The organism is Pseudofrankia inefficax (assembly GCF_000166135.1).
Taxonomy (GTDB): Bacteria; Actinomycetota; Actinomycetes; order Frankiales; family Frankiaceae; genus Pseudofrankia; species Pseudofrankia inefficax.
The window spans coordinates 7914953-7970922 of record NC_014666.1; the positions used below are offsets into that span (position 1 = coordinate 7914953).

A 55970-nucleotide genomic window follows, 5' to 3' on the forward strand; every position below is an offset into this window, starting at 1 on the left:
ACCACTGTGCCCGGCGGCTTGCCCGGCTCGTCGACGAGGCTCACCACGTCATGCCTGGCAGGGTCGAAGGGCACGCCGACCTCGTCGTGGCGTGGGTAGCCGAGCCGGGCCAGCACGTCGACCGCCTGGTCGCGCACGGCCTGGACGCCGGTCAGGATCGATTCCGGGTCGGCCCCGGCATGGGCCAGCGCGAGCTCGAGGTGGTCGAGCACCGGGAGCCAGGCCGTGGCCGCCCGGACGCGCTCGGCCTCCCGTTCCCGTTCCACCTCCCGGGCGCACCACTTACGTTGGTTGTCGAGGTCTGCGAGGGCTTGCCGCCAGCGGGCCATGAGCTCCTCGATCCGCGCGGCGAGCGCCGCCGGCTCCTCTTGCCGGTCGACTCCGGCGGGATGCTCCACCCCGGCCGGCTGCTCGCCGCCAGCAGGCCGCGCCTCGCCTACCGGCCGATCGACGGCTGCCGACGGGTCCGCGCCCGTGGGACGGTTCCCACGTGGATGATCCTCTCCGGTTCCTGATGGTGGCCGAGGGGCAGACGTCATCGCTCAGTCCTCCGCTCGCTCAACGCTCCCGGTCGCCTCGTTCGCCCGTTCGCCTCGCGGGACGGTTCCGCGCGCCCGCTCCTAGGCTCAGCTCCGGTCGAAATCGGCGTCAATGACGTCATCCGGGCCGCCGGGCGGCGGCTGCCCGCCGCCGGCCGCACCGCCGGGACCCGGCTGGCTGCCCCCGCCCGGCTGGCCACCGGCGCCCGGCTGGACGCTCGCCAACGCGTGGTAGAGCTGTTGGAGATCCGAGCTGAGTGACCGGATCCGGTCGAGCGGCGCTTCCTCCTTGACTGCCTGCCGAGCGTCGGCGATGAGCATCTCGGCGCGGGCCTTCTCGTGCGCCGGTGCGGCTTCGCCGAGGTCCGCCAACCGGCGCTCGACCTGATAGGCGACCGAGTCGAGTTCGTTACGGGCGTCGATCGCGGTGCGCAGCGCCTCGTCCTCATTCCGGTGCCGTTCGGCCTCGCCGATCATTCGCTCGACCTCGCTCTTGTCGAGGGTCGAGCTCTCCGTGATGGTGATCTTCTGCTCGGCTCCGGTGTCCTTGTCCCGTGCGGTGACGTTGAGGATGCCGTTGGCATCGATGTCGAAGGTGACCTCGATCTGGGGCTCGCCGCGCGGGGCCGGCCGGATGTTCTCCAGCCGGAACCGGCCCAGCACCCGGTTGTCCGTGGCACGTTCCCGCTCGCCCTGCAGCACGACCACGTCGACAGCGGACTGGTTGTCCTCCGCGGTGCTGAACACCTCCGATCGCCGAACCGGGATCGTGGTGTTCCGCTCGACGATCTTCGTCATCACGCCGCCGCGGGTCTCCAGGCCCAGCGACAGCGGGGTGACGTCGAGCAGCAGCACGTCCTTGACCTCGCCCTTGAGTACCCCTGCCTGGATCGAGGCCCCGAGCGCCACCACCTCGTCCGGGTTGACGCTCATGTTCGGTTCCTTGCCGCCGGTCAGCCGCCGGACCAGCTTCTGCACCGCTGGCATCCGGGTGGCGCCGCCGACCAAAATCACCTCATCCAGGTCGTTCGCGGTGACCTTGGCGTCCTCCGTCGCCTGGTTCACCGGCCCCATGGTCCGTTCCAGCAGATCGGCGGTGATCTGCTCGAACGTCGAGCGCATGACCGTGGTCGTCAGGTGCGTCGGCCCGGACGCGTCCGCGGTGATGAACGGAAGGTTGACCTGGGTCTGGGTCACCGAGCTCAGCTCGACCTTCGCCTTCTCCGCGGCTTCGAACAGCCGCTGCAGCGCCTGCGGATCCGCGCGCAGGTCGATGCCCCGCTCACGCTGGAAGCCGTCCGCCAGGTGGTCGACCAGCCGGCGGTCGAAGTCGTCCCCACCCAGGTGGCTGTCGCCGGCGGTCGAGCGCACCTCGACCACCCCGTCCCCGACGTCCAGGACACTCACGTCGAACGTGCCGCCGCCGAGGTCGAACACGAGCACGGTCTCGTGCTGCTTCTTGTCCAGGCCGTAGGCAAGCGCGGCCGCGGTCGGCTCGTTGATGATCCGCAGCACCTCCAGGCCGGCGATGCGACCGGCGTCCCGGGTGGCGGTGCGCTGCGCGTCGTTGAAGTAGGCGGGCACCGTGATGACCGCTTCGGTGACCTTCTCGCCGAGTTGCTTGGCGGCGTCGTCGGCGAGCTTGCGCAGCACCTGTGCGCTGATCTCCTCCGGCGAATAGAGCTTGTCCCGTACCTGGAAGCGGACGGAGCCGCTGGGGCCGGGTACGACGTCGAAGGCAACCGCCTTGCTTTCCTCGCTGATCTCGTCATAGTGCCGCCCGACGAACCGCTTCGCCGAGGAGATCGTTCCCTTCGGATTGAGAATCGCCTGCCGTCGGGCCAGCTGACCAACGAGCCGCTCCCCACCCTCCGTGAACGCGACCACGGACGGAGTCGTCCGCGATCCCTCCGAGTTCGGGATGACCCTCGCTTCACCACCTTCCCACGCCGCGATCACCGAGTTGGTCGTGCCCAGGTCGATACCTACTGCCTTGGCCATGAACCTGCCCCTAGCTGGGAGCGAGCGGAAACGGTCAGAAATCGAACGCGGCCACCACGGGCCGTCCAAAGATCCCGGTTAGGGATGTCCTGACTAAGCCAGTCAGACGAAGCCGGTCACACCGCCCGATATCGGCCTAGCGGGTGTTACCCGCGGGTTCGCCATGCACTGCCCTCCCCAGCTCGGCGACACCCAAACTTTGAGCCAGATCGCGCATCGTCGATAGACATGACGCCGGTCCGCGGCCCAAGTGGATCCCGTTTCGATGAGCGCCCGGCCACGGCCTCGCGCCGGGGGGCGCCGAGTCGATCGGAGCCGCCGCGTTTTGTGGACGGTGGGCACGGAACCCCCCAAGTGGAGGGCTCACGCCGCCGGTGGCACAAAGGCAGGAGAAATCATGAACACTCGGCTGCCGCACCACGACGGGCAATTCCCGAGCAGCGCGAGCAGCCGGAGCGGACAGGCGAGCCAGCCTGGACGGCCCGGGGCGGAGTCGCTTCGCAGCGCGCTCGGCTGGTTCAGCCTGGGGCTCGGCGCCGCCGAGATCAGCGCCCCGCACTCGCTGGCCAGAACGCTCGGCGTCCACAACTCGGCCACGAACCGGTCCATCCTCCGGCTGTTCGGCGTCCGGGAGGTCTCAGCCGGGGTCGGGGTCTTCGTCAGCCGACGCCCGGCACGGGCGCTGTGGGGTCGGGTCGCGGGAGACGTGCTGGATCTCTCGGCGCTCGGGCTCGCGTTGAGCCGGTACCGCCTCCATCCGCGGAGCGCGGCTCGGCTGAGCGTCGCCACCGCGGCGGTTGTCGGCTGCACGGTGCTGGATGTGATCGCCGCCTGTAAGCAGGCCGCCATGACCGAGGCGGAACGCAGGACGGGTGGGAACAGGCGCCCGGTGCACGGGACGGCGACCGCGACCATCCGGCGGTCTCCGGCGGAGCTCTACAAGGCCTGGCATGACTTCGAGCGCCTGCCGAGGTTCATGTACCACCTGGACTCGGTGCGCGTCGTCGACGGGCATTCGCACTGGAAGGCCAAGGGTCCGGCGGGGACCCACGTCGAGTGGGACGCCGAGGTTGTCGAAGACCGCCCGGACACCCTGATCGCCTGGCGTTCCGTCAACGGGTCGCAGATCGACAACGCCGGCTGCGTGCGGTTCGTCCCGGCACCCGGCGACCGGGGCACCGAGGTCCACGTCAGCCTCGATTACCACGCGCCCGGTGGCCCCGCCGCCGTGGCGGTGGCGAAGCTTCTCGGCGAGGAGCCCGGCCAACAGATCGCCGATGACCTGCGCCGGTTCAAGCAGATCATGGAAGTCGGCGAGATCGTCCGGTCCGAGGGGAGCCCGGCGGGTGCTCGGGCGTCCAACCAGCTCCACCAGCGTCCGGCCCAGCCGATTGGCTGATGGCGCAGAAAGCCCTGGACCGGTTCCTGGACCCCGAACCGGCTCCGGACTGTCCGGTACGCCAGACAAGAGGGGAACATCATGCGCGCCAACTGCTGGCTGGGAAAGGGCAACGTCGACGTTCTGGACGTGCCCGAACCGCGAATCCTGAACAACCACGACGCGATCGTCAAGGTCACGAGCACCGCGATCTGCGGATCAGACCTCCATCTGTTCAACGGCTTCATCCCGACGATGAAGAAGGGCGACGTCCTCGGTCACGAGTTCATGGGCGAGGTGGTCGAGGTCGGTCGCGAGGTGAAGAACCTCGCGGTCGGTGACAGGGTCGTCGTCCCGTTCCCCATCGCGTGCGGCCGGTGCAACGCCTGCCACGAAGGGGCATACTCAGTCTGCGAGAACTCGAATCCCAACGCCGGTCTGGCCGAAAAGATCCTCGGGCATGCGCCGGCGGGAATCTTCGGCTACTCGCACATGCTGGGCGGCTATCCGGGCGGCCAGGCCGAGTACGCTCGCGTCCCGTTCGCCGATGTGGGGCCAGTCAAGGTCCCAGCCGGGCTGGATGACGAGCAGGTTCTCTTCCTGTCGGATATTCTCCCGACCGGCTACATGGGCGCCGAGATGTGTGACATCAGCCCAGGCGACGTCGTCGCCGTCTGGGGGGCCGGCCCGGTGGGCCAGTTCGCCATCGCGAGCGCGTTCCTCCTGGGCGCCGAGCGGGTCATCGCGATCGACCGCCTGCCCTACCGGCTCCAGATGGCTCAGGAGAAGTCGGGTGCCGAGCCGGTCAACTACGCGCACAGCGACGTCCGGGAGGAGCTGCTCGAACTGACCGGCGGGCGCGGCCCGGACGCCTGCATCGACGCCGTCGGTCTCGAGGCGCACCATGCGTCGCCGCCGGCCTACGCCTACGACCGCGCGAAGCAGGCGACCCGCCTGGAGACCGACCGCCCCTTCGCGCTCCGGCAGGCGATCCGCAACTGCCGCAACGGCGGAACGGTCTCCGTCATCGGCGTGTACGGCGGCTTCGTCGACAAGTTCCCGATGGGATCGCTGATGAATCGTGGGCTGACCCTGCGGGCGGGGCAGTGCCACGTTCAGCGGTACACCAAGCCGCTACTCGAACGTATTCAGGCCGGTCAGCTCGACCCGAGCTTCGTCATCACCCACCGGATGGCCCTTGACGACGCGCCTTCCGGGTTCGAGACCTTCCTCAACAAGGAGGACAAGTGCGTCAAGGTTGTCCTGACGCCCTGACCGCCGCCACACGGCGCGTCCCGCCCGGCGACGCAGGAACTCGCCGGCTCACCCACACCTGAGACACATTCCAAAGGGATCCGCCATGACCACGACCCGGTCGCCGACCACCGGACCGGACCCGGTCGTCCTGGTCTGTGACCCGGGGTCGTCTAGCCTGCGGCTGGTCCTGGCCGGGCCCGAGGACAAAGTCGTCGCCAGCCGCCACATCGAACAGCCGCCTGGATCGCCGGCAGTGGCCGTGGCGGTCGACGAATTCCTCAACAAGGTCGTCGCGCGGCCGGTGCGCGCTGTGGGCTACCGGCTGGTGCACGGCGGCCCGGCGCTGACCAGGCCAGCTCTGGTGGACGACGAGGTGCTGCGTGCGGTCAGGGCGGTCGCCGGCCTGGCGCCGCTTCACCTGCCGCCCACGCTCGACCTGCTGGACGACCTGCGGCGCAGGCTGCCGGACGTGCCGCACGTGGTCTGCCCGGACACCGCGTTCCACCGGGGGCTGCCGGTGGTAGCGGCCACGCTGGCGCTGCCCGCCCCCTGGCGGGAGAAGTACCACCTGCGCCGTTACGGTTTCCACGGGCTGTCCTACGCCTGGGCGCTGCGGCGCACGGGGGACCTGCTGGGTCGGCGGCCGGATGGATTGCACCTCGTCATGGCCCACCTGGGGGGTGGCGCGTCGGTGACCGCGGTCCGGGACGGCCGCAGTGTCGACACGTCGATGTCGATGACGCCGCTGGATGGCGTGCCCATGTGTACCCGGTCGGGCGCGATCGACCCCGGTGTGCTGCTGTGGCTACTCGAGGACGACCGGCTGACCCTGCGGGAGGTCACCGACGGCCTCTACCACCGGTCGGGTCTGCTCGGCCTGTCCGGCCTCTCGGACGACACCCGGGACCTGGTCGTCGCCGCGGACTCTGGCGACGAGGCAGCGTGCCTGGCGCTTGATCACTACACCCACCGGCTCTGTCGCGAGATCGCGGCGGCGAGCGCCAGTCTCGACCGCCTCGACGCTCTCGTCCTCACCGGCGAGATCGGATGGGACCAGCCCGAGATCCGCACCGTTGTGTGCGCGGGCCTGGGCATTCTCGGGGTCCAGCCGCCCGTCCGCGACCGGCTCGACGCCGATGGACCGGTAAGCGCGCCGGACGCCCCCATCCCCGTGCTGGTCATCGAACCCCGCGAAGACCTCGAACTCGCACGCGAGACCTTCGCCGCCCTCGATGCCCGTGAGGATCGGGGCGCCCCTAGAACGTCGAGGAGGGAACAGCCCGTGCCTACCGCTACCGCCGTCCGGCACAGTCCAATTGCCAGCATAAACCCATATAACAACGAAATAATGCGCGAATTCCCTCCCATGCCCGAGCAGGCCGTCGACCACGCGGTCCGGGAGGCGCATCAGGCATTCCCGTCCTGGCGCGATACCAGCGTTGACGAACGCGCCGCGCTGGTCGGTCGAGCCGCACAGCTGATGCGTGAGCGCGCCGAGCAGTTGGCCCGGCTGGTGACCCGTGAGATGGGCAAGCTCATCCGGCACAGCCGCGTCGAGATTGACCTTTCGGCGCGGATCCTGCAGTACTACGCCGACAAGGCCCCCGTGCTGCTCGCCGACGATCCTTTGGATTTCAAGGATGGTTCGGCCACCATCATCAATGACCCACTGGGGGTGATCCTTGGCGTCCAGCCCTGGAACTTCCCGGTTTACCAGACCGTCCGGTTCGCGGCGCCCAACCTGGTGCTGGGGAATACCGTTCTACTCAAGCCCGCAAGCAATACGCCACAGTCGGCGCTAGCCCTCGAGCAGCTGTTCGCGGACGCGGGCGCGCCACGGGGCGTGTACACCACCCTCCTGGTTCCCGGGCGCGAGGTCTACCGGGTGATCGAGTCTGAGGTCGTTCGGGGCGCGTCGCTGACCGGAAGCGACCGGGCCGGCGTCAGCGTGGGTGAGACCGCCGGGCGAAACGTGAAGAAGAGCGTCCTCGAGCTGGGCGGCAGCGACCCGTTCATCGTGCTCGATGACGACAACCTGGACCGCAGCGTCGAGGCGGCGCTGGTCGGCCGTCTGCACAACATGGGCCAAAGCTGCGTGAGCGCCAAGCGGATGATCGTGATATCCGAGGTCTTCGACCGGTTCGTGACCGCGCTGGCCGAACGGATGCGCGGGCTGGTTCCAGGTGACCCCGTCGACGAGGCCACCACGCTGGCACCGGTGTGCTCCGAGCAGGCCGCCCAGACGCTGGTGGACCAGGTCCGCGACGCGCTGGACAAGGGAGCGACCGCGGTCGTCGGCGGCGGGCACGCCGACCACCCCGGAGCCTTCGTACAACCCACGGTCCTCGTCGGCGTGACGCCGACCATGCGCGCGTTTCGCGAGGAGCTGTTCGGACCCATCGCGGTCGTCTATCGCGTACAAGACGATGACGAGGCGGTCTCCCTGGCGAACGACTCCCCTTACGGTCTCGGCGGTGCGGTGTTCAGCAGCGACATCCCCCGGGCGCGGGCAGTCGCCAGCCGGATCGAGAGCGGGATGGTGTGGATCAACCATCCGACGTCCTCCGAGCCGGAACTGCCCTTCGGCGGCATCAAGCGGTCCGGCTACGGCCGGGAGTTGTCCCACCTCGGCATCAAGGAGTTCGCCAACCGGAAGCTGATCGTGACGATGGGGACGGACGCGCCGATCACCGACGCCCTGGGCTGATGCCCGCTCGGGCGGTGCGCCCCTGCTCACTATCTCGGCCTGACTCTCCTTGTGGGAGAACATGATGACCACCATCAGTGATCCGCATCTCCGTCTGGTGCGTCCCGTCGAACCGCTCACCCCACAGGGGTGCGCCGAATGCCTGCGGATCGGCTCTGCCTGGGTGCACCTGAGGCTCTGCCTGACCTGCGGTCATGTCGGATGCTGCGACTCGTCGCCGCTGCGGCATGCGCGGGCCCACGCGCACGCGATCGGGCATCCCGTCGTGCAGTCGTTCGAACCGGGCGAGGACTGGCGGTGGTGCTACGTCGACGAGGTCTACGTCTGACGACGAGGACCACTGTGGGTGAAAGGGACAGGGGTCACCGACTCTAATCGCGAACGGGGGATCCGATGCAGCCGAGCCAGGAGAACACCGGAGGCGCTGGGCCGGCGGGTGCCGGGCAGATCACCGAGACGCCGGACACCCACGGGGCCTACCCGCGTCTGGGTGTCGACCAGCTCGCCTCGCTGGAGGCCGTCGGCCGGCGCCGTCCCACGGCGGTCGGGGACCTGCTGTTTCGGGAAGGCGACCGGACGACCGACTTCGTCGTGGTGCTATCCGGTCTGGTCGCTTCCGTCGATGGCTATGGGACTGCGCGGGAACGGCAGATCAGCCTGCACGGTGACCGTCGCTTCCTCGGTGAGCTGGGCCTTCTCTCCGGACAGACGGCCTTCACCTCGGTGGTGGTCCGGACAGCTGGCGAGATCCTCAGCGTCCCACTGGACCGGCTGCGGCGGCTGGTAGCGACCGATCCCGGCCTGGGAGATCTGGTACTGCGGGCCTACCTGGTGCGCCGCTGGCTCCTCATCGGTCTGGGCGCGGGCCTGCGCATCATCGGGTCGCGCTACAGCACCCGGGCCCGCCTGCTACGGGATTTCGTCGCGCGCAACCGGCTGCCCCACCAGTGGGTCTGTCTGGAAAGCGACCCGTCCGCGGAGGAGTTGCTGCGTACCCTCGCCGTCGAACCGGCGGACACCCCGGTGGTCGTCTGGGGACGGCGGGTGCTGCGCAACCCGAGTATCGCGCAGCTCGCGCAGGCGGTCGGACTGCCGCCGCCCGCCCATCCGGGATCGACCTGGGATCTGATCGTCGTAGGCGCCGGCCCCGCCGGCCTGGCGGCATCGGTCTACGGCGCATCTGAAGGACTGGCGACCGTCACGCTGGACTACCTCGCCACTGGCGGGCAGGCCGCCACCTCCCCCCGGATCGAGAACTATCTCGGGTTCCCGTCCGGTATCTCCGGCGGTGACCTGGCCGAGCGGGCGGTCCTGCAGGCGGAGAAGTTCGGGGCCCGCCTCAGCGTGCCCTCCCGGGCCGTCGCCCTCGGCCGCAAGGACGGGCTGCACCAGGTAACCCTGGACAACGGCGAGACGCTGGCCGCGCGGGCCCTGGTGATCGCGACCGGAGCACGGTACCGGGAGTTGACCGTGCCCGGCCTGCAGGAGTTCGAAGGCACGTCCGTCTTCCGCGCGGCGACGCTGGTCGAAGCCCAGACCTGCCGGGGCGATCCCGTCGTCGTGATCGGCGGCGGCAACTCGGCCGGACAGGCGGCGCTGTATCTGGCCCAACACGCCGGCTTCGTGCGACTGTGCATCCGCCACAATGATCTGGGCCGCGACATGTCGCGGTACCTCGTCGACCAGATCGTCCGCACCCCGTCCATAGAGGTGCTCCCGCACCGAGAGATCAGCGGTCTGCGCGGAGAAGTCACTCTAGAGGCCGTGATCCTCGAGGACAAGCAGACCGGCACACAGGAGGAGGTGCCCGCCCGGGCCCTGTTCCTGTTCATCGGTGCCCAACCACACACGGACTGGCTCGCCAATCAGGTCGCGCTCGACGACCGAGGATTCGTCCGCACGGGAGTGGACGCCGAAGCGGCCGCCGAACCGAGCATGGCCGGCGACGGATCGCCCGATCCCTGCCCCCTGGTGCTCGAGACCAGCCGGCGCGGGGTGTTCGCGGTCGGAGACGTGCGCAGCGGATCGGTAAAGCGGGTGGCCTCCGCGGTCGGCGAAGGCGCGATGGCCGTCCGCCTCGTCCACGAACGGCTCTACCGGACCCGGCCATCCTGACCGGTGGGAGGCTGGCGCCGGATTTCCGCTCCTAGCCGGGAGTCGGAAGGGTGTAACGCAGCAGCGCGCCGACCCGCTCGGTCGGCGATTCCGGCACATCGGCCGGGACGCTGTGGACGGCGGCTCCGGTGCCCACCGCGGCCCGGATGAGCGCATCCACCAGCCCAGCCCGAATCGGGTCGGCGACCGCCGGCAGGTCCGCGGGATCCAGCGCGACCTCGCTGAGATCTGGACCGATCCAGGCCGGCGCGCCGGCCGGAACCCCTTCGGCCAGCAGCAGGTCGCTCACCTGGGCCAGGCGCAGGGCCGCGGCCGTAGCCCGCGGCCCGTCAGCGGCATCCAACGCGATCCCCCCGGATCGCTGCCCACCCCCCGGCTCCGCGGAACCCGAGCCTTGCGGGTGGCCGGCGCCCGCCGCGGACACCGATCCGAGGGATCTCGGAGCTGTCCCGCTCGCCGCCCCGACCAGCGAGGTCGCGCGGCGGCGATACTGCTCGAACTCGCCCAGCAGGCTCGCCGTGCGCCTGGTCTGCTGCTCGGCGAGCACGTCCATGACACGACCAGCCAGATGGTCGTCGGACCCATCCCGGGCGCGGCTACCCTCGACGACCACGACCCTGGTCGCGACCTCGACGGGCAGCTTCTCGCGGACCAGCGAGAGCTCCTTCGGATCGCCGGCCAGGATCACCACCTCGGCGGCGATGTCGTGCGCGGCCCGGACGATGCGATCCGCGTCCTCCTTCGCCCCGTGCTTCCAGTGCTCCTCGACGCGGTTCTCATAGCGTCGGCGAGCCCAGCCTCCGGTACGTGCCTTGTGCCATGGCGGCCGGGTGGTGTCCTGAGAGACGCCACCGGCCGGCAGCGGACCGTCGGTGTAGGCGAGGACATCGACCCCGCGCCGATCGACCAGGGCGATCACGTGCGGAATCCGACCTTCCGCCCAGTCCAGCAGCGGCAGCAGGTGCGGCAACGGTCCGACCGCGACGACGTCGACATCCGACCGGCCAGGAAGCCATCGCGCGAACGGGACATGCGCGGACCTGCCTTCGCCGACGGCCACGACCACCCGCGTCCCACCCTCACGGTAACGGGGGTCGCCCCGCTCGGCGAGCAACGCATCGCGGGTAGCCGGCCCGACACTCTGGCCTTCGAGATCGGCGAGGATGTCCCTCCACCGCAGGACGTAGAGACGGGCGGCGTTCTCACGGACCGGATCGGTACTGGCGTACACGGTCACGACCTGACCATCGAAGTCATACAGGCTGCGCAGCTCGCTCACGTCCATGAGGCGCTCCTCGGCAGGCGACAGAAGCGGTAAACCGATTCGACGCTGCAGGCGAGCGCCTCGACAAGGACACCCGCGGGCAGCCCATCGGATACCTACCTGGAGAGGTGCGCCTTGAGCGCGGGCCCAAACCTGCCCGCCACGCTGGCCGGCCGGTCTGATCCGCCCCGGCTGCGTCACCCCGCTGCCATGCGCCGCCCGCGCAGTCGACAGCGCATGCCTCGGTCGGCCTCGCATCCCGAGATCGCCGCGCCGGCCGGCGGGTTGTGCCCCCGTCGGTCAGGGCAGGGCGTGGAAGGCATCGAGCAGCGTCATCCCGCCGGGCCTGGCCCGGCTGGTGTTGGCGTCCCGGCACATGATGATCAGCCAAGGTGCGGGCGGTGCCAGCCCCTGCGGTGCTCATGCTGCCACTACGACCCGGCGACCGGCCTACTCGCTCCCAGGTAGACCTCGGATCCCCATCGCGCGCCCACAATCGTCGGGAACGGTTCGACGCGGACATCGGCGCCCACCTGGGGAGCGTCGACCATCGTCGCCTGCCGCCCCGCATGCCGAGGTAGATGCCTACGTGCGTGACATTGTTCGCCGCACTACCGAAAAACACCAGGTCCCCCGATTGCAGCGGCGTCCCGCCCGGGAGAAGCGGTCCGGCGTCGTACTGGGTCTGCGCCGTACGTGGGATCTGGATGCCCGCGGCGGCGTAGGGCGCGTAGGTCAGGCCGGAGCAGTCGAATCCGGGATCGCCGTTGCCGCCCCAGACGTAGGGCTTGCCGATCTGCGCGCAGGCGAACTGGACCGCCGCGAGCGCCACGCTACTGAAATGATCGGCTCCGGACTGAAAGGTCGCCTGAAATGTCGAGCACGCTACTGAAGTGTTCGGCGTCGGTTCAGAACTCAGCACGCAGAGCACTCGCGTGCTCGCTCCGACGGTCCTGGATGTTGCTCCACCGGCTAGACGCGAGCCGTCACGGTCGCCGAGCACCAGGACAGCCACGAACCCGAACACGATCGGGGCCACTGCGGCTGACTCGTGTTCAGCGGAGCGCCCGACTCGTCGGCGTCTCGGCCGGTCAGCGTCGAACATCCACAGTCCGCCGAGCCCAGACACCCCCAGCGCAGGGTGTCCGGGGCTCCTTTGTGCCAGAGCAGATTTCGCGACCGGGTCAGGTGGCCTCGGCCAGGTACAGGGTGGCGAGCGCGATCGCGAGGGCGCCGAGGGTCAGTTGCAGGGCGGTGTTGGGGAGTTTGGGCTGCAGGCGTGCCCCGAGGTAGCCGCCGGTGAGGCCGCCCGCGCCGCAGGCGAGGCCGAGTGCCCAGTGGGGGGCGATGTTGCCCGGGGTCGTGAGGGCCAGAGCGGCGTAGGTCGCGGCTCCGGCGATCGAGGTGACGAAGGTGGAGGCGAGGGTGGCGGGGGCGACCGTGGCGACGGGCATGCCGCGGCCGACGAGGATCGGGCCGAGGATTGATCCGCCGCCGATGCCGTAGACGCCGCCGACGAAGCCGACGGCCAGTGCCAGCAGTGTGATGGCTCGGGGCCCGACGGGCGGCCGTTCGCGGCGGCGGGGGGCCCGCAGCGTGCGCGCGCACAGCCAGAGGCCGAGGGGCAGTAGCAGGCAGGCCAGCAGTACGTGGAACAGGGCGGCTCCTGGCGCGTAGCGGACTCGTACGACCGCGCCGAGCACGACGCCGGGCAGCGTGCCCGCGACCAGCCGGCGGACGAGCGCACCGCCGAGCTGCCTCTGCTGGTGGTAGCGCAGCAACGATCCCGGTGTGGCGATCACGTTGTACAGCAGGTTCGTCGGGGTCACCGCCGGGCTGGGGACAGACAGCAGGTCGAGTTGGACCGGCAGCAGGAACACCGCGCCCGAGACCCCGACCGGCGCCGTCACTATCGCGAGCACCAGACCGGCCACGAACCCGAACACGATCGTCGTCAAACCGGCTGACTCCTCTCGAAGCGGACCCGACCGAGTCGTCCGCACCTCGGCATCTCGTCGCCGACCCTTCCACGGTCCGGCGAACAGTGGCGGTGTCGGAGGCGTCGCGCCGCCGGGTCCGACAGGTGTGTCCCGTACCCGAGGGAGGGCAACGGATCGCGCACGTAGGCGGCGCAGCCCGCCGAGCCGAGGAGGCGCTGCACGGGCAGCAACACGGGCCGCTCGCTTGCGGCCGGGTGACACCTCCGGCCCTGGGCCGCTGGACACACACCCGTCGGCCAGACCGGGCCGTGACCGGGGCGGCATTGACGACGGACAGACGCGCACTCGCCGGCGGTACCTCTACGACGGGACCGTACGGCTCTGGGATGTGGAAGGCGTTTTGACGATCGGATCTTGCTCGCTCTAGCTAGGCCTACGATGACCTCAGATCCCCTTGATCGTTACTTAGGGTATCCGATCTGTGCTGTTGGGTCATTTTCATGCGCGTTGGCCGGCCCGTGCGGGGAACGGCATTTGAAGAGCGGCGTTCGGCCGGGGTGGGCGTCGGCATGCTCGGGAGGGCGGGAGCGTATGGGTATCGGCGTGCCCGTCGGACTGCTGGGTGATGGTCGAGCGGCGAGGTGGTTCGGCTTCGGGGTCGCCGCGTACGCCCTGGCGATGGCGGTCTGTGTGGTGGTGCTGCCAGCGGCTGCGCAGGACGTGGTGGTGCGGTACACCGGCTCGGTCGCGCTGGGGGTGTCGTGCTGGGTGTGCGTGGTGACGGCCCGGCGATGGCGTGGCGTGGAGCGGTGGTGGCGTGCGTTGATGGCCGCGACGCTGCTGGGTGGCGTGGCGGTGAGCGCGTTGCAGTTGCTGGGCTATCCGCGGTCGTCCCGGACGCTCGTGGAGCCAATCGGTCTGGCCGCGCTGGTGGTGCTGGCGTGGCTGGCGGCGCTGGTCGGCTTGCTGCTCTACCCGTCGGACCCGTTCGACGTGGCGATCCGCGGTCGGCAGGGACAGCGCGGCCAACGCCTCCACCTGATCACCACTTTGGACGGCCTGCTGGTGGCCGGGGCCGTGTCGTTGCTGGCCTGGATCCTGATCCTGCGAGGGGCGGTCCACGCAAACACCGATGCGTCAATCTTGCTGTTCTACTTCGCGACGACCGCGGTCGGAACGGCGCTCGTCGTGGTGGTCTTCCTGATCGCGGCGTTCCGCCGCCCGCGGCGCCCCTTCGGCCTGCTGCTCCTGGGTACGGCGCAGGTCGCGTTCACGGTCTACTCCCTCGGCCAGGTCCGCGCGCAGATCGAGGGCCGGCCCGAGGATCTGGGCGTGGCCGATCTCGCGGTCGTCGTCGCGCCGCTGCTGGTCGCGTGGGCGACCTTGCTCCCACCGGTGACGGTCGCCGGTCGGGACGGGCGGGTGGCGGCGGGCCAAGGCCCGGTACTGCGCCGTTGGTGGCATGTCCTGCTGCCGTATGTGCCGCTGGTCGCCGCGAGCGTCGTCACGCTGCTGGATCTGGACGCTAGACGTGGTCTGACCCCGGAACTGTGGGCGATGCTGGGCCTGCTGGTCCTCGCCCTGGCCCGGCAGCTGACCACGTTGACGGACAACGTGCGGCTCATCGCCCGCGTCGAGCAGGACCAGATCGCGCTGCGCCACCAGGCTTTTCACGATCCGCTGACGGGTCTGGCGAACCGGGCGCTGTTCAACGACAGGCTGGCTCAGGCGCTGGCCCAGCGGGCACGCTCGCCGACCTCGGTCGCGGTGCTGTTCTGCGACCTGGACAACTTCAAGCACGTCAACGACGCGCTCGGCCACGCCGCCGGCGATGACCTGCTGTGCGCGACGGCCCGCCGACTCCTCGGATCCGTCCGCACCCGAGACACCGTCGCGCGGCTGGGCGGTGACGAGTTCGCGGTCCTGCTCGACGGGCAGACCGGCGACCCGGTCGCCGTGGGGCGCCGGATCACCGACACCGTGTGCCGGCCGGTCAGCCTCGCCGGCTGCGATCACGCGGTGCGCGCCAGCGTCGGCCTCGTGATAGCAGACCGGGACGCCGGCCCGGTCGCCGCCGAGACACTGATCCACCGCGCCGATATCGCCATGTACGCGGCGAAAGCCGGGGGCACGGGCGGGCTGACGGTCTACGACCCGACCGCGATCGCGCCGGACAACACCTCGGCGCTGTACGCGGCGCTCGGCGCCGCCCTACGCGGCAACCCCGATGGCGGGGAGCTCGACGTCGACTACCGGCCCGTCGTCGCGCTCCCGGGGGGCGCGACCGTCGGGCAGCAGGCCCGGCTCACCTGGACCCACCCCAGGTTCGGCACGGTCGAGCCGAGCGACATGCTGCCCACCACCCTCGCGGACGGTCTCGCGCCCACCCTGGAACAGCTGCTGCTGTCCCGCGCCTGCACCCACGCCGCCGACCACTGCCACCGCACCGGCGACCTCCTACCGGTCCACGTCCCGGTCGCGGCCCGCCTGCTCGCCGACGACACGGTCACCGGCGAGATACGTGGGGCGCTCACGACCGCGCAGCTGACGCCGCGGGCACTGGTCGTCGAGCTGTCCGCGACCACGAGGACCCGCGAGCTACGCACGGCCGCTCCCACGCTGCGTCACCTACGGCGCCTGGGTGTACGGATCTCGCTCACCCGGCTGGGCGCACCCGACACCACCCTCGACGCGCTGCACCTCCTGCCCCTCGACCTCGCCGTCCTCGACACGTCCCTCACCCACCCGCCCAGCAGCACTGAGGAAGGCCGCCGGGCGGACCTGGTGCTCACTGCCCTGCTCGACCTTCTACGCGGCCTCGGGGTCGCCCTCGCCGCGACCGTCGACAACGCACGCGCCGCCCACCGCGCCCACCAGCTCGGCTGCGCCTTTGCCACCGGCCCCCCGTTCGGCGACTGGCAACCCGACCCACACGACACCCGCGCGACCAGCCGGCGGTGTACCGAGACAGAACCCCGTCGAACGTGACACGGGCCGTCCGCGCACCGCTGTGGCAAAGGCCGAGACCGCGTCGTCGGGTCGTCGTCTTCGGGTCTGGCATCGTGGAGTGCAGGACGCCGCCTCGTGCCAGCCTCGGGAGAGTGATCGTGGGTTCTTCGCTCTACGCCGAGGTCGGTGGTCTGGACGGGCTGCGGCGGCTGTCCCCGGCGTTCTACGACCGGGTCCTGGCTGACGAACTGCTCGCACCCGTCTTCGCGCATTTCACGCCGACCCACCTCGATCACGTCGCGGTGTGGCTGGGCGAGGTGTTCGGCGGGCCGGAGGACTTCTCCGCGACACTCGGCGGCCATCAGGCCCTGTTGCGCAGCCACCTCGGCCTCGGGATCCGCGACGAGCATCGGCGGCGCTGGCTGGAGCTGATGGCGCACGCGATCAGCGAGATCCTGCCCGGCCAACCCGAGCTCGCCGCGACGCTGATGGCGTACTTCGAATGGGGCACGGCCATCGCCCCAGGACATCTCACAGAACCCGGCCGGCGCCGATCTCGGCGAACCCGGCCCCACCCCACGCTGGGGACACGAGGGCCTCGTCCACTGACCTGGCCGGCACCGCGATTGCGCCCGGCGCCGTGCCGCTGGCAGCAGGAACCCGCGCTGACTGCCGGCCGGGTTCCCTACGACGAGGGCGGTTGCCGTACGACGTCGCCTATCCGTACGCGGCAGGAGACGGTTGCCGCTGGGTCCCTGCCCGTTCCTGGTCGGGTCGGATGCTGGCGGCGTCGAGGCGGAATGAAAACGGACGGGCTGGGAGTTCGACGTTCATCGCAGTCTCGACCGCGGAGAGCAGATCATTGAGCCGGCCGCGGTGAAGGACGGCACCTGACGGAAGTGTCGCCCACCAGGCGGCCTCGTCTGGCGCGCGTCCGAACGGGACGACCGGCGGCTCAGGCATCTTGTAAGCGTAGCGGCTTCGGCACGCTACGACTCGCGCAAGCGCCTGCTCTGCGATGGCCTGTGGCTGGGCCGCGGGCCGACCCTCCGTGGCGGGTGCGGCAGCACGGCGCGGCGGCCGAAGGCCGCCGCTGAAGCCGTACAGCAAGTTCGCGACGATCAAAGCCCGCGCGATTTGTCCGATCCCAGGTGATGCTTACTGGCCTGGGTCGGCCCGTTCACGGGGCGGTCTGGTGCAGGCGGTGAGCGAGGCGGGTGTAGCGGCGGCCCGCGGTGGCGGTGTGGACGGCGCGGCTGATGGCTTTGGTCGATCCGACGAGGACGACGAGTTTCTTGGCGCGGGTGATGGCGGTGTAGAGCAGGTTGCGTTGCAACATCATCCAGGCGCTCATCGTGACCGGGATGACAACGGCCGGGTATTCGCTGCCCTGGGAGCGGTGGATCGTCAGCGCGTACGCGTGGACGAGCTCATCAAGCTCGGTGAAGTCGTAGCTGATGGTCTCGCCTTCGTCGGTGCGTACGGTGAGGGTCTGCTCGACGGGGTCGAGGGCGGTGACGACGCCGAGGGTGCCGTTGAAGACACCGGCGGCGCCTTTGTCGTAGTTGTTGCGGATCTGGCTGACCTTGTCGCCGACCCGGAACACCCGCCCGCCGAACCGCCGCTCCGGCGTGCCGGGCCGGCCCGGGGTGAGCGCCTCCTGGAGCAGGCCGTTGAGCGTGCCGGCTCCGGCGTGGCCGCGGTGCATGGGCGCGAGGACCTGGACATCGGCGCGGGGATCGAGGCCGAACCGGCGCGGGATCCGGTTCGCGACCACGTCCACCGTCATGGCCGCGGCGTCCTCGGCTTCCTCGCAGGCGAACAGGAAGAAGTCCGCCATGCCCTTCACGTGGGGGAACTCGCCGGCGTTGATCCGGTGGGCGTTGGTGACGACGCCTGACTGGGCGGCCTGGCGAAACACCTGCGACAGCCGGACACGCGGCACGGGGGTGCCGTCGGCGAGCAGGTCACGCAGTACCTGGCCGGCACCGACGGACGGTAGCTGGTCGACGTCCCCGACGAGCAGCAGATGCGCTCCTGGCGCGACGGCGCGGGCGAGCTTGTTCGCCAGCAACAGGTCGAGCATGGAGGCCTCATCGACCACCACCAGGTCGGCGTCCAGGGGGCGGTCGCGGTCGTAGGCGGCGTCGCCGCCGGGGCGTAGCTCCAACAGGCGGTGCACGGTCGCCGCCGGGTGGCCGGTCAGTTCGGTGAGCCGTTTCGCGGCCCGACCGGTCGGCGCGGCCAGCAGCACCTTCGCCTTCTTCGCCGTCGCCATCTCCACGATCGCCCGGACCGTGAAACTCTTCCCGCAGCCCGGCCCCCCGGTCAGGACCGCGACCTTGCAGGTCAGGGCGAGGCGTACCGCCTCCCGCTGCGCCACAGCCAGCTCCACCCCCGTCCGGCCCTGCAGCCAGCGCCAGGCCGCGTCCCAGTCCACCGTGGTGAACACGCCGAGCCGGTCGGTGTCGGCGTGCAACAGACGCCGCAGCTGGCCGGCCAACGACACCTCGGCCCGGTGAAACGGCACCAGGTAGTAGCCGACGACCGGCACCGCCGGGTCCTCACCCGGCAGCTGTTCGCGCACGACCCCTTCCTCGGTGACGAGCTCGCCGAGGGCGTCGATCACCTGGGCGACCTCGACGGTGAGGATCTTCGCCGCGTCGGTGAGGAGCCGCTGCTCGGGCAGGTAGCAGTGCCCGTCGTTGGTCGACTCCGACAGCGTGTACTGCAACCCGGCCTTGATCCGCTCGGGGGCGTCGTGCGGGATACCGACGGCCTGGGCGATCGTGTCCGCGGTCTTGAACCCGATGCCCCACACCTCGCTCGCCAGCCGGTACGGCTCCCGGCGGACCACGTCCACCGACCCGTCCCGATACTTCTTGTAGATCTTCACGGCGAGAGACGTGGACACACCGACGCCTTGGAGGAAGACCATCACCTCTTTGATCGCCCGCTGCTCGTCCCAGGCGGCGGTGATCGCCTTCACCCGTTTCGGGCCGAGCTTGGGAACCTCGATCAGCCGGCCAGGCTCGGTGTCGATCACATCGAGGGCGTCGGCGCCGAAGTGGTCGACGATGTTCTCCGCGAGCCGCGGCCCGATCCCTTTGATCAGACCGGAGCCGAGATACCGGCGGATGCCCTGCACCGTCGCTGGCAGGACCGTCGTGTAGTCCTCGACCTGGAACTGCCGGCCATGCTGGGGATGACTACCCCACCGGCCCCGCATCCGCAGGAACTCACCCGGCGCCGCCCCCAACAGCGACCCGACGACCGTGACCAGATCACCACCCCGGCCAGGATCGACCTTCGCGACCGTGTACCCGGTCTCCTCACTGGCGAACGTCACCCGTTCCAACGTCGCGTCCAACAACGTCCACCGCGCACCATCCGACCCCGGCACACCAGCCCCACCAGGCCGCCCACCACGACGCTGCGGCGACGGACCCGCCACGCCCGCCGCAGGGGCCGGGGGCCGCACCGCAGGCCCCACCGACGCCAACCCGGCCTCCAAACCCTCCGACACCCTCCGAATCATCCCGGCATAGACGCAGGTCACCGGAAGCGGGTGCGTGTCGAGGCTGCCGCCGTCGACCGCACGCCGAGCCCGGGGGCTGTCCGCACGCACGAGGGGTGGCAGCCTTCGTGTTGCTCATAAGAAAAGAGGCCGCATTCGTCCAAAGCAGCGCAGATTCGCATCTTGGTGAGACCGTCCGGCCGGGGACGCCCAGCAATGCGGGTTACCGCGAGCCGGGACAGCGGCCGGCGCCGCCTCACTCTTGCGGAATCTGTGGTGCCTAGCGGGCCAGTTGCCCGCGATCGATAGTTCGGGCGGGCAGCGAGCGGCTGTGAGCTTGGCCCCTGAGCACGGACACCTTTGAGGGCGCCCCCGTTGCCTGGACACGCTGGTCAGGAGTTCGCGGTCGGCTGGTGGGTCGCGGTTTCGAACTGTAGCGGGGTCTGCCAGTGGAGGGCGGAGTGGCGTCGGCGGCGGTTACAGAACCCCTCGATGTACTCGAAGATGGCGTTGGCGAGTTCGACGCGGGTGTTCCAGCGTTGCCGGTTGAGCAGCTCGGTCTGCATGCGCCCCCAGAACGCCTCCGCGACCGCGTTGTCGTAGGCATCCCCGACAGTGCCCAATGACGGTAGGAGCCCGGCGCGATGGGCCCGTTCGGTGAAGGTCCACGAGGTGAACTGGGTGCCGTGGTCGGCGTGGATGATCCCGCCGGGGATCTGCCCGTCGCCGCTGCTGCGGGATTCGATCGCCATCCCGAGCGCCGAGGTCGCCAGTTCGGCGCGGGCTCGTGAGTCGATAGCCCAGCCGACGACGCGGCGGGAGAAGACGTCCAACACGACGCAGCAGAAGACCTTGCCTTCCCGGGTCGGGTGTTCGGTGATGTCGGTAACCCACAGCTCGTTCGGCCCATCGCGGTGGAAGTCGCGCGCCACCAGGTCCGAGACCGTCACCGACGACGGCACCTTCTTCGCAGCCCGGCGCAGTGGCAGCCCGGCGAGGCCGGCTCTGCGCATCAGGACCGCGACCGTCTTACGGGACACGACCAAGCCCTGGCCGAGCACGAGCTCGGCGCGGACGCGGGGCGCCCCGTAGGTTTGCCGTGGCGCCTCGAACACGGCGGTGATCTGGTCGGTCAGCCAGGCCTGGCGGATCGCCCGGGCCGACGGCGGCCTGTTCTTCGCGTCGTAGAACCCGGAACGCGACACGCCGAGGATCAGGCAGGCCTGTTTCACCGGCACGCCCTCAGCGGCGAGTTCCGCCGCGAGAGCGAACCGTACTTTTGGGGGCACCACCTGCTCCACCGCGGCCGCCGCCTTCCGCAGAATCCTCACCTCGTTCTCCAACTCGACAATCCGCGCCTCGGCGGCACGCAGTGCGGCGGACTCGACCGCCTTCGCCGACCGCGGCGCCACGCCGGCCTCGATCAGCTGCTGCGTTCTCCAGCCATGCAGGCAGGACTCGGACATGCCCAGCGACGCGGCGACCTGCGCCACGGAGCGGCCCGAGGCGACCAAGTCCAAGGCACGACGGCGGACCTCCGGCGGATACGGCTTCGGCACGATCAACAGCCTCCAACAAGCAGGCAGCCGAACCGCCGAACTCCTCACAGGCGTGTCCGCAGAACAGGGGCAACATCAGTCCGGCCCACATCCACCAGGTTCGAGCCGGCTCTGCGTTTTGAAGGACGTAGACGTCGGTTCCTCGCGTACTCCTCTCCAACTCGCTCGCCAGGCCCGCACCATCTGGCAGTGCTGACACGTCCTGGCTTTGTCAGTGCTGCTCCCACCCTCCCCGGCACCACCCGGACCAGGCTGCCCCCAGCTACAATCAGCCTGCTGCGACAGGCCAAAGGCGAAGGTCTTTCACCCCCACTCGAAACACAGCGCCTCGTGGCGCACAAAGCCAAACAAGAACGTCAGACCCACCACCGCAGCCATGATCACCGTGACTGCGTGAAACGCAAGACCACGCGCCTCAACCCGCGGCGGCGCGGTCACCGCGCACGACCCGGGAGCTCGAAACCAGCCTCCAGGACCAGCGTCCCGACGGAAAGCGCCTGGTCAGCGCTACAACCTTCTACAGCGTGCCCCGCCGGGGGCACGCTGTAAATGATCTTCGTCTGAATATTTGTGCTGGTAAAACAGGGTGAGCGATATCGCGGCTAACCCTGGCCGCTCAGGCCCGCAGGGGACCGCATCGGTCGCCACCAGCGGTTTTGCTGACCACGAGCAGGCGCAGGTCCGTGCCCTACGGGGGTAACCCCAGCAAGCACCTTGACGGCCGGCCCGAAACGCCGACCTACTTCAGCCGCCAGCTGGCGCAGGATGCTGTTGCTCGACTCGTCACAAGAGAGCCCTATTACGCTTCAGTGCGGCTTCGGGGTCTTGGTTCGGGGTGACGCCCGTTGCTGCTGACCGTGCAAACCGGCCTTCGGTTGCGGGGCCGGGGGAAGGCCGGCTGAGCTCGGATGGACTGCGGCCGATGGTCCCGGGCCGTGTGCATCAGGGTCGGTCTCGGGCGACGGCCTTGCGGGTGCCGCGGGATCGGTGATCTGATCGTCCACCTGGCCCGTTCCCGTAACGCTCGTCGGGCCAGTCGTCGCCGGGGCGGGCGTCCCGGAGCCGGGGGAGGCCGGCCCCGCGGAGACCGGCCGCGGCGCCGGGGCCGCTCCGGAACCGTCCCGGGGCGCCTGCGCGATGAGCGCGGTTCCCGTGATGGCAAGTGCGGCGACCACTCCGGCAGCCGGGAGCAGGACGCGCTGCCTGCGAGGACGGGGCGCGGGTAGCCGTGGCGGTCGGGGATCGAGCCACCGGCCGGACGCGGTCGGGATCGAGCCCGCACGGGCGCGCGGCGATGCGGCGGTGAGTTCGTAAGCCAGGGAGGTTTCCCGGAGCTCGGCCAGGAGTTCCGCCGCGGTGGGGCGGCGCGCCGGAGCCTTGTCCAAAGCCGCGGCTACCAGACGGCGCAGGCCATTGGGGATGTCAGACAGGTCCGGGACGGAGTTGACGGTCCGGTAAAGCACAGCCTCGGCGGGACCGTCACCGAACGGCGCACGCCCGGTCGAGGCGAAGACCAGCGTGAGCGCCCACGAGAAGATGTCGACCTTGGACGTCGGACGGCCCCCGTCCAGCAGAAGTTCGGGGGCTATGTAGCCGACGCTTCCCAATACCAGACCGGACGCTGTCACGGTTTCCGGCAGGCCGGCCACAATGCCGAAATCGATGATCTTCGGGCCGTCGTCGGCCAGCATGATGTTGCTGGGTTTCAGGTCCCGGTGCACGACCCCCACCTCGTGGACGGCACACAGCGCCTCGGCCGTGCCGACCGCCAGGGCGCGCAGCCGGCGGCCGGACAGCGGCCCATCCGCCGGGACCGAGGCCGCCAATGTCGGCCCCCGCACATACTCGGTCGCCAGCCAAGCCGGCTCGCCGAGCGGGTCGGCGTCCAGCAGTGTCGCGACCCGCGGGCTGTCGATCGCAGCGACGGCCACCACCTCCCGGGCGAACCGCCGCCCCAGCGCCAGGTCGGAGGCGAGGTCGTCACGAAGCACCTTGACCGCGGCCAGCCGTCCCGCCGCATCCGAACCGAGATACACCGTGCCCATGCCACCGCTGCCGAGCCGAGCCCTCAGCCGATAGGGGCCGACGGCCGTCGGATCGTTGGCCCGCAGTGCCTTACGGATCTCGCCAGTCGGGACCATCAGACCCCTCGCTCGCAGCGCACTCGATCGTCGCTTCCCGCACCCCTTGACCTGCCCGACCACCGCTCAATGTGGTGCGAATACCCACACGCCGGACAGTAAAACGGCGGCCAGGAGACGCGCACCGGTGGCCGGTGGGAGAGTCCTCTCGCGTTCGCCGACCCAGCCCCACCTGGCAATCCCTAAGGCCCTCCAGCCCGCTCGCCCGGAACTCCCCGGCCTCCGGAAGACCCTCATTAGCGGCTTGCTCGGCGGCGACGGCCCGTCGTGTTCAGCTCGGACGGGAAACGAGGTGTAGGGCGCGCGGAGTGGGGCAGGCAGGCGGTACCGGTCCACCCAGCCCTCGACGGCCACCGTCAGAGGGACGCGAAGGTCGTCGCCCCAGGCGACTCGCGGCTTCCTGGGAGCACGGACCGCCATGTCACATCGGAGGCATCACTATGATTGCCGCAGGCATCATTGCCCTGCTCCTCGGGTTCCTGTTTGGAATCCCGATTCTCTGGACGATCGGCATCATCCTGGTCGTCGTCGGCCTCGTCCTACTCGTGCTCGGCCAGACCGGGCGTGCGGTGGGGGGCCGTAGGCACTATTTTTGACAGACACAGGTCCGCGCGCGCCGGCACCCCCAACCCGTCGTGCGCGGCCCATTTTCCCAGCGCCAGCGCGAATCGACGTGGACGAGGTTTCTCGACCCGCGGGTTAGATTCTCCTCGTCCACGTGGATTCGCGCTGGCGTGTATGGGGCGAGCTTACGGTCTCGACGCGGAGGGTCTACAGCGAGCCAGCGAGCGACCATTAGATCCCGGCTATCTCGATGCGGCGCATACAGGCTAAACCCTGGGTCGGCGGCGCTGCTGCCGGTCTGACATCGGCGCGATCATCGCCCTGTTGATCTTGTCATGTGCGACGGCGCGTTTGGACTGCTGTGCGTAATCGGGACGCACCGGTGCCGTGCCCGAGGCTCCGTAGCCGCGCATGTCCGGGCAGACCACGGTGTCTGTGTCCAGGTCCAGGGCCGGATCCGAGGACGCAGCCCAGCACCCGGGGCCTATGCGGCGACCGCGGTGAGCACCTCGTCCCAGTCACGGAGGAGCCTGCCGAGGCCGTAACGGTCGGGCGCCGCCTGGCGGGCCTTCTCGCCGTAGGCGCGGGCGAGGTCGAGATCGGCGGTGAAGTGGCGGGCGGCGTCGGCGAGGACGTCCGGGTCGGTGGACGGCACGCCGGCTCCGGGCGGTACGGCCTCGTACGCGTAGGTGGTCGCGAGCGCCACCACCGGCTACTGGCGCCCGCGAGCGCGATCGTCTGCCAGAACACGACGGCCGCTGGTGGGCCGCCGGTGAGGGTGCGTAGGCAGCCGGAGACCTTCTGACCGAGCTTGCGCAGGTCGCGCCCGGAACCGTTGTTATCGGGTGGGACGCGCCGGTCGAGGGCGAGACGCAGGTAGTCGTCCTGCCCGTCGATCAGCCGGTGCGCCCGCGCGTTCCGCGTGCGGACTAGCTAGAGAGCGCGCCGGACGCCCGAAGGGCGGGACGCAGACCCCGGGATGCCGTGGTGAGGGCCCCGACGGAGGCTCCGATCGCTGTGACCAGGACCAGTCCGACGAAGATCAGCCCGGGGGCTGCGACACCCTCGGTGTGCGCGGTTCGCAGCATCAGGACCACGGCTGCCGTGGATGCCGCGGTAGCGAGGGTCAGCAGCGCGGCGACGGGAAGTGCCAGCAGTCCGGGTAAGCGCAGCGCGCGGGCCGGCGGCGCGGCTCGGGTGGTCGCGAGCGCTGGCCCGACGCCGGCGGCGACCAGGGCACACACGAACCCAAGCGTCCAGACGACCAGGCCGCCGACGAACAGCCCGGAGAAGTGCGGGTTCTGCGCGATCGGCGGATATGTCTGCCGCCAGGCGACGAGCCCGGCGAGCCCCAGCAGATCCAGCACGACCGCCAGCGCCGCGACCAGCAGCGGACGGATGATCGACCATTCGCCCCGGCGGGCGGCCACCAGGAAAACCCGTAGCACGGGAACCGACGCGATGACGATCAACACGGCGCTCATCGCGATGGCGACCAGCGACGCGTTGAGCAACGGAAGTACACCCGCCGGCACGTGTGCGGGTTCCGGGTCCAACAGTGCCCGGTTGATGGCCGGCGTCACGAGAAAGCCGGCACACCAACAGACCCAGGTGGTGACGACCGTCGCCTGTAGTCGCCGGCGAACTCGTTCCGCGCCCTCGGCCGGCACTATCGCCCGGCTCCACGCGCGAGCGGCACCCCCGATCAGGTCAAGGACGGTCTGTGGGCCGACCTCGGTGTCCTGCACCAGGCCACGGATCTCCTCGCCGTACCGTTCCCGAAACGACGGCGGATAGCAGGACAGCGCCATCGAGGCGATCCTGCGGGCCGCGTTCACGCCGTCGCCGTGTCAAGACGGGACAGGCCGGTCCAGGCGAGCGACCGCATCGCCGTCAGCCGCTCGCGCAGCACCGCCGCACCCGCCGCGGTGATCCGATACGGCCGGCGCCGCTGCTCCCCTGCCATCGCCTGGACGAACCCGCGTTCCTCCAGCCGAGACAGCGCCCCGTATAAGGTGCCGGGCCCGAGCGTCACCCCAGCCTGCTCCGCGATGTCCGCCGTCATCGCGTACCCGTGCTTCGGCCCGCCGGCCAGACTGGTCAGGATCAACACCGCCGGATCCGCCCAGCCCACCTCATCCTTACGCCGCATACGACCTCCGTCTCACGTAGTACGCGAAACGTAGGACAGGTCGACGCGGCCGTCAAGGACCGACCCGGGCCGGCCGGGCGAGCGCTCGCGGGTCGAACGGCCAGCCGCGCCGCCTCCCGACCGGGCGATCGTCCCGGTGTCTGCCGCCGTTTCGCCCACATCGAGGGGGCCTGCCCCACGCGTCTGAGCGCTTTGCTGTTCGGCGTGTCGGAAGTCCGATAGTTCCTGGTAGGCGAATAATCCGCGCCATGGCTCATCCGCGACGGTTCGCCCTCGCCGCCGTGTTCGTGCTCGCGCTGGCGGGCTGCACCCTGCCGGGATCGACTGCCTCCGGGTCGACCAGTAGCCCGACCAGTGCCGACTCGGCCCAGCCCGGACCGCTGGTCGACTCGACGGCGACCTCAACCGTCTACCCGGCGCACTGTCAGGCGAGGGACAACAACGAAGAGCCCGACCCGACCTGCACACCCGGCGCGCTGAACCCCGCGGTCACCCAGGCCACGATCGGCTCAACGATCTGCAAGTCCGGCTGGACGGCCACGATCCGCCCGCCCACGTCCTACACCAACACGATCAAACGTGAGGCGATCGCCGCATACGGCGACTACGCCGGCACCGCGATGGGCAACTACGAACTCGACCACCTGATCTCCCTGGAGATCGGTGGATCCCCGACCGCGGTCGCGAACCTGTGGCCCGAGAAGGGAGAACACAACGACAAGGACCCCGTCGAGAACGCCGCCAAGCGCGCCGTCTGCTCCGGCCAGATGAGCCTTGCTGACGTCCAACAGCAGATCGCCACCAACTGGGTCGCCCTCGGCCACGAACTCGGCGTCACGGGCATCCCCGCCACCTGAGTCGAGGACCTTCGGACAGCGCACGGCGCCTGTCGGGCGGTTGCAGCCGGGAGTTGGCTGGCGCTCCGGCCGCCGAGCCAACCCGCGGGGACGATTCGCTCGGACTACTGTAAAAGGGCCGGCAGTCTCCATCCCCCCCCGTAGGTGGCTGCCTGTCTCGGATTTTCGGGGCCTCGACGGTCCGTGTCCGCGGCCAACCCGACAGCGCGGGCGCGACGCCGACCGACCCTGGCAGCGTCGATCAACCGTCTGATGGCAGACTCGGCGCGCAGCGGAGTTCCCAGAGCACAGGGACTTGTCTCAGCGGACCCCCTCGTCTGGGAACTCCGCTGCCCGTTCTGGCTAATACTCGGTCCTTCGCCGAGCGTTGACCCGGCTCCCGTCGGAAGCGTCGCGTCGGCCTGCCGCCATCTCGACCTCGCCAGGGCGGTCTCCTGTCCCGGTCTCTGTTCTGTATTGATCCGGGACGAACTCCGGGGGCGGGTTCGCAGACTGGGTGACGATGCAAGGCCGGTGGACCGACCTGGTCGTGGCCTTGCCCGAGGTGGCCGTGGACAACCGGACTACCGGGCTGGATAACGTCGCCATGATCGTGGGGCGAGTCGGAAGATGGGGACGATATGCGGCTGGCATAGGATTTCTGGTGTCCCCTGGACCGTCTCTTGGCAAGGCGGCTGCCGACACCCAACGTCGGCCAGTGGTGGGAGGATCAGGCGCTGTGTCCGACAGGGGCGCCGCAGGCAGGCGGCCAGCGCCAGAGTGGGATTTTTTCATCTCCTACACGGGCGCGGACCTGGCGTGGGCCGAGTGGGTCGCCTGGCATTTGGAGGATGCCGGTTACCGGGTGCTGGTTCAAGCGTGGGACTTCGTGCCTGGGTCTAACTGGTCGGTGCGCATGCAGGAGGGCGTCACCAAGGCGGAACGCACCATAGTGCTGCTCTCCGCCGCCTACCTGGATTCGGTGTACGGCCAGGCCGAGTGGCTGGCCGTACAGGCTGCCGACCCCTTGGGGTTCACCCGTAGGCTGCTGCCCATCAGGGTGGAAGAGTGTCCGCGTCCCGTCCTGCTTGGACAGATCGTCTCGTTCGACCTGTTCGGCCAGTCACCGGAGGCAACCCGCCTTCATCTGCTCGGCAATATCGCCGCCGCGCTCGCGGGACGCGCGAAGCCGGCGGTCGCACCGACCTTCCCTCGCCACAGACGACCGAGCCTGCTATCAGGCAAGCCGGACATCGCCCGCTCGACATCTCCAGCCCCCGCCGCCCAGCTGGCCCCCGTGCGCCCAGCGGAGCCATCCCGGCGGCGACCGGTGGACTCCGGCGTCAGACCGGATCGCGCGGCGCAGGACCCGACGACCCGACACCCTGACCACGGGCGCAGCGACAGCTACGCCCAGACCGCCGGACATGTGGATACGGAACCGGCCGGCGCGCGGCCACCTCGATGACCGAGACTCGCGTGGCCGCGTATGGCGGCAACCTTGCCTGCCGCCTCCGGCGACAAGCGCCGCTGGGCCAGCCTGCTGCGCCACCGTCGGATCCTCGCCCCGCTTACGGTCGTCATGGCCGCTGCTATCACCGCCGCCGCGCTGATCGCCACAGTTCCGGGCCACCGACGGGAAGGCGAAGCCTCCCAGCACACCACGACCCTGTCACCGCCTCCTGCTGTGGACTGGTCCAGCACCACCCTGCCGCCCGGCCCCACCAGCGCGGTGAGCTCGGTGGCGTTCTCCCCGGACGGACACACCCTCGCCGCCGGCACCTACGAGGGATTGAAATTGTGGGACGTCACCCAACCGGCCCACCCCAAACCCATCGGGAATCCGAACAACTCGCTCCACCCGCTGCTCTCGGTCGCGTTCTCCCCGAACAGGCACACCCTGGCCGCAGCCGTAGGTCCCGGCCCCACCGGCTCCGACACCTACGGCTCGGTGTGGCTGTGGAACATCAGCGACCCCGCCCACCCCACCCGGCTTGACACACCGACCGGCGCCGATCCGCTGGTGACCTCGGTCGCGTTCTCTCCGGACGGACACACCCTGGCCGCCAGCGCCGGCGGCCAGGTCGGCGGGGTCTGGCTGTGGAACGTCGTCAACCCGACCCACCCCGTGCAATTAAAGGCACTGCCCACCAGCCTGCCCTACTCGCTAGCGTTCTCCCCGGACGGGCGCACCCTGGCCGTCGGCTGCAGCGACGACACAACGCGTCTGTGGACAGCGGATTAAAGAACCCCGCGGGCCTCGCACGACGGCGTTAACAAACCGAAATGCTCGTCCTCGACACCGTCCACACGATCGACGACTTCTACCTCGGCCTGGTACGACTCCCCCGCCCCTGACACGACCGAAAGTGCCGAACCTCTGTGACGTAACGCTGCCACTCCTTGACCCGCTGCCGCTCCCAGATTCACGAACTCGGCGGCGGCGGCGGGAGGCTATCCACCTCGCGGAGTCGGTCCCCCGAGAAATGCACCCGGAAAGGTGAGCCACCGGCCCACGACGGGCCATAAATGGCACAGCCAGATAGCGCCGACAGAACGGCGCTATCCCGCCTGAACTCCTGTCGACGGCTGGGCCGCGTGCGACTCGATCCCCAGCAGGAGCAGCGCCTGCTCGACCACTCCTCCCGGAGAACTCGCGCCGGGAGTCTGATCCCCGGTGCCGGCCGGAGGGTCGCGGAGATCCGGGATTTCCTGCTGCATTCGGCGAGTGTACGCGCGCCAACGGCACGCCCGCAGTACAGCGACTTCGGGTGGACGGCACATGGGCGCAGTGCAGATTATTCACGACCAAGCCGGCATTCGATCCGCGACGTCTTCGGCGCCTCCCCCGGCTGACAACGCCGTCCATTTGGTCCATTTGAAGGGGCCGCCGCTCGGCGCCGACCCCTCCGCCCATGGTCGGAAGCGATAAGGAGGAAACAAGCGCGAAGGGGAGCGGCGGGGTGGGCGATCACGGCGCGGCCATGACATGGCGTCTGACCATGTCGCTCCCGCGCGGGCGCGACATGCTCATGGCGCCCCCGCGGACGCCGCGCGCATCACCTGGGCGAGGACGGCCGCGTCCCCGCCTGGCAGACGCGCCACGGCGTCCCGGACCCAGGTCACGCCCGCGAGCAGGTATCCCTCAGGCCGGAAGTAGGCCTGACCATCGGCGGCGAGCGTCTCCAGGATGGGCCAGACCGCCGAGTCGCGGCAGAAGGGGCCAAACGGAATCGGTCGGACGGCCCAGTCGAGCACCCGGTAGCCGCGACGGCCCGCCTCCGAGAGCACTCCTAGCGGGTCGGATATCGATGAGATCATCAGCATCGCCAGATCGAACGGACAGCCGAGGATCCGGCGAGTGACGGCCGCTCCCCGCGCCCCGCCGTGCAGCCCCGGCCCGTCGGGGCGCCGCGCCTCCGCCGGCAGGTAGGGCGGGTTGGCGACGACGCAGCGCTCCTTCGCACGGGCGGCGTATTCGAAGAAGTCACCGAACTCGACGGAGTAGTTCGCGGGACCCTTCCGATCGGCCAGCCGGCGAGCCGCCCGGTACGCACCTGGGTCGCGTTCGTAGCCGCGGACCGGAACGCTCGACTCGGACCGGTCAATCGCCTCCAGCAGCGGGATACCCGTGCCCACACCCAGCTCCGTCACCCCGTCCGCGAGGTAACGGCGCAAATCCCCGCGGCACAGAAGACGCTCAACGCACCACGCGTAGAACCCTGACTCCACCGGGTCGTAGAAGACCATGCCGCTCCAGCCGTCGCCCGGCCCCGAGCACGGTCTTCCCCGGGGGTAAACGCATTGGGTGCGTGCTCAAGACCGCGGGCAGCGCACCGTCACGCGCCCACCGTCCCGTACCCGCATGACCCGCCGCCAAGCTCTTCCACGCGACCCGCTCGTCCGGCAGCTGCTCGGTGATCGCCGCGTCGAACTCACGGTCCTGGCCACCCACCTTGACGTGCCAGTGCGTGTGGGTCGCGTCGAGCTGCTCGATCGACTCCACCCCGGTCATGAAGTGCGGAAACGACTCGAACTGGGTCCACTGGTTGTAGGCGGTACGCACCGGCACGCTTACGTCGATCGACTCCGCGACTGTGGTCGCCGTCAGAACTCTCCTCTTGTCGCTGATCCGGACCACCACGGCGTTCCAACGGCCGGCCATCGACAACACCCGAAGCGCCGGATCGCCGTGACGACAGATGAATCGCCCACACCCCCGGGAAACCTAGGCCGCACCCACCTGATTGTCCGGGTTACCCGATCAACACCGGGTACAGGCGCATCAGAGCCGCGCACGAGCGGCCCGTGACGAAGGAGTCCCCGATGAGCGTGATCGACAAGGCGAAGAACTCCCTGCAGCGCCTCACCGGACGCGGCAAGCGCACCGCGGGCCGGGTCAGCGGCAAGCCAGGTATGGAGGCTCGCGGCTCCGCGCGGAAGATCGGCGGCGACGTCAAGCAGGCTGGCGAGAACCTCAAGGACGCCGCGCGCTGACTCTCACGAGGCGGGCGCGGCAACGTCCGAGAATTCGCGGCGTCCGGCCGTGGTCGTAGCCGCGCCCGCGCGCAGGGAAAAATCCGCCAGCCCCCTGCTGTGACCGTCTACACAGGGGCCGCCCCATCTCGCATTGCGCGGACCGCCAGCCAGCCTGGCCCAGCTGGTGTGGACGCCACACGACGGTCCTCGTCTCCGAATCAACCGGCTTTGGCGAGTTCGTGTCGGACTGTGTCGGCTAGTTCGTTCCAGCTGGTGGTGAACTTCTGTATTCCTTGGTTTTCGAGTTCGGTGACGACGTCGTCGTAGTAGATGCCGACTTCAGCGAGGGCGGCGAGTTGTTGCGTGGCGTGGTCGTAGGTTCCGGTGATGGTGTCGCCGTGCACGTGGCCGTGGTCGGCGAACGCTTCGAGTGTCGCCCCGGGCATCGTGTTGACGGTGCCTTCGGCGACGAGGCCCTCGACGTAGCGGGTGTCGGGATAGTCCGGGTTCTTCACGCCGGTCGAGGCCCACAGCGGGCGTTGGGGGGTCGCGCCGGCGGCGGCCAGGTCGCGCCAGCGGTCGGTGGCGAGGGTGGCGTGGTGGACCTGGTAGGCGAGGCGGGCGTTGGCGAGCGCGGCCTGTCCTTTCAGGCTGCGCGCGGTGTCGGTGTTCAGGGCGTCGAGGCGGGCGTCAACCTCGGTGTCGAACCGGGAGACGAAAAACGAGGCAACGGAATGGATGCCAGACAGCGGCACCCCGGCGTCGCGGGCCTGGTCGAGACCGGTGAGGTAGGCGTCGATGACGGCCTGGTAGCGGTCGAGGGAGAAGATCAGGGTGACGTTGACGCTGATGCCCGCCGCGATGGTGGCGGTGATCGCGGGCAGGCCCTGTTCGGTGGCGGGAATCTTGACCAGAACGTTGGGCCGGTCGACGGCGTCGGCCAGCGTGCGGGCGGCGGTGATGGTGGCTTCGGTGTCGCGGGCTAGCCGGGGGTCGACCTCGATCGACACACGTCCGTCCACACCGCCGCTGGCCTCGAAGACCGGCTGGAACGCGTCGCAGGCGGTGCGCACGTCGTCGGTGGTGATCTGAAAGATCGCGTCGTCGACGGTGGCGTGCACGTCGGCGAGTGCGCGTAGCTGGTCGGTGTAGCGGTCGCCCTTGGCCAGCGCCGAGGCGAAGATCGTCGGGTTGGTCGTGACGCCGACGACGTGGCGGCGCTCGATCAGGTGTTGTAGCTCGCCGCCGGCGAGCAGTTCGCGCGACAGGTCGTCAAGCCAGACGGACACGCCGTGTGCGGACAGTTGGGCCAGGGGCTTGTTCATGGCGCTCCTACCTGGTGGGGAGGCGTGTGGCGGTCAGGCGGGGCGGTCGGCCGCGCCGCCGGCGGTCGGTGCGAAGCCGGCGGGGTGGCCGCCGGGGCGGGCGCCGTGGGCGGCGTCGCGCAGGCTTTCGTGCGCGGCCGCGACGATGGCGTCGGTGGTGAGGCCGAGCTCGCGGTAGAGGGTCTGGTAGTCGGCGGAGGCGCCGTAGTGTTCGACGCTGATGCTGCGCCCGGCGTCGCCGACGAGGCGTTCCCAGCCGGTGGCGACGCCGGCTTCGACGCTGACCCGCGCCGCGACGGCGGGCGGCAGCACCTGGTCGCGATAGTCCCGGCCCTGGGCGGCGAACCATTCGACGCAGGGCATCGAGACGACCCGGGTGCCGACGCCGGCGTCTTCGAGGGCGACGCGGGCCTGGAGTGCGAGGTGTACCTCGGATCCGGTCGCGATCAGGATGACCCGCAGGTCACGGTCGCTGTCGGCGAGGACGTAACCGCCTCGGGCGGCACCCGCCGCGGCGGCGTAGCCGTCCGGGCCGCGGTCCAGCACGGGCAGGTTCTGGCGCGAGAGGATCAGGCCGGCGGGCCGGTCGGTGTGTTCCAGGACGGCCTGCCAGCACACGGTGACCTCGTTGGCGTCCGCCGGCCGCACGACGTCGAGGCCGGGGATGGCCCGCAGCGCGGCGAGGTGCTCAACCGGCTGATGGGTCGGCCCGTCCTCGCCCAGGCCGATCGAGTCGTGCGTCCAGATGTAGATCGCCGGCAGGCGCATCAGCGCCGCGAGCCGGACAGCGGGACGCATGTAGTCCGAGAAGCACAGGAACGTGCCGCCATAGGGCCGGGTCAGCGACTGCAGCGCGATGCCGTTGAGCGCCGCGCCCATCGCGTGTTCACGGATACCGAAATGCAGGGTCCGCCCATACGGCCCGCCCGGCCAGGCATCGGTCTGGCCGCCCTCCGGGATGAAGGACGGCGCGCCGGTCATGGTCGTGTTGTTCGACTCGGCAAGGTCGGCCGATCCGCCCCACAGCTCAGGCAGGACATCGGCGAGCGCGGTGAGGACCTCGCCGCTGGCCTTCCTCGTCGCCATCCCCATCGGATCGGCCTCGAAGGTCGGCAGGGCCTGGGTCCAACCATCAGGAAGCTTCCGCGCCCGCAACCGGTCGAGTAGTTCGGCCCGGTCGGGCTGCCCGTCACGCCACTTCTCGTAGTCAACATTCCAGCGCTCGCGGGCCGCACGACCACGCTCGCCGACCCGACGCGCATGGTCGAGCACGTCAGGCTCGACGGTGAAGCTCTCGTCGGGCGGGAAGCTCAACAGACGCTTCGTCGCGGCGACCTCGTCGGCGCCGAGCGCGGCCCCGTGCGCCTTACCGGTTCCCTGAGCGTTGGGAGCGGGCCAGGCGATGATCGTGTCAAGGACGATCAGTGACGGCCGCGTCGTCTCGGCCTGGGCGGCGTCGATCGCGGCGCGCAGGGCATCGACGTCCTCGACGTAACCGTCGGACGTGCGCCACTCGACGGTCTGGACGTGCCAGTGGTACGCGGCGTACCGGGCAGCGACGTCCTCCGAGAAGGAGATGTCGGTGTCGTCCTCGATCGAGATGTGGTTACGGTCGTAGAAGACGATCAGGTTCCCGAGCTCCTGCCGCCCGGCCAGGGAGCTGGCCTCGCTGGACAGGCCTTCCATCATGTCGCCGTCGGAGGCCAGCACGTAGACGTGATGGTCGAACGGGCTCGTACCGGGTGGTGCGTCCGGATCGAGCAGCCCCCGCTCACGGCGGGCCGCCATCGCCATCCCCACCGCCGCGCCGAAGCCCTGGCCGAGCGGCCCGGTGGTGATCTCCACGCCTCGGGTGTGCCGGAACTCTGGGTGTCCCGGGGTCTCCGAGTTCCACGTCCGGTACGCCTCCAGGTCGTCCAGCTCCAGGCCGTAGCCGGACAGGTATAGCTGGATGTAGAGCGTCAGGCTCGTGTGGCCGCAGGAAAGCACGAACCGGTCCCGGCCCAGCCACTGGTCGTCCGCCGGGTCGTGACGCAGCACGTCCTGGAACAGCAGGTACGCCAGCGGAGCCAGGCTCATCGCCGTGCCCGGATGGCCGTTGCCGACCTTCTGCACCGCGTCGGCGGCCAGCAGCCGGATCGTGTCGACCGACCGGATGTCGAGGTCGGTCCAGCCGACCCGCTCGGCCCGCGGCCACGACAGCGGCAAGGTCCGGCGCAGTTCCTGCCACCCGTCCGGCCGGCGGTCGTCCTGCGGCTGGGTTCCTGTACTCATCTGGACGGCCCTTCGAAGGGGTGCACGCGACGCGTCGCTACCCGCATCGGCGGGTGCGCGCGGACAATTACGAACACCGCGATGGTGAACCGCGGCCGGGTGACGCGGTCGGTGGCGCCCTACCCGATCAGCCGGCCCAGACACCCGCCGGTGCGGCGCGCTCAGATCTTCTTGTTGGCCTCATGCGGCCCGGCCCATTCGAGGAAGATGACAGTGGCGTCGTCCTGAAGCCGGCCGCCATGGTGGTCGATCAACGCGCGCATCAGACGGCGCAGGGTTTCCGGGACCGCCAGCCCGTCGGCGTGGTGCCGCACGACGAAGTCCACGAACCGGGACAGTCCAAACTCTCGGCCGGTCGCGTCGCGTGCCTCGGTCACGCCATCGGTGTAGAGCAGCAACCGGTCGCCCGGTTCGAGTTGCTCCTGGCACACCGTGGCGTCCAGGCCCAGGTCCATACCCAACGGGTAAGCCGGCGGGCAGGGCAGCGAGCTGACCCACCGCCCACCCCGGATCACGACAGGCGGATGGTGGCCGTAGTTGACCCAGCTGAGCTGCCCGCTGCTCGTGTCGAGGTCAGCCAGGATGGCCGTGACGAACCGGCCGGAGCCGAACTGCTCGACGAGCACCCGCTCGATCTCACGGCCGATCGTGACCGGGTCGGCGTTCTGCCGCCGGAAGGCACGGCACGCGGCCACCGAGAGGTTCGACGCCAGACCGGCCGCGGTGTCGTGCCCCATCGCGTCGAAGACCGCGATGTGGACGATGTCCCCGGCGACCGCGTAGTCGAAGGCGTCGCCGCCGACCTCGTACGCCGGCTCCATCGCCGCGCCGACGACGACCCGCCGGTTGGCGAACGAGGACGGAGGCATCAGATGCCACTGCATCTCCGCCGCGACCGTCATCGGCTGCCGGCGAATCAGGCGGGCGTACGAGTCACTGACCTCCCGTTTACTCACCAGCAGAAGGCCCACGAGCGCGGCCAGCTCACGCAGCGCCGTCGCGGCGGCGTCGTCCCCGGAAGGAAGCTCGGCCCGCAGCACCCCCAGACGCTCCGTCCCGTCCAGGAGCGGCGCCCAGTGCACCACCCGGCCGTCATCCCCGGGCGCGGAGGCGACCACCGTACGCACGTCCCGGAACGCGCGGCCCGGCAGCGAACTGTCGACACCGAACTCCTGGCCATTCCCACCGGCATCAAGCCCTCGGCCCGTCAACTCCCGCAGCACCTGACCGCGAAGGTCCACAACGTAGAGCTGTACCTGCGCCAGATTAGCCTCGGCCGCGTGCTCGGCGACCAGTTCAGGCAACTGCTCGAAAACCGCCACCCGTCCCAGATCGAGCAGACCGCCCAGCATGCGGTTCCCCGGAGCAAACACCGCCACCACCCGTCGGACACCGACTCCTTCACGAGCCGGACCAGCCCGTACGGACACGTAGACCTTCACCGGCGACCAGCAGCCGCCATTCCGGCCTCCCTCACCGTACGCGTCGGCAGCAGAGGACCTCAACCTCCGCCACGCGGGACCAACCTCCGTCTCGCCGTAACCAGGCCAAACGAGCGTCAGCCAATGCTCGACCATCGCCGAGGTTTGGGAGCCGGGCCTGCGGGGAGGGGGCGCTCCAAAGAACACCCCGCGACGCAGGGACTCGGAGGAATCGTGTCGACTGACGCAATCGTCCTGCTGAAAGCGGATCACAAGGAGATCAAGGCGGTTTTCAAGCAGTTCCAGGAGACGGGCGAGGGCGCCTCCGCCACGAGGGGCAAACTCGTCACGAAAATCATCGAGCTGCTCACCGTACACACATATATCGAGAACGAGGTCATGTACCCGGAGGTACGCAACCTGCTGCCGGAGCTGGAGGACGACATCCTCGAGTCCTACGAGGAGCACCACGTCGCCGACGTGCTCGCCATGGAGCTCGCCGCCCTCCGGCCCGATGCCGAACGATTCACCGCCAAGACCACCGTCCTCATCGAAAATGTGACCCACCACACCGACGAAGAGGAAACGGAGTGGTTCCTGAAGGTACGGGAGAAGCTCGGCCGCAAGCAGCTCTCCGAAATCGGACAGCGGCTGCTAGAGGCGAAGGAAAAGGCCCCCCACAGCCCGGTACAGCCCAGCGCCGTCAAGAAGACGCTTGACGCCGTCATCAAATAGCCGGCTGGCAGGCCCGAACACCCGGCCGAGCCGAACGACGACCGAAGGTAGATGTTGATGGAGAGCAAGGACACGGCGGTCGACGACGACGATCGCCCCGCCCCTGGCAGCCTCACCGAGCAGTTCGCGGCCCGACCCGAGGCGACCGCGGGCACGCGGGCGGCCCAGCGAGGAAACGCCGGCTCCTGGGTCGCCGTCTCGATGATCATTCTGGGTTTCGCGCTTGGAGCCTGCGCCCTGCCCACGCACTGGCTGATCCTATGGATCTTGACCGGCGTCGCCCTCGTGGTCGGCGGCATCCGGGCGCTGACCTCGCGGATCATGGAGCAGGCCCACTGACACCCCGGCAGGCGCTCTGACGCCGGAGATGGCAGCCTGCCCTCCCCGATACCCGGAGTGGCGACCCGCGTTCTGACGAACCCCGTTCAGCTGCAGCGATCGGAGAGGTGCAGGCGATGAAGGCGTTGACGTGGCAGGGCAAGCGGGACGTGCGGGTGGAGGAGGTGCCGGACCCGCGGGTGAGTGAGCCGACGGACGCGGTCATCCGGGTCACGTCCACCGCGATCTGCGGTTCGGACCTGCATCTTTACGAGGTGCTCGGGATGTTCCTGCGGCCGGGGGACATTCTCGGTCACGAGGCGATGGGCGTGGTCGAGGAGGTCGGGCCGGAGGTGACGGGCCTGCGGCCTGGTGACCGGGTGGTGGTGCCGTTCAACATCTCCTGCGGTAATTGCTGGATGTGCGACCGGCAGCTGTACGCGCAGTGTGAGACCACTCAGGTTCGGGAGACCGGTAAGGGTGCCGCGCTGTTCGGCTATACCGCGCTGTACGGGGCTGTGCCGGGCGGGCAGGCCGAGTATCTGCGGGTTCCGCAGGCGCAGTTCGGCCCGTTGAAGGTGCCGGACGGGCCGCCGGATGAGCGGTTTCTCTACCTGTCCGACATCCTGCCGACCGCGTGGCAGGCCGTCGCCTACGCGGACGTGCCCGACGGCGGGACGCTGGCGGTGCTCGGGCTGGGCCCGGTCGGCCAGATGTGCGTACGCGTCGCCCGGCACGTGGGAGCCGGCGGGGTCCGGGCCGGCGCGCCGCGGGACGTCCGGGTGATCGGGGTGGACCGGGTGCCGGCGCGCCTCGGGCTGGCCGCGCGGCACGCTGAGGTTCTCGACCTCAGCCAGGGAGGCGACGTCGCGGACCGTCTGATCGAGCTGACCGGCGGGCGGGGGCCGGACGCCGTCGTGGACGCGGTCGGCATGGAGGCCCACGGAGCGCCGCTGGGGAAGGCCGCGCAGACCGCCGTCGGCCTGCTGCCGGACCTGCTGGCCCGGCCGCTGACCGAACGGTTCGGCGTCGACCGGCTGACCGCGCTGCACACCGCGATCCGGGCGGTCCGCCGCGGTGGGACCGTGTCGCTGTCCGGCGTCTACGGCGGTGAGGTCGACCCGATGCCGATGATGGACCTGTTCGACAAGGGCGTGCAGCTACGGATGGGACAGGCCCACGTACGCCGCTGGACTGAGCAGATACTCCCCCTGCTGACCGACAGCGACGTACTGGGCGTCGACGACTTCGCGACGCACCGCCTGCCGCTCACGGACGCCCCGCACGCCTACGAGATCTTCCAGAAGAAGCAGGACGACTGCGTCAAGGTCGTCCTGAAGCCCTAGCCGGCCGGGCGCAGCGATGAGCGGCCGGTGTTCCAGGCGTCGAGGATGGCGGTGGAGCACCGGCCCTCAACGGCCATGATCGCGCGTGCGCCGAACAGGATGTCGTCGGTGAGGGCTGGTTCGGCCTGTGCGAGGCCCTGGGCGAGCTGTTCGGCGGCGACGTGCTGGTGGTGGGCGTCCGCGACGACGTGTACCTCGAAGAAATGCCGGGCGTCGGCACCGAGGCCGTGGCGGCGAAGGGCTGCGGCGTAGGTGCCCATCGGTTCGACGGAGGTCATCTCGAAGATGGCGAGGTGGCCGATCAGTGCCGCGCGTAGGCGGCGGTGCAGGCCGAAGAACGTCGGGAGGTTCACAGTGGCGAGGGTGGTGGCGGGGATCCGGTCGAGGTAGTGGCCGTAGCTCGGGTCGAGGCCGAGCGTCAGCATGGTCACGCCGAAGAGGTTCTGGTGGGCGTCGGGCGCTCGGCCGTTGCCGTACTCGTCCATCTGGATCTCGATCAGGGCGGCCTTCGCGTAGCCGGACAGCCGGGGAATCGCCCACGAGTGCGGGTCGGCTTCCTTGAGCTGCAGCAGCGAGCGGTGGATGGCGAACTCGCGGAACTGGTCGAGCGAGCCCTCCTCGGCGAGGTAGCGCGACAGGGACGGCCCGGTCGAGCAGCCGATGATCTCTTGGAGGGCGGCGGGCACCTCGGACGGGCCGACCCCCTCGCACGGGGCGGCGCCGACCTGGGCGGCGAGCTGCCTCAGCCGGGTCTCCAGGTCGTTCTCCAGCTGGGCGCGCAGCGTGAGCAGGGTCGGTTCCCACTCCCACCGGTCGTCCACGCCCGCGAAGCCCCGGTAGTGCAGCTCGTAGAGGCAGTAGAGCGTAAGTGCGGCGTCCTCGCCGAGAAGCGGGTCGTCATCGGGCGCCGGCCACCCCGTGGGTGAGTGCGCGGGTCTGGCCAGCTGGCGCAGCAAGAACTCGCTCAGGGTCCCTCGCGCGGCTGGCAGCGCGCCCGGGGCCAGCTCGCGGGTTTCCAGCACGGTGCCATACCGGACCGGCCGCGTCGCCGTGCCGGCGCTTGACACGTGGCCAGTGCCATGGTCAGCAATCTTCGTGTGCACAGGTCGGGAATGCCCGGCCCGGAAGGGCGTAACCCCGCCGCCGGTCGTGCGGGGCGGGCGCGGAAATCCCGTCGTAACAAGCGGGGTTGGGGTCGGCGTGGCGGGTAGGTCGCCGGGCGACATGGCGGCGTCCAGGGTGGCTTGCGTCATCCCGCCGGCGGAGGTCAGGAGTGCTGGTATGCCGTTCTTTGATCCGATCGAGTCGGGGTTCTACGCGTCCTGCCTGGAGAACCTGCTGGCCGACATTAGGCTCGGGCCGGTCCTGACCGACGGGCTGGTGGAGCTCGGCGCGGGCACCGGCATCCCGATGGTCGAGGCGCTGCGGCGCCAGGAATCGACGGTGGCCGTGCGTGGCTTCGAGCTGGACGAGCGCTCGCAGCGCGTGGCCGCGAGCGTCGTGGAGAAGTCGGGGCTGGCGAACTACCAGGTCGTGCACGGCGACTTCTTCGACGGCGCCCACGCCGGGAACGAGCGATGCGCGGTCGCGAACCCGCCCTACCTCCCGGCCCCGGGTGACGCGCCGGAGCTGTGGGGCGGCGACACCGGTGCCGAGATCTCCCGGCGGGTGCTGTCCGAAGGTTTCGAGACCGTCCTGCTGCTGGTCTCGTCGATCTCCGACCCGGTCGGCCTGCTGGCCCATGCTCGGGCGGCCGGCTACCGGGTGTCGGATTGGATGGCCCGGCCCATCGTCTTCGGCGCCTTCACGCGCGACAGCCAGGTCAGTCGCCGGGTTGGTGAGCTGGCCCGAGACGGCCACGCGTTCTTCACCCCCGAGACCTATGTGATCGCCGGCGTCACCTGGGTCGCCGGCCCGGCGGGCCCTGACGACATTGAGGCGCTCACCCAGGTACTGACAGCCGGCCACGCATCCGCCATCGGCGGCGCGGCGGCCTGACGACGACCAGCCGGTCAGCGCGAACGGGTCTTACGCCGGATCTTCGTCAATGCGCCAGGCCTGTGCACGGCCTCACCACCATTGTCGCTGCGGACAAGATATTGCGGCTCCTCCGCGCTGGCCCGGACCGACCGACCGCCGGCCTCCGTGTCCGCGGTGAGCTCGCGGATGACCTCTCCGGACGCGGTGCCCCCATGACTGGACCAACAGACACGATCCCCCTTGGCGAACGTCGCCATGGTTCCCCTCCGTTCGTCTCGCTTCCGGGTGTTCCACCCGGAGCCCACACCCAAGCCGCCGCGGATACGGTGCACCGCAGCGAACAGGCGCTCCGGTCGCCGTCCCCGGCAGCACGACTACGCGAAATAGGCCTCGATGGTCTTCCTGACGGCGCCGGGCGCGACCGGGCCGCGCGGAGCCTGCTCTTTGGCCTCCAGCAGTCGCTGCCCGATCTCGGAGATCTTCGCGCGGCTGAGCCTCTCGCGAACCGTCGGGAACCAGCGCTCCTCCTCTTCGTCGATGTGGTGGGTCACGTTCTCGATCAGAACGGTGGCTTTGGCGGTGAAGCTGTCGGCGTCGTGGCGCAGAGCCGCGAGCTCCATCGTGAGGAGATCCGCGACGTGGTGCTCTTCGTGGGACTCAAGGACTTCCTCCCGAAGCTCGGGTAGGAGGGCCTGGACCTCCGGATACACAACCTCATTTTCGACATAGGTGTGCACTGTGAGCAGTTCGATGATGTTCCGTGCGACCGCGCCCCTCGCGGCAGAAGTTCCTCCACTCGCTTCGTCGAAGCGCTCGAAAGCAGTCCTGATCTCTTCGTGATCCACTTTCAGGAGAACAAGCGCATCCGTCGACATCGACTTCCTCCACGCTCGCCGCGTCAGTCACCGGCGTCAGGCTGACACTCGCGGTTTGCCCGCGCCGCGCGGGGCAGGGCGACGGAGAGGCCGCCAGAAGGATCACGCGTGTCGCCCGCCCGGCTCGCGGTCGTACGCACAGCTGAGGCGGCCCCCTACGAGGTGGCCGACGTGGATGCGGATACGTCTCCGACGACCAAGCCAACTTCGGCTGTCGACCCGGTGCGCGCCGTGGCCAGCTCGGACACACGGACATCCGCTACGGAGGTCGCCATGGACATCTCCAGGTCCGGTGCCGCGAGGGTCGTCGTCGTGGGTGCCTCGGGCAACGTCGGGACCGGCGTCCTGGCAGCGCTCGGAGGCTCCGCCCACGTCGCTGACATCACCGCGCTCGCCCGCCGGCCACCGACCCGGCCCGGCCCGAAGATCTCGTGGAGGGCCGCCGACATCACGGGCGATGACCTCGCGGGCGTGTTCGCCGGGGCCGACGTGGTGATCCACCTCGCGTGGCTCTTCCAGCCCACGCACGACCCGGCGGCTACGTGGCGGACGAACGTCCTCGGCAGCGCGCGCGTGTTCGACGCTGTCGCCCGGGCGGGTGTGCCGGCGTTGGTGGTCGCCTCGTCGGTGGGGGCCTACTCGCCGGGACCCCCGGACGACCGGGCTGTCGAGGAGGACTGGCCGACCGACGGCTGGCCGGGGGCCGCCTACACGCGCGAGAAGGCCTACGTCGAGCGGCTCCTTGACGTCTTCGAACGCGATCATCCCCGCGTGCGCGTCGTCCGGCTCCGCCCGGGTTTCATCTTCCAGCGGCCGGCGGCCAGCCAGCAGCGACGCCTGTTCATGGGACCGTTCGTGCCCGGCGGGCTCGTCCGGGCCGCCACGGTGCCTCTCGTTCCCGACATCGCCGGGCTGAGGTTCCAGGTCGTACACGCAGACGACGTGGCGGAGGCCTACGGTCTCGCGGCGGAGCGTGACGTGCGCGGGGCGTTCAACATCGCTGCGGAGCCCGTCGTCGACTGCCGCGTGCTCGCCGACCTCCTGGATGCCCGGGCCGTGCGGATGCCACCGCGGGCCGTCCGCGCCGCGCTCGTTGGCGCCTGGCGCCTGCACCTCGTGCCCACCGACCCGGGCCTGTTCGACGCGGTGATGCGTCTGCCCGTCATGAGCACCGCCCGAGCCAGGGCCGAACTCGGTTGGGCGCCCCGACACAATTCGCTCGCCGCGCTGAGGGACTTCCTCGCCGGACTGCAGGAGGGCGCGGGAGCCAGCACCGCGGCCCTCGCGCCCGCCACGCTGACGGGTCGCGCGGGCGAAGTGCTCACCGGCGTCGGCGGTCGCGCCTGACTCCCTCGGTGCCGGCCGACAGAACTCGAAAGTTCTGAGGGCCGAGGGTATGGCGTGCGGCGCCGGGCAGGGACCAAGCGACCTTGAAGGAGGACAGCTCATGGCGGACAAGCTGACCGGCCAGCGGATCGCGTTCCTGGTGGCGCCTGAGGGTGTGGAGCAGGTGGAACTCACCGAGCCGTGGCAGGCGGTGCGCGATGCTGACGGCGTCGCGGTACTGGTCTCGACCAAGGAAGGCAGGGTCCAGGCGTTCAACCATCTGGCCGAAGGCGACACGTTCGCGGTCGACGAGACGGTCGAAGGGGCGGATCCGGGATCCTTCGACGCGCTGGTGCTGCCGGGCGGCGTCGCCAATCCGGACTTTCTGCGTTGGCAGCCGGGCGTCGGGGCGTTCGTCCGTTCGTTCTTCGACGCCGGCCGGCCAGTCGCGGTGATCTGCCACGGTCCGTGGACGCTGATCGACGCGGACGTCGTGCGCGGGCGGCGGCTGACGAGCTGGCCGAGCCTTCGGGCCGATCTGACCAACGCCGGCGCGACCTGGGTAGACGACGAGGTCGTCATCGACCAGAGCGGACCGAACGTCCTGGTCAGCAGCCGCAAGCCAGCTGACCTCAAGGCGTTCACCCACGCACTCGTCGACGAGTTCGCCCACCCGGGCCGTGGTCGGACCCAGCCAGCCTTCGCCGGCGTCTCCGACCAGGACGCAATACGCCAGGTAGCCGGCCAGACCTCCGCCGATCTCCACGCCGCTGACGTGTTCGCGCGCGAGTCCGACGGTTCGCTCACCGCCACCGAGGCCGCCAAGGCCGACGGCGACGACCTGACCCCCTGACGCCGGCCCATCAGGCAGGGACCTTGCTCCCCCGCTGACAACACCAGTCGGCTCGTCCTCGCGGCGCGAACCCCGAACGGAGTCCCATGACGGACGACCACACCCTTGACCCGATCGAGCTCGGCGAAGAGCAGGTCGCGCGCGGTGCCGGCGGCGAAACCCACCAGACCGCCGAGGGCACGGACCGGCCCACGTTGACAACCCAGCAGGGCATCCCCGTCGCCGACGACCAGAACACCCTGCGCCTCGGCGAACGCGGCCCAGCGCTGCTGGAGGACTTCCACTTCCGCGAGAAGATCTTCCACTTCGACCACGAACGCATCCCCGAACGAGTGGTCCACGCCCGCGGCTTCGGCGTCCACGGCTTCTTCGAGAACTACGAGCCGCTCACCGACCTCACCCGCGCCGACCTCTTCCAGCGGGCCGGCGCCCGCACGCCCGCCTTCGTACGGTTCTCCACCGTCGCGGGCAACAAGGGCTCCGCCGACCTGCCCCGCGACGTGCGCGGCTTCGCCGTCAAGCTCTACACCCAGGAAGGGAACTGGGACCTCGTCGGGAACAACATCCCGGTGTTCTTCATCCAGGACGCCATCAAGTTCCCCGACGTGATCCACGCCGCCAAGCAAGAACCCGACCGCGGTTTCCCGCAGGCCCAGACCGCGCACGACAACTTCTGGGACTTCGCCTCCCTCACCCCCGAGTCCACCCACATGCTCATGTGGATCATGTCCGATCGGGCGATCCCTCGCTCGTTCCGTTTCATGGAGGGCTTCGGCGTTCACACCTTCCGCCTCGTCAACGCCGAAGGCCGCTCCACGTACGTGAAGTTTCACTGGAAGCCCAAGCAGGGCCTGCAGTCCGTGCTGTGGAACGAAGCCGTGAAGATCAACGGTGCCGATCCCGACTTCCACCGCCGCGACCTGTGGGACGCCATCACCACCGGCGCCTACCCCGAGTGGGAGCTCGGCCTCCAGCTGTTCGACGACGACTTCGCCGACCGGTTCGTCTTCGACGTCCTCGACCCGACGAAGCTGATCCCTGAGGAGGAGGTCCCGATCCGTCGGGTCGGGCGGCTGGTCCTTGACCGGGTCGTCGAGAACTTCTTCGCCGAGACCGAACAGGTCGCCTTCTGCACCCAGAACATCGTGCCCGGCATCGACTTCACCAACGATCCCCTCCTGCAGGGCAGGAACTTCTCCTACCTCGACACCCAGCTCAAGCGGCTCGGGGGCCCCAACTTCACCCAGCTGCCGGTCAACGCCCCGAAGTGCCCGGTCGCGCACTTCCAGCAGGACGGTCACATGGCGATGACCAACCCGCGAGGCCGTGCCAACTACGAACCCAACTCCTGGCCCGCCGACATCGGCGGCCCACGCGAAGACCCCGCCCGCGGCTTCAGCAGCTATCCCGAGCAGGGCGGCGGGACGAAGCGGCGGCTGCGCCCGGAGAGCTTCGCCGATCACTACAGCCAGGCCCGCCAGTTCTGGGAAAGCCAGACCCCTGTCGAACAGGCCCACATCGTCAGCGCGTTCGTCTTCGAGCTCAGCAAATGCGAACGCCCCGACATCCGCGCCCGCATGGTCGCCGGCCTGCGCAACGTCCACGACGACCTCGCCGCCCAGGTCGCCGCCGGCGTCGGCCTCACCGACCTTCCCCACCGGCTCCCACCCGCCCGGGAGCCGATCACAGACCTGCCCGCCTCGACCGCCCTGTCGATCCTGCACAACGGCCCGAACACCTTCACCGGCCGCAAACTCGGCATCCTGCTAGCCGACGGCGCCGACGCCGACCTCGTCGCCCAGCTACGCGCCGCCGCCAGCGCACAGCAGATCACCGTCGAGGTCATCGCCGCGACCATCGGCGGGGCGACAGCCAGCGACGGCAGCACCATCACCGCAGACCAACGCGTGGATGGCGCACCCTCCGTGCTCTACGACGCGATCACCCTGATCACCGGGACAGCCGGCGCCCACCAACTCGTCGGCAGCCCCGCCGCCCGGGACTTCCTCGCCGACGCCTACGCACACTGCAAGTACATCGGCTACACCCCGGACGCCGAGCCCATCCTCAGAGCAGCCGGACTCGGCGGCGAGCTCGACGCCGGCTTCCTCCCGCTTCGCAGTGGGGAAGCCGTCGCCACCTTCCTCGACACGATCGCGCCCCTGCGGTACTGGCCACGGCAGGAAACGCTGCCCTGACCCGACGGCGGCGACACGGTGGCCAACCTGTACATCGGGACCTCGGGCTGGAGCTACGACCACTGGGACGGCGTCCTCTACCCGCCGGGGACACCGCCGCGGGACCGGCTGGGCATCTACTGCGCCCAGTTCGACACGGTCGAGCTGAACGCCAGCTTCTACCGCTGGCCGACCGACGCCACGTTCGCCTCCTGGCGACGACGCCTGCCCGCCGGATTCACGATGTCCGTGAAGGCGCCTCGCGGGCTCACCCACGGCAAGCACCTCCACGGACCCGAAGCCTGGACCGCGCGGATCCGCCGTGGCTGGCACGAGCTGGGCGAACACCGCGCCGTCGTGCTGACCCAGCTGGACGTCCGCCAAACCCGCGACGACGCCCGCCTGGAGTACTTCCTCGCCGGCGTCCCCCGGTGGATGCGGCTAGCCGTGGAACTGCGCCACCACAGCTGGCACCACGAAGACGTCTACCGACTGCTCGAACGCCACCAGGCAGCCTACTGCGTCCTGAGCGGCGCCCACCTGCCGTGCGTCCTGCGGGCCACCGCCCCCTTCGTCTACGTCCGACTCCACGGGCCCGACCATGACGCCCTCTACGCCGGCTCTTACAGCGACGACGACCTGCGGTGGTGGAGCGACCGGCTCCTGGAATGGCACGCCCACGGTCTCGACGTCTACGCCTACTTCAACAACGACGGCCACGGCCACGCCGTCCGCAACGCCCTAACCCTGCGCGACCTGTGCGCCAGCCGCCTACCACCAGGCTGAAGCACCCACGCGCCCAGAATCCCACCCGGACACGCTCCTCGCCACGGTGTTGCCCGGGGCGAGCGGGGAAGGGCACCGCGAGACATCACGAACGCACCCGAGGAGGACCCTCATGTCCGTCACCCCCTTCAAGGACCTCCCGCTGGCGGACCGCAAGCGTGCCTGGAACGGCGCGGCGGCAGAGAAGCGGGTCCGCCGCTGGGCCAGCGCGCAGGACACCCCGAACAGCAAATACCGCCAAGCGCACGTCTGGTACGACGGCCAGCACAAGGACGAGTTCACCGCCTACAAACTGCTCATCGCCGACGTCATCGAGGGCGAACTCACCGTCGTCCCACGCGGCGTGATGGCGGCCGCGGCGGTCATGCAGGGCTCCCGTGGCGGCGTCAACCTCCCCGAGGCCGACATCACCCGGGCGAGGAACCACCTGGCCAAGTACTACAAGAAGATGGGCGACGACGCCCCCTGGCAGTAACCACCCAAGCCCCGCCCGGGCATGGTCAATCCTGGTCGGCCTGGCTGCGGTGAGCGTCCCGCGCTGGGTGCGCGGATCGATTCTGACCGCGGTTGGTCGTCGATGCCCGGTTTACTCGCCCTCGGCCGGGAATGGCACCTTCATGTTGATTGACATTGTCGTCGCCATCATCATCGTCGCGATCGCCGCCGCTCTGGGCCTGACCGTGCACCCCGTTCTGTGGGTGATAGCCATCGCCGCCGTGCTGTGGCTGGTCGGCCGCCGCGGAATCAGTGGCCGCAACCGCTCGCGGCTATAAACCACAGGCGGCGCACTCCCGGGAACAACCCCCGGGAGTGCGCCGCCTCGCTGTCTCGACCGGCCCGTTATTGCAGGATGCCGACGCCGCGGGCGATGACCAGGATCGAGGTCAACAGCGCGGCGATCGACTCCAGCGCCATGAGCAGCTTCGCTCTGCTGGTGAGCGGCATCGTGTCGGTGGGGCTGAACGCGGTCGAGTTGGTGGTCGAGACGTACAGGTAGTCGATGAAGCTTGGCACCCAGCCGGAGGTGCGGCTGGAGCTGCGGGCGACCTCGGCGATCGTGTCGTGGTTCTCGTCCTGGGAGAAGCGGAAGTCCGCCGGTGGGAGCGCGGACCGGTCGGACTGGGTGCGGGCCACCGGTCCGCCGCGGTCGAGTTCCCAGAACGCGAGCCCGAACACGATGATGTTCGTCAGCCACACCTGCAAGGCGCCGAGCAGGAGCGGGCGGCCCTGCTGGACATGCTCCGCGACGAGATCGCGGATGAGCAGTCCGAGCGCGACGAGGTTCGTCAGCGCGATCAGCCCGACCAGGCCCAGGGAGATCGCCCGTGACCAGCGGGTCTGTCTGGCCATCCGGCGTGGGTTGACCGCGACGAGGCTCGCGAGCAGACCGCCTTCCAGGATCGGGATGATCAGCCGCGGGCCGAGGATCAGCTGGGCCGGGAGCAGCGCGTAGATACCAATCGCGACGGCAGTCGCGATTGCCGCCGGCAGGCGCCTCACCGCGGCGCGCACCGCCCGGCGTCGCTGGCATGGCCCGCCCTCTCCTGTCTTGTTCACCGCCGACTCCGCGGTCGGCGGCGGCCCGCGAATCCGTCATTCAGCTCAGATCGCCCACCACTATGCCATCCGGAGGAGTTCCTGGCACAGCACCACGACCAGTACCAACCTGGCCTTCCGGGCGTCTACGCCCGCGCACCCCTGGGGCGCCGACGAGACCGGGATGACCACGACGGGTCTATCGCAGCAGGGGCAGGACCTCCTCGGCGAGGAAACGGATGCCGCCGTCCTGGTCGGGGCCCATCTGGGAGATGTAGACCTCGTCGAATCCGGCGTCGAGGTAGGGCCGGATCGCGTTGGCGGCGTGCTCGGCGTCCGGCCCGCAGGCGATGGCGTTCGCGGTCGCCTGCGGGCTGGAGGCGTCGTTGAGTGCCTCGAAGGACTGCCAGGTCGGAAGGTCCTGCGCGGCCTGGCCGCCGGCGCCCTCGAAGCCCCACCGCTGGTGCGCGGTCTCGACGGCTTCCTTCATGGTCGGCGCCCAGCAGATCTTGACGCCGGCCTGGGTGCGGCCTTTCCCACCGTTGTCCCGGTAGGTGCGGAGCCCCTCGGCGTCGGGCCGCACGGACATCCAGCCGTCGCCGACCCGGCCGGCGAGCTGCGTCGCCTGCTCGCCGAAGCCGCTGACGTAGATCGGCGGTGGGCTGTCGGGACGGCTGAAGATCTTGGCGTTGTGGACGGTGAAATAGCGGCCCCCGTGGGTGACGGTGTCCCCGGTCCATAGCTGGCGGATGACCTCGATCGCTTCTTCGAGCCGGGCGTGGCGGGAACTGACCGGCGGCCACGCGTCGCCAAGGATGTGCTCGTTGAGCGCCTCACCGGAGCCCACGCCGAAGGTGAACCGGCCCGGGGCGAGCGTGGCGACGGTCTCGGTCACCTGCGCCAGGATCGCCGGGTGGATGCGGAACGTCGGGCAGGTCACCGCCGTCGTCATCCGTAGCTCGGTGGTCGCGGCGATCGCGCCGAGCACGCTCCAGACGAACGGGCTTTGGCCCTGGCTGGACTGCCAGGGGTGATAGTGGTCGGAGATCCAGATCCGGTCGAATCCGGCTGCCTGCGCGGCTTGGGCGGAGCGGACGATCTCCGGTGGGCTCAGTTCCTCGTCCGACAGAAAGTAGCCGAACTCAGTCATAGGACCCGCCTACCCGCAGACCGTCGCCGCATTCCCCCGGTCCGCCTGAAACGCAAGCGTCCTGCCCGGCTCGGGTTGTTGGTTGTCGCGGGTCCCGTGGGGAACGCGTCAGCGGAGAGCCAATTCCGGGGGCGGCGATCGGATGAGGTGCAACGTGGGCAAAATCCTGGTCGGGACGGCGTCCTGGACGGACCGGACCCTGATCGACTCCGGCTGGTATCCCCCGGAAGCCAAGACGGCCGAGCAGCGGCTGCAGTACTACGCCCGCCAGTTCCCCCTCGTCGAGGTCGACGCGACCTACTACGCACCACCGAGCGCGACCGCCGTACGCGCCTGGGTCGCCCGCAGCCCCGCGCACTTCACCTTCAACATCAAGGCGTTCTCGCTGCTCACCGGGCACCCGACCCGGCCCGCCGCGCTCTATGCCGACCTGCGCGACCGGGTCCCGTCCGGCCGCAGGAACCTCTACGCCCGCGACCTCGCCGACGACATCGTTGACGAGGTGTGGACCCGGTTCCTCGCGGCGCTGCGCCCACTCGCCGACGCGGGGAAGCTCGGCGCGATCCTGTTCCAGTTCCCGCAGTGGTTCCCGATCGGCGCCGCGAACAAGAGGTACCTCCTGGAATGCCAGGACCGCTGCGCGCCGCTACCCGTCTGCGTCGAGTTCCGCAACCGCACCTGGATGGAAGAACGCAACCAGCACGAGACACTGGATTTCCTCGCGTCCTACGCCCTGCCCTACGTCTGCGTCGACATGCCCCAGGGATATCCCACCTCCATCCCACCGGTCGTGGCCGCGACCGCCGACCTCGCCGTCGTCCGGTTCCACGGCCACAGCGACAAATGGACCAGCAAGGACATCCACGAACGGTTCGGCTACCGCTACAGCGACGACGAGCTACACGCCTGGGCACCCCGGCTCCGTCAGCTCGCCGAGAAGGCCGACACCACCCACGTACTCATGAACAACTGCTACACCGACTACGCCCAGACCAACGCCCGTCAGCTCATCGACCTCCTGGCCGACTGAACGACCGCGGGCGCCCGAGTAGACGGGGTGGAACGGTCGCGGCCTGGGCAAGGTCAGGGACGTGCGTCGAGCACGGAGACCGCCGCTGTCCGTGCTCAGGGGCCAAGCTCAGCTCGACGAGCTATCGACCGCCTGCCCGGAGATGATCGACCTCACCGGCCTGATCCGCGGCTTCGCGGACCTCCTGCACCCCCGCGCCGCAAAAATGCCAAAGCCCTCACCGAATGATCACCACGGCACGCGAAGCCGACCTGCCTCACCTGCACGCCTTCACCCGCGGCCTGGACTTCGACCGCGCCGCCGTCACCGCCGCCCTCACCCTGCCCCACCACAACGGCGGGACCGAAGGCGTCAACACCAAAACCAAACGGATCATGCGCCAGATGCACGGCCGCGCCGGCTTCACCCTCCTACGCCACCGCATCCTGCTCAGCTAACCCTCCGTCACCACCGAAAGTGGAACAGAGCCGTTTACGGCACAGTCCCTCGAGCGGCGCAGGGGCGCCGCCGGCGCCGGGGACGGCGCGCGGCCGGCGGCGCGCAGCGGGCGTAGGTAGGCCAGGACGACCGCTTGGCTGCCGGTGTAGCCAGCCCCGCGGATCTCGCGGAACAGCAGGCTGCCGTTGGTGACCCCGGCATCGAATCGCTCATGCAGGTAGGGCTTGTAAGCGTCCAGGACGCCGCGTCGCCCGTCGCGGGCTTTGGCCAGGACGTCCTCGGCCGAGGCGGCCCGGTCGTAGCGGCGCACGGTCTCCTTCGCCAGCCCGGTCTGGCGTTTGATGGCCTTGATGCCGAGGCCCTGGGCCTTGAGCTCCTGCACGACGGCGTGGCGTTCCCGCTGGTGGCGGACCCCTGTCACGGCGCTCGAACTGCTCGGCGCGTACCACCGCCTTCGCCTCGCCCTCGGCCGGCGCCGGCCGTTCCGGTGGCGGCGCCATCTCGGCGCCGGGTTCACGCAGGTGGGTCCGGTAGCGGGCGACGGTCTTCTCGACGTAGCCGGCCAGGTTGTGCCACAGATTCCACCTGTCCGCGATTTGGACGGCGTCGGGGGCGCCGATGCGCGCGCCCTCGGCGTAGGCGCCGCCCCTGTCGCGGCAGAAGGTTTCGGTACCGGGATGCGCTTCGAGCTAGGCGGCGAACGTCCCGGCCTCCCGGTCGACGAGCAGGTCGATCGGCTGGCCCGTGGCGACATCGACGAGCACTGTGCCGTAGGTGTGACCGCGCGGACTTGCCGCAGCGCCGTCGGCAGATGTTGCGGCAGCGCGGCTCGGTCCGGATCGCCTTCGAGCTTTAGCCCTTGTCGGCCAGGACGTGGTCGGGCTTGGTCCTCCGCTGCCGTTGAGGTCGAACAGGACGGCTCGGACAAGATCGGTCACGGAGCCGGCCCACCCAGTCTTACGCCCCGATACCAAGATCCGTGTGCGCTGGGCTCCGGCGGCGCGCCAAACGTCCGGCGGGCCGACTACCGCCGACCTGTCGATCAGGTGGCGGCTCGGCCGGAAATCTGCACCCAGCGATGCATATTCCATGGCCTGGGCAGGGTAGGTACTGGCCGGTAGCCAGTAAGGGGGTTGAGCGGGGTGAGAAGCAGGCATGGCAAGGTCGACGACCTCGGCTATCCGGCGTTCGGCATGGGTGCGGCCGCTGATCTCCTCGATGTGGAGCCGGCGTTCCTGCGCGCGCTCGGCCACCAGGGTCTCCTCAACTCGCACCGGTCCCAGGGCGGGCATCGTCGCGACTCGCGCGCCGACCTCGCTCTGGCCGCTCGAGCGCACGAGATCGTCGACGACGGACACACCGTCGCCGCCACGTGCCGTATCGCCCTGATCGAACGGAAGTCGCGGCCACCCGCGCCGAGCTCGAGCGAGACCGCGCCCGGCGTAGGGGGCGGCCGTCGGGTTCCGCGCAGGACGGGTGAGCAGAACATGATCGTGCTGGTCGCCTTGCGGAACGAATCGTCGTGATGCCTCGGTGACGGCGCCGCCTTGCCTGGCCGCGCCGGGTGTCTGGATTGCTTGTTGATGATCGGCAGCTTCAGCTGACAGGCTTGGTGGAGGCGGGCCATGTGGTTGGCGGTGCACGCCGGCCGAATTGGATCGATCGGCGTGGTGTACCTGCGGGGCGAGCTGGATCTGGCAACCCAGCCGCAGCTGGAACAAGGACTCAGATCGCTCGTCGAGGCGGGTTGCTGGCAGCTCGTTGTGGACTTCGAGGCGATCCAATTCGCCGACCTGGGCGGTCTGGGCGTCCTCATTCGGGTGCGCCGCCGGCTGCGAGCGGGCGGCGGTTGGCTACGCCTGGCCGCGCCGCCGCCCGGTGTCCTGCGGCTTCTCGCCCTGACCGACCTGGATCTCCCGGTCTACCCGGACGTGTACGCGGCGATTACCGATGCCGACCGCATGCCGGTCGTGAGGCCACGAGGAGACGGCGACCTCGACCAGACGTGGTAGCCGGCCAGGGCGCCGCTGGCGCGTCATGGCGCCGCGGCTGGGTCAGACGACGCGTAGCAAGGAGCGGCCGGTGCGCCAGGCGTCGTGGATGGCGGACGAGCATCGGTCCTCGACGGCCATGACGGAGCGTGCGCCGAACAGGATGTCGCCAGCGAGCGGCTGGCTCGGCCCGGGCCAGGCCGCCGGCGCGTTGTTCGGCGGCGACGGCCTGGTGGCGGGCGTCGGCGACGACGTGGACGTCGAAGAACTGGCGGACTTCGGAGCCGAGGACCCGTCTGGCCTGGTCGGGGAGGCCGGTCTGGCCCCCGGTAATGGTGGCCCGGGGGCCAGACCGGCGCGCGAATCGACGTGTTAGGGGATATTCCTCCCGGGTCGTGGGTGGCTGCTGTGCCTCCTTTCGCTATGCCGCCGCGTCGATGTCGAGGTCGGTCTGATGGGCGGCGCCCGCTGCCCGGGTCGGCGTTGGGGGCGGCGGGCGACCGGCGGTCCGGATGGCTGAGGGTGGGGACAGCCCGCGCCCGGTGGTGGTCCGGGCGACGGTGGCCGCGGAGCAGCTGGCTGCCTGGGCCTGCCTGTCGGGACGTCGCTGTCCCAGCTGGCCGAGATGATCGCGTCGAACTCGGCCTGGAGCAGGTCGGGGTCGGCGCAGATCAGGTCGGCCAGCTGCGCCTCGACCGGACGGACCGGCGCCGCCCCCTGGAGGGTCGTCATCGGTCCCGCCCCGGGTCAGGCGTTGATGGCCTGGCGGTCGTCGCTGGACGTCTCGATCGCGATCTTCCTCGGCTTGGCCTTCTCAGCGACCGGGATACGCAGGGTCAGCACGCCGGCGTGGTAGCTCGCGGTGATCTTCTCGGTGTCCAGGTTGTCACCCAGGATCAACTGGCGGCTGAACACACCGCGGGGCCGCTCGGCGACCAGGACCTCGCCATTCCCCTTCAGCGCCGGGCGTTCGGCCCGCACGGTCAGCACGTTGCGTTCGACGTCCAGATCCACGGTGGCGGGGTCCACGCCGGGCAGATCGAACTCCGCCACGAACTCCTCGCCCTCGCGCCACGCGTCGATCGGCATCCCGCTCGGCCGGGCCACCGTGCCCAGGGTGCCGAACACCTGCTGGCTCAGCCGGTCCAGCTCCCGGAACGGGTCGGTGCGCACCAACATCGGAACTCCACCTCCACGATCACGATCTACAGATCAGAGCGTTAGGTCATCCACTTATCTGTGGTGGCTGACCTAGATTTTTATATAGCACCGGTGGCAGACTGAGGCAAGCCCCGGGTCGGACGTCCGGGTGGAATCCCCGGAGGTGCCCCGTGAGACCGTCCGACGTCGACCCGGCCCAAGGGGTGTTCGGGATCTCGGTGGCCGCCGATCTGGTCGGCATGGACCCCCAAAGCCTGCGACTGTACGAACGACGCGGGCTGCTGGAGCCGGCCCGCACCGACGGCGGGACCCGCCGCTACAGCAGCGACGACCTCGCCCGGCTACAACGGATCGGGTACCTGCTCGCGGCTGGCCTGAACCTCGCCGGGATCGCCAAGGTCCTCGAGCTGGAGACCGAGAACGCACGGCTACGCGCCGCACTCGAACTGACGCATGACGCGGACATGGCGCGGACGTCTCCCCTAACCCGCCCTCGAAGCGTGGACTGACGCGGAAGGAGGATCGCGCCCCCGCCGATCGGTCTTCCCGTGTCGCTCGCCCAAACCAGCGTGGTGACCATACTGAGTTGCGACTACGGCGGCCATTGACCATCTACTGGCCAGTCGTGACCGTGGCTGGCCGTCTATCGGCGATCCCACAGGGGCCCCCTCGACACCCGGGTAAGATCATCATCCCGTCACGGTGACGATATTCTCGCTGCTCCCGGGGGTTCTCCTGGGGTTACCAGGGCACGAGGGTGTGCCGTCCCAGGAGAAGAAGCCGCCCGTGGGTCCGTCGTCTGGTAGCAGGGCGAGGCGGTAGCTCCCGTCGCGCCCTCCGCCGGACCAACGGATCTTGACCCCGGCCTGAGTGCCACCGGCCCACCGGCCTTGCGTAAGTCCGGAGCCCGTAGGCGTCGGGCCGCAGCCCGCGTTCGCCGAGTGGTTCTCGATCCCATCTACCGCTATTAGATCAGGACCGCCGGTATCTGTCCGCCCACCGCGACCAGGCATCGGCCCGATGTGCAGCCGAGATCGCTAGGGACGTCATGCTCAGCCGGACGGCGGCGGCTGTTCCGCCGCGGTGTGCGTGCCGGTCACCGATCGCGACGATTCCCCGCCCCGCTCTCGTCAGCGACACCGTGTGCGCACGATGAGGGGACCTGGGGCACCACTCCAAGCAGAAGCAGCAGCCGCTCGACCAGATCATCCGGTTCAAGCGTGCATTCCCGACTCGTTCCGGTTGCCATACCGCATCCCGCTTCACTGATTCCGTCGCGATTCTGTGCCATTTCTGCCAATCCTTTGTGGTTTGCGAGGTGCCGCTGCCAGCGGGCCGGCCCAAAACTTATTCTGGCGTCCGTAGGGGCCGCCGACTGGATCTCCGACGATCGGAGATCCATTCCGGTTCAGGGTTTCCGGAGCGTCTGAACGGGGACGCAGATCGGGCGGTCGTTATCTGCCGCCGTATCCGCCCCTGACCCCGATCCCAGCAGGCGAAGTGATCGCGTGACAGCTCCCCGACGCGACGAGCGGTCCGATCTGGGCCGACGACCCGGCCACGCGGCCCGCGGCGGTGGCGGCACGATGATCGGTGTCGTCCACTCCGCGCTCGCGCAGTTCGCCGAGCTCACCGGGCAGGAGCCGGAGCGCGTGAGCGGTATGCGGGCGGCCGAGGACGGCTGGTCCCTGCTCGCCGACGTCGTCGAGCTCGAACGGATTCCCAGCACGACGAGTGTGCTCGCGACCTACCGGGTGGACGTCGACGAGGACGGCAACCTGCGTGGGTACGAGCGGTTGCGCCGCTTTGTCCGCGGCGCCGTCGACCCGACTTAGGAGGACTTCACCTGG

At 69.7% G+C, this 55970-nt stretch carries 52 protein-coding genes and 1 pseudogene (1 of these 53 cut by a window edge); 29 read left to right on the forward strand and 24 right to left on the reverse strand.

Annotated features, from left to right (window positions below; genetic code table 11):
* Together FRAEUI1C_RS32075 and dnaK are read right to left on the reverse strand one after the other, a co-directional pair.
* A protein-coding gene (locus FRAEUI1C_RS32075; RefSeq protein WP_232425194.1) for a nucleotide exchange factor GrpE crosses the window boundary here: on the reverse strand, positions 1-398 show its 5' portion. It extends 82 nt beyond the left edge of the window; the window shows 398 of its 480 coding nt (coding positions 1-398); its start codon is at positions 396-398; the stop codon falls past the left edge of the window.
* A gap of 228 nt (positions 399-626) precedes the next feature.
* The gene (dnaK, locus tag FRAEUI1C_RS32080; protein WP_013427544.1) at positions 627-2540 is read right to left on the reverse strand and encodes a molecular chaperone DnaK; all 1914 of its coding nucleotides are present in this window, start codon (positions 2538-2540) and stop codon (positions 627-629) included.
* Between the two features lie 397 nt (positions 2541-2937).
* Here dnaK and FRAEUI1C_RS32085 point away from each other — a divergent pair, with 397 nt between their 5' ends.
* The 5 genes from FRAEUI1C_RS32085 (at position 2938) to FRAEUI1C_RS32105 (ending at position 9997) form a co-directional block, all read left to right on the forward strand.
* Positions 2938-3939, forward strand: coding sequence for an SRPBCC family protein (locus FRAEUI1C_RS32085; protein WP_013427545.1), 1002 nt, complete (start codon positions 2938-2940; stop codon positions 3937-3939).
* An 81-nt stretch (positions 3940-4020) separates the two neighbouring features.
* A complete protein-coding gene (locus FRAEUI1C_RS32090; protein ID WP_013427546.1) occupies positions 4021-5193 on the forward strand; it encodes a zinc-dependent alcohol dehydrogenase in 1173 nt (390 codons plus the stop codon).
* A gap of 235 nt (positions 5194-5428) precedes the next feature.
* The gene (locus FRAEUI1C_RS42330) at positions 5429-7882 is read left to right on the forward strand and encodes an aldehyde dehydrogenase family protein (protein WP_232425195.1); all 2454 of its coding nucleotides are present in this window, start codon (positions 5429-5431) and stop codon (positions 7880-7882) included.
* A gap of 64 nt (positions 7883-7946) precedes the next feature.
* Complete coding sequence (locus tag FRAEUI1C_RS32100) at positions 7947-8210, forward strand: UBP-type zinc finger domain-containing protein (protein ID WP_013427548.1); 264 nt, start codon at positions 7947-7949, stop codon at positions 8208-8210.
* A 65-nt stretch (positions 8211-8275) separates the two neighbouring features.
* Positions 8276-9997 (forward strand): FAD-dependent oxidoreductase, encoded by a 1722-nt coding sequence (locus FRAEUI1C_RS32105; protein WP_013427549.1) that lies wholly within the window; start codon positions 8276-8278, stop codon positions 9995-9997.
* Between the two features lie 31 nt (positions 9998-10028).
* Here the strand turns inward: FRAEUI1C_RS32105 and FRAEUI1C_RS32110 are convergent, their stop codons facing one another.
* The 3 genes from FRAEUI1C_RS32110 to FRAEUI1C_RS32115 all read right to left on the reverse strand — a co-directional run bounded on the left by FRAEUI1C_RS32110 (position 10029) and on the right by FRAEUI1C_RS32115 (position 13219).
* A complete protein-coding gene (locus tag FRAEUI1C_RS32110) occupies positions 10029-11282 on the reverse strand; it encodes a baeRF2 domain-containing protein (protein ID WP_013427550.1) in 1254 nt (417 codons plus the stop codon).
* Positions 11251-12366 carry a C40 family peptidase gene (locus FRAEUI1C_RS42245; RefSeq protein ID WP_013427551.1) on the reverse strand — a complete coding sequence of 372 codons (1116 nt, stop codon included), beginning with the start codon at positions 12364-12366 and terminating at the stop codon, positions 11251-11253. The genes FRAEUI1C_RS32110 and FRAEUI1C_RS42245 overlap by 32 nt, the downstream gene beginning before the upstream one ends.
* A gap of 79 nt (positions 12367-12445) precedes the next feature.
* Entirely contained in the window at positions 12446-13219 is a 774-nt protein-coding gene (locus tag FRAEUI1C_RS32115) for a sulfite exporter TauE/SafE family protein (protein ID WP_013427552.1), read from the reverse strand.
* Between the two features lie 585 nt (positions 13220-13804).
* On the opposite strand from FRAEUI1C_RS32115, the gene FRAEUI1C_RS36875 reads away from it, so the two are divergent.
* The gene (locus tag FRAEUI1C_RS36875; protein ID WP_198318660.1) at positions 13805-16189 is read left to right on the forward strand and encodes a GGDEF domain-containing protein; all 2385 of its coding nucleotides are present in this window, start codon (positions 13805-13807) and stop codon (positions 16187-16189) included.
* Between the two features lie 119 nt (positions 16190-16308).
* Positions 16309-17016, forward strand: coding sequence for a group II truncated hemoglobin (locus FRAEUI1C_RS42335; protein WP_232425196.1), 708 nt, complete (start codon positions 16309-16311; stop codon positions 17014-17016).
* A 314-nt stretch (positions 17017-17330) separates the two neighbouring features.
* On the opposite strand, the gene recD2 is transcribed toward FRAEUI1C_RS42335, so the two are convergent.
* From recD2 to FRAEUI1C_RS41745, 3 genes are all read right to left on the reverse strand, one after another.
* Positions 17331-19553 carry an SF1B family DNA helicase RecD2 gene (gene recD2, locus FRAEUI1C_RS32125; RefSeq protein WP_013427555.1) on the reverse strand — a complete coding sequence of 741 codons (2223 nt, stop codon included), beginning with the start codon at positions 19551-19553 and terminating at the stop codon, positions 17331-17333.
* 506 nt (positions 19554-20059) lie between these two features.
* Complete coding sequence (locus FRAEUI1C_RS32130; protein ID WP_013427556.1) at positions 20060-21226, reverse strand: IS3 family transposase; 1167 nt, start codon at positions 21224-21226, stop codon at positions 20060-20062.
* An 806-nt stretch (positions 21227-22032) separates the two neighbouring features.
* Positions 22033-23430 (reverse strand): serine/threonine-protein kinase, encoded by a 1398-nt coding sequence (locus FRAEUI1C_RS41745; RefSeq protein ID WP_269724373.1) that lies wholly within the window; start codon positions 23428-23430, stop codon positions 22033-22035.
* 377 nt (positions 23431-23807) lie between these two features.
* Between FRAEUI1C_RS41745 and FRAEUI1C_RS40515 the strand changes: the two genes are divergently transcribed.
* The gene (locus FRAEUI1C_RS40515; RefSeq protein ID WP_013427558.1) at positions 23808-23963 is read left to right on the forward strand and encodes a DUF6131 family protein; all 156 of its coding nucleotides are present in this window, start codon (positions 23808-23810) and stop codon (positions 23961-23963) included.
* Positions 23964-24415: 452 nt separating this feature from the next.
* Here the strand turns inward: FRAEUI1C_RS40515 and FRAEUI1C_RS32140 are convergent, their stop codons facing one another.
* The 3 genes from FRAEUI1C_RS32140 to FRAEUI1C_RS32150 form a co-directional block, all read right to left on the reverse strand.
* Positions 24416-24637, reverse strand: coding sequence for a glycosyltransferase (locus FRAEUI1C_RS32140; RefSeq protein ID WP_198318661.1), 222 nt, complete (start codon positions 24635-24637; stop codon positions 24416-24418).
* Positions 24638-24860: 223 nt separating this feature from the next.
* A complete protein-coding gene (locus FRAEUI1C_RS32145) occupies positions 24861-25769 on the reverse strand; it encodes a hypothetical protein (protein ID WP_041259787.1) in 909 nt (302 codons plus the stop codon).
* Positions 25766-26083 carry a PadR family transcriptional regulator gene (locus FRAEUI1C_RS32150; protein ID WP_013427560.1) on the reverse strand — a complete coding sequence of 106 codons (318 nt, stop codon included), beginning with the start codon at positions 26081-26083 and terminating at the stop codon, positions 25766-25768. The genes FRAEUI1C_RS32145 and FRAEUI1C_RS32150 overlap by 4 nt, the downstream gene beginning before the upstream one ends.
* Before the next feature lie 248 nt (positions 26084-26331).
* On the opposite strand from FRAEUI1C_RS32150, the gene FRAEUI1C_RS32155 reads away from it, so the two are divergent.
* From FRAEUI1C_RS32155 to FRAEUI1C_RS32165, 3 genes are all read left to right on the forward strand, one after another.
* The gene (locus FRAEUI1C_RS32155) at positions 26332-26940 is read left to right on the forward strand and encodes a hypothetical protein (RefSeq protein ID WP_013427561.1); all 609 of its coding nucleotides are present in this window, start codon (positions 26332-26334) and stop codon (positions 26938-26940) included.
* Positions 26941-27658: 718 nt separating this feature from the next.
* Positions 27659-28387 (forward strand): toll/interleukin-1 receptor domain-containing protein, encoded by a 729-nt coding sequence (locus FRAEUI1C_RS32160; RefSeq protein ID WP_013427562.1) that lies wholly within the window; start codon positions 27659-27661, stop codon positions 28385-28387.
* Positions 28388-28420: 33 nt separating this feature from the next.
* Complete coding sequence (locus FRAEUI1C_RS32165) at positions 28421-29164, forward strand: WD40 repeat domain-containing protein (protein WP_198318662.1); 744 nt, start codon at positions 28421-28423, stop codon at positions 29162-29164.
* A 317-nt stretch (positions 29165-29481) separates the two neighbouring features.
* On the opposite strand, the gene FRAEUI1C_RS39895 is transcribed toward FRAEUI1C_RS32165, so the two are convergent.
* The 3 genes from FRAEUI1C_RS39895 to FRAEUI1C_RS41405 form a co-directional block, all read right to left on the reverse strand.
* The gene (locus tag FRAEUI1C_RS39895; RefSeq protein ID WP_157735117.1) at positions 29482-29640 is read right to left on the reverse strand and encodes a hypothetical protein; all 159 of its coding nucleotides are present in this window, start codon (positions 29638-29640) and stop codon (positions 29482-29484) included.
* Positions 29641-29949: 309 nt separating this feature from the next.
* Complete coding sequence (locus tag FRAEUI1C_RS32170) at positions 29950-30558, reverse strand: class I SAM-dependent methyltransferase (RefSeq protein WP_232425198.1); 609 nt, start codon at positions 30556-30558, stop codon at positions 29950-29952.
* 61 nt (positions 30559-30619) lie between these two features.
* Positions 30620-31084 (reverse strand): SRPBCC family protein, encoded by a 465-nt coding sequence (locus tag FRAEUI1C_RS41405; protein ID WP_013427566.1) that lies wholly within the window; start codon positions 31082-31084, stop codon positions 30620-30622.
* 161 nt (positions 31085-31245) lie between these two features.
* On the opposite strand from FRAEUI1C_RS41405, the gene FRAEUI1C_RS32180 reads away from it, so the two are divergent.
* Positions 31246-31416, forward strand: coding sequence for a CsbD family protein (locus FRAEUI1C_RS32180; protein WP_013427567.1), 171 nt, complete (start codon positions 31246-31248; stop codon positions 31414-31416).
* 200 nt (positions 31417-31616) lie between these two features.
* Here FRAEUI1C_RS32180 and tal read toward each other — a convergent pair whose 3' ends face one another.
* The 3 genes from tal to FRAEUI1C_RS32195 form a co-directional block, all read right to left on the reverse strand.
* Complete coding sequence (gene tal / locus FRAEUI1C_RS32185) at positions 31617-32723, reverse strand: transaldolase (protein WP_013427568.1); 1107 nt, start codon at positions 32721-32723, stop codon at positions 31617-31619.
* Positions 32724-32756: 33 nt separating this feature from the next.
* The gene (gene tkt, locus FRAEUI1C_RS32190) at positions 32757-34997 is read right to left on the reverse strand and encodes a transketolase (protein WP_013427569.1); all 2241 of its coding nucleotides are present in this window, start codon (positions 34995-34997) and stop codon (positions 32757-32759) included.
* Between the two features lie 161 nt (positions 34998-35158).
* Positions 35159-36349, reverse strand: coding sequence for a PP2C family protein-serine/threonine phosphatase (locus FRAEUI1C_RS32195; protein WP_013427570.1), 1191 nt, complete (start codon positions 36347-36349; stop codon positions 35159-35161).
* A gap of 303 nt (positions 36350-36652) precedes the next feature.
* Between FRAEUI1C_RS32195 and FRAEUI1C_RS32200 the strand changes: the two genes are divergently transcribed.
* The 3 genes from FRAEUI1C_RS32200 (at position 36653) to FRAEUI1C_RS32210 (ending at position 38817) form a co-directional block, all read left to right on the forward strand.
* Positions 36653-37153, forward strand: a complete 501-nt coding sequence (locus tag FRAEUI1C_RS32200; protein WP_013427571.1) for a hemerythrin domain-containing protein — start codon at positions 36653-36655, stop codon at positions 37151-37153.
* A 57-nt stretch (positions 37154-37210) separates the two neighbouring features.
* On the forward strand, positions 37211-37492 hold the full coding sequence (locus FRAEUI1C_RS32205) for a hypothetical protein (protein WP_013427572.1): 282 nt from the start codon (positions 37211-37213) through the stop codon (positions 37490-37492).
* Positions 37493-37608: 116 nt separating this feature from the next.
* Positions 37609-38817: a zinc-dependent alcohol dehydrogenase gene (locus tag FRAEUI1C_RS32210; RefSeq protein WP_013427573.1), complete on the forward strand. Its 1209-nt coding sequence runs from the start codon at positions 37609-37611 to the stop codon at positions 38815-38817.
* On the opposite strand, the gene FRAEUI1C_RS32215 is transcribed toward FRAEUI1C_RS32210, so the two are convergent.
* Positions 38814-40070 carry an iron-containing redox enzyme family protein gene (locus tag FRAEUI1C_RS32215; RefSeq protein ID WP_013427574.1) on the reverse strand — a complete coding sequence of 419 codons (1257 nt, stop codon included), beginning with the start codon at positions 40068-40070 and terminating at the stop codon, positions 38814-38816. The genes FRAEUI1C_RS32210 and FRAEUI1C_RS32215 overlap by 4 nt on opposite strands.
* A 28-nt stretch (positions 40071-40098) precedes the next feature.
* Here FRAEUI1C_RS32215 and FRAEUI1C_RS32220 point away from each other — a divergent pair, with 28 nt between their 5' ends.
* Entirely contained in the window at positions 40099-40815 is a 717-nt protein-coding gene (locus FRAEUI1C_RS32220; protein WP_013427575.1) for a class I SAM-dependent methyltransferase, read from the forward strand.
* Positions 40816-40829: 14 nt separating this feature from the next.
* Here the strand turns inward: FRAEUI1C_RS32220 and FRAEUI1C_RS37825 are convergent, their stop codons facing one another.
* Both FRAEUI1C_RS37825 and FRAEUI1C_RS32225 read right to left on the reverse strand, forming a co-directional pair.
* On the reverse strand, positions 40830-41054 hold the full coding sequence (locus FRAEUI1C_RS37825; RefSeq protein ID WP_013427576.1) for a hypervirulence associated TUDOR domain-containing protein: 225 nt from the start codon (positions 41052-41054) through the stop codon (positions 40830-40832).
* A 117-nt stretch (positions 41055-41171) separates the two neighbouring features.
* The gene (locus tag FRAEUI1C_RS32225) at positions 41172-41672 is read right to left on the reverse strand and encodes a hemerythrin domain-containing protein (RefSeq protein WP_013427577.1); all 501 of its coding nucleotides are present in this window, start codon (positions 41670-41672) and stop codon (positions 41172-41174) included.
* Positions 41673-41945: 273 nt separating this feature from the next.
* On the opposite strand from FRAEUI1C_RS32225, the gene FRAEUI1C_RS32230 reads away from it, so the two are divergent.
* The 6 genes from FRAEUI1C_RS32230 to FRAEUI1C_RS39900 all read left to right on the forward strand — a co-directional run bounded on the left by FRAEUI1C_RS32230 (position 41946) and on the right by FRAEUI1C_RS39900 (position 47587).
* Entirely contained in the window at positions 41946-43019 is a 1074-nt protein-coding gene (locus FRAEUI1C_RS32230) for an NAD-dependent epimerase/dehydratase family protein (protein ID WP_013427578.1), read from the forward strand.
* Between the two features lie 100 nt (positions 43020-43119).
* Positions 43120-43851: a type 1 glutamine amidotransferase domain-containing protein gene (locus FRAEUI1C_RS32235; RefSeq protein ID WP_013427579.1), complete on the forward strand. Its 732-nt coding sequence runs from the start codon at positions 43120-43122 to the stop codon at positions 43849-43851.
* Between the two features lie 86 nt (positions 43852-43937).
* Positions 43938-46049 carry a catalase gene (locus FRAEUI1C_RS32240; protein WP_013427580.1) on the forward strand — a complete coding sequence of 704 codons (2112 nt, stop codon included), beginning with the start codon at positions 43938-43940 and terminating at the stop codon, positions 46047-46049.
* 18 nt (positions 46050-46067) lie between these two features.
* Positions 46068-46814 (forward strand): DUF72 domain-containing protein, encoded by a 747-nt coding sequence (locus FRAEUI1C_RS32245; RefSeq protein WP_013427581.1) that lies wholly within the window; start codon positions 46068-46070, stop codon positions 46812-46814.
* 112 nt (positions 46815-46926) lie between these two features.
* Entirely contained in the window at positions 46927-47289 is a 363-nt protein-coding gene (locus FRAEUI1C_RS32250) for a hypothetical protein (RefSeq protein ID WP_013427582.1), read from the forward strand.
* A gap of 49 nt (positions 47290-47338) precedes the next feature.
* On the forward strand, positions 47339-47587 hold the full coding sequence (locus FRAEUI1C_RS39900; RefSeq protein WP_157735121.1) for a hypothetical protein: 249 nt from the start codon (positions 47339-47341) through the stop codon (positions 47585-47587).
* Between the two features lie 67 nt (positions 47588-47654).
* On the opposite strand, the gene FRAEUI1C_RS32255 is transcribed toward FRAEUI1C_RS39900, so the two are convergent.
* A complete protein-coding gene (locus FRAEUI1C_RS32255) occupies positions 47655-48371 on the reverse strand; it encodes a hypothetical protein (RefSeq protein WP_013427584.1) in 717 nt (238 codons plus the stop codon).
* A 178-nt stretch (positions 48372-48549) separates the two neighbouring features.
* Complete coding sequence (locus FRAEUI1C_RS32260) at positions 48550-49500, reverse strand: TIGR03557 family F420-dependent LLM class oxidoreductase (RefSeq protein ID WP_013427585.1); 951 nt, start codon at positions 49498-49500, stop codon at positions 48550-48552.
* A 154-nt stretch (positions 49501-49654) separates the two neighbouring features.
* On the opposite strand from FRAEUI1C_RS32260, the gene FRAEUI1C_RS32265 reads away from it, so the two are divergent.
* Positions 49655-50530 (forward strand): DUF72 domain-containing protein, encoded by an 876-nt coding sequence (locus tag FRAEUI1C_RS32265; protein WP_041259790.1) that lies wholly within the window; start codon positions 49655-49657, stop codon positions 50528-50530.
* A gap of 112 nt (positions 50531-50642) precedes the next feature.
* Positions 50643-50967 (forward strand): annotated as a pseudogene (locus tag FRAEUI1C_RS42250) (transposase); the annotation flags it as partial.
* Here FRAEUI1C_RS42250 and FRAEUI1C_RS36885 read toward each other — a convergent pair.
* Complete coding sequence (locus FRAEUI1C_RS36885; RefSeq protein WP_049807047.1) at positions 50964-51389, reverse strand: hypothetical protein; 426 nt, start codon at positions 51387-51389, stop codon at positions 50964-50966. The pseudogene FRAEUI1C_RS42250 and the gene FRAEUI1C_RS36885 sit on opposite strands and share 4 nt — an antisense overlap.
* Positions 51390-52161: 772 nt before the next feature.
* Here FRAEUI1C_RS36885 and FRAEUI1C_RS42065 point away from each other — a divergent pair.
* From FRAEUI1C_RS42065 to FRAEUI1C_RS42070, 3 genes are all read left to right on the forward strand, one after another.
* Positions 52162-52494, forward strand: a complete 333-nt coding sequence (locus FRAEUI1C_RS42065; protein WP_368411248.1) for a MerR family transcriptional regulator — start codon at positions 52162-52164, stop codon at positions 52492-52494.
* 99 nt (positions 52495-52593) lie between these two features.
* A complete protein-coding gene (locus FRAEUI1C_RS32285) occupies positions 52594-52980 on the forward strand; it encodes an STAS domain-containing protein (RefSeq protein ID WP_013427588.1) in 387 nt (128 codons plus the stop codon).
* A 70-nt stretch (positions 52981-53050) separates the two neighbouring features.
* On the forward strand, positions 53051-53335 hold the full coding sequence (locus FRAEUI1C_RS42070; RefSeq protein WP_013427589.1) for a hypothetical protein: 285 nt from the start codon (positions 53051-53053) through the stop codon (positions 53333-53335).
* 371 nt (positions 53336-53706) lie between these two features.
* On the opposite strand, the gene FRAEUI1C_RS32295 is transcribed toward FRAEUI1C_RS42070, so the two are convergent.
* The gene (locus FRAEUI1C_RS32295) at positions 53707-54138 is read right to left on the reverse strand and encodes an Hsp20/alpha crystallin family protein (RefSeq protein WP_013422110.1); all 432 of its coding nucleotides are present in this window, start codon (positions 54136-54138) and stop codon (positions 53707-53709) included.
* Between the two features lie 152 nt (positions 54139-54290).
* Here FRAEUI1C_RS32295 and FRAEUI1C_RS32300 point away from each other — a divergent pair, with 152 nt between their 5' ends.
* Positions 54291-54629, forward strand: a complete 339-nt coding sequence (locus tag FRAEUI1C_RS32300) for a MerR family transcriptional regulator (protein ID WP_013427590.1) — start codon at positions 54291-54293, stop codon at positions 54627-54629.
* 999 nt (positions 54630-55628) lie between these two features.
* Complete coding sequence (locus FRAEUI1C_RS32305) at positions 55629-55955, forward strand: gas vesicle protein GvpO (protein WP_013427591.1); 327 nt, start codon at positions 55629-55631, stop codon at positions 55953-55955.
* The last annotated feature ends 15 nt before the right edge of the window (positions 55956-55970 follow it).

Bases quoted from the DNA above. Each gene is read 5' to 3' on its own strand.
- dnaK (WP_013427544.1), bottom strand. From the start codon at position 2,540: ATGGCCAAGGCAGTAGGTATCGACCTGGGCACGACCAACTCGGTGATC.
- FRAEUI1C_RS32085 (WP_013427545.1), top strand. From the start codon at position 2,938: ATGAACACTCGGCTGCCGCACCACGACGGGCAATTCCCGAGCAGCGCG.
- FRAEUI1C_RS32090 (WP_013427546.1), top strand. From the start codon at position 4,021: ATGCGCGCCAACTGCTGGCTGGGAAAGGGCAACGTCGACGTTCTGGAC.
- FRAEUI1C_RS32100 (WP_013427548.1), top strand. From the start codon at position 7,947: ATGACCACCATCAGTGATCCGCATCTCCGTCTGGTGCGTCCCGTCGAA.
- FRAEUI1C_RS32105 (WP_013427549.1), top strand. From the start codon at position 8,276: ATGCAGCCGAGCCAGGAGAACACCGGAGGCGCTGGGCCGGCGGGTGCC.
- FRAEUI1C_RS32110 (WP_013427550.1), bottom strand. From the start codon at position 11,282: ATGGACGTGAGCGAGCTGCGCAGCCTGTATGACTTCGATGGTCAGGTC.
- FRAEUI1C_RS42245 (WP_013427551.1), bottom strand. From the start codon at position 12,366: ATGTTCGACGCTGACCGGCCGAGACGCCGACGAGTCGGGCGCTCCGCT.
- FRAEUI1C_RS40515 (WP_013427558.1), top strand. From the start codon at position 23,808: ATGATTGCCGCAGGCATCATTGCCCTGCTCCTCGGGTTCCTGTTTGGA.
- FRAEUI1C_RS32150 (WP_013427560.1), bottom strand. From the start codon at position 26,083: ATGCGGCGTAAGGATGAGGTGGGCTGGGCGGATCCGGCGGTGTTGATC.
- FRAEUI1C_RS32155 (WP_013427561.1), top strand. From the start codon at position 26,332: ATGGCTCATCCGCGACGGTTCGCCCTCGCCGCCGTGTTCGTGCTCGCG.
- FRAEUI1C_RS39895 (WP_157735117.1), bottom strand. From the start codon at position 29,640: ATGCAGCAGGAAATCCCGGATCTCCGCGACCCTCCGGCCGGCACCGGG.
- FRAEUI1C_RS41405 (WP_013427566.1), bottom strand. From the start codon at position 31,084: ATGGCCGGCCGTTGGAACGCCGTGGTGGTCCGGATCAGCGACAAGAGG.
- FRAEUI1C_RS32180 (WP_013427567.1), top strand. From the start codon at position 31,246: ATGAGCGTGATCGACAAGGCGAAGAACTCCCTGCAGCGCCTCACCGGA.
- tal (WP_013427568.1), bottom strand. From the start codon at position 32,723: ATGAACAAGCCCCTGGCCCAACTGTCCGCACACGGCGTGTCCGTCTGG.
- tkt (WP_013427569.1), bottom strand. From the start codon at position 34,997: ATGAGTACAGGAACCCAGCCGCAGGACGACCGCCGGCCGGACGGGTGG.
- FRAEUI1C_RS32195 (WP_013427570.1), bottom strand. From the start codon at position 36,349: ATGCTGGGCGGTCTGCTCGATCTGGGACGGGTGGCGGTTTTCGAGCAG.
- FRAEUI1C_RS32205 (WP_013427572.1), top strand. From the start codon at position 37,211: ATGGAGAGCAAGGACACGGCGGTCGACGACGACGATCGCCCCGCCCCT.
- FRAEUI1C_RS32210 (WP_013427573.1), top strand. From the start codon at position 37,609: ATGAAGGCGTTGACGTGGCAGGGCAAGCGGGACGTGCGGGTGGAGGAG.
- FRAEUI1C_RS32215 (WP_013427574.1), bottom strand. From the start codon at position 40,070: ATGACGCAAGCCACCCTGGACGCCGCCATGTCGCCCGGCGACCTACCC.
- FRAEUI1C_RS32220 (WP_013427575.1), top strand. From the start codon at position 40,099: ATGCCGTTCTTTGATCCGATCGAGTCGGGGTTCTACGCGTCCTGCCTG.
- FRAEUI1C_RS37825 (WP_013427576.1), bottom strand. From the start codon at position 41,054: ATGGCGACGTTCGCCAAGGGGGATCGTGTCTGTTGGTCCAGTCATGGG.
- FRAEUI1C_RS32225 (WP_013427577.1), bottom strand. From the start codon at position 41,672: ATGTCGACGGATGCGCTTGTTCTCCTGAAAGTGGATCACGAAGAGATC.
- FRAEUI1C_RS32230 (WP_013427578.1), top strand. From the start codon at position 41,946: ATGGACATCTCCAGGTCCGGTGCCGCGAGGGTCGTCGTCGTGGGTGCC.
- FRAEUI1C_RS32235 (WP_013427579.1), top strand. From the start codon at position 43,120: ATGGCGGACAAGCTGACCGGCCAGCGGATCGCGTTCCTGGTGGCGCCT.
- FRAEUI1C_RS32240 (WP_013427580.1), top strand. From the start codon at position 43,938: ATGACGGACGACCACACCCTTGACCCGATCGAGCTCGGCGAAGAGCAG.
- FRAEUI1C_RS32250 (WP_013427582.1), top strand. From the start codon at position 46,927: ATGTCCGTCACCCCCTTCAAGGACCTCCCGCTGGCGGACCGCAAGCGT.
- FRAEUI1C_RS32260 (WP_013427585.1), bottom strand. From the start codon at position 49,500: ATGACTGAGTTCGGCTACTTTCTGTCGGACGAGGAACTGAGCCCACCG.
- FRAEUI1C_RS42065 (WP_368411248.1), top strand. From the start codon at position 52,162: ATGGGTGCGGCCGCTGATCTCCTCGATGTGGAGCCGGCGTTCCTGCGC.
- FRAEUI1C_RS32285 (WP_013427588.1), top strand. From the start codon at position 52,594: ATGTGGTTGGCGGTGCACGCCGGCCGAATTGGATCGATCGGCGTGGTG.
- FRAEUI1C_RS32295 (WP_013422110.1), bottom strand. From the start codon at position 54,138: ATGTTGGTGCGCACCGACCCGTTCCGGGAGCTGGACCGGCTGAGCCAG.